The following is a 57,671-nucleotide window of genomic DNA, read 5'->3' as shown; positions in this document are numbered from 1 at the left end:
GCCACCTATGGCGGACTCATCGCGATCCTGCTGCCCACGCAGATCCTGCTGCTCGATGAGAAGCACAAGGTCGCCAACCTCGCGATCGTCACCACGACCTCCTTCGTCTTCACCCTGTTCGCGCAGCCGATCGCGGGTGCCCTCAGCGACCGCACCCGTTCGCGGTTCGGACGGCGAGTGCCGTGGATGGTGCTCGGCGCGCTGGTGGGCGGCGTCCTGCTGCTCGGCATGGGGTCGCTCGCCGACCTGATGTGGATCACCGGGTTCTGGGTGGTGATCCAGGTCGCGCTGAACTTCCTTCAGGCTCCGCTCACGACCATCACCGCCGACCGGTTCCCGCGGGCGAAGCGCGGCGGAGCGAGCGCCATGATCGGTCTCGGCACGCAGCTCGGCATGACGGTCGGAGTGATGCTCGCGGTCGGTCTCGGAGGGCAGCTGGGGCTCGGCTACTCGGTCTTCGGCATCGCGGTGATCGTGGTCACCGTCCTCTTCGCGGTGGTCAACAAGGACTGGTCCTCGAAGCACGCGGAGGTCGAGCCGTTCCGCTGGGGCGCGTTCTTCCGGGGCTTCTGGATCAACCCCCGCAAGCACCCCGACTTCTTCTGGGCGTTCACCGGCCGCTTCCTGCTGATCCTCGGCTACTTCGTCGTCTCGGCGTATCAGCTGTACATCCTGACCGACTACATCAGGCTGCCGCTGCAGCAGGCCCAGGGCGCCGTGATGACCCTGACGCTCGTGGCGTTCGTCCCCACGCTGATCGCCATCGCGCTCTCCGGCTGGTGGAGCGACAAGGTGGGACGCCGCAAGGTGTTCATCTACGTCGCCACGGTCGTGATGGCCGTGGGGCTCGCCTTCCCGCTGATCATGCCGAGCATGACCGGCATGATCATCATGAGCATCGTCAACGGCGTCGGCTTCGGTCTCTACATGTCGGTGGATGCCGCTCTCATGACGGAGGTGCTGCCGAACGAGGGCACCTCGGCGGGTAAGGACCTCGGCATCCTCAACGTCGCGACCAACATCCCGCAGGCGCTGAGCGCGCCGATCGCCGCGGTCATCATCGGATCCCTCGGCGGCTATCCGGTGCTGTTCGTCTTCGCGATCGTGTTCGCCGTCCTCGGCGCCGTCGCCATCGCGCCGATCAAGTCCGTGAGATAGAAGCCCGCCCTCCCCGCGGCCGGATCGGATCCGGTCCGCCGCGGGGAGCCACCGTCCTGCATGAAAGGAACTCCCATGGAGAACACCCAGACCTCGCCCGCGACGGCGGACGCCGCACTCGCACAGCCCGAGGTGCGGATCGCGGAAGGCGTCGTCCGCGGACGCTGGCGCGACACCACCCCGCCCGGATCCGGCGCCCGCGGAAACCTGCGCTCCGCGGCGTTCCTCGGGATCCCCTTCGCGGAGGCGCCCGTCGGCGAGCTCCGCTTCGCGGCCCCGGTGCCGAAGACGCCGTGGGAGGGCGTCTTCGACGCCGCGGCGTTCGGCGCGACGGCGCAGCGCGGCGACCCCGGGGTGACGCTCATCCCCGAGCCGAGCGTGGAGGGCGATTCCACGCTCACCGTGAACGTCTACACGCCGACGATCCCGGCCGGCGGCGACGCCGACGGCGCGGGCATGCCCGTGCTCGTCTACATCCATGGCGGCGGCTACTTCGCCGGATCCCCGGCCAGCCCCTGGTATGACGGGCGCAACTTCAACCGTGACGGCGTCGTGACCGTGACCCTCTCGTACCGCCTCGGCTTCGACGGCTTCGGCTGGATCGAGGACGCCCCGTCGAACCGCGGCGTGCGCGACTGGCTGCTGGCCCTCGAGTGGGTGCAGCGCAACATCGGCGCATTCGGCGGCGACCCCGCCCGGGTCACGATCGCCGGGCAGTCCGCCGGCGGCGGCGCGGTGATGACCCTGCTCGGCATGGAGACGGCGCAGCATCTCTTCCACGGCGTCTACGCGATCTCCGGCGCGCTCGCGGACGTGTCGGCCGCGCGATCGGAGGAGTTCGGCCGCCGTCTGGCCGCCGAGCTCGGCGTCGCCCCGACCCGGGAGGGCCTCGGCGCGCTGAGCGAGGAGCGGATCCTCGAGGTGCAGAAGAAGCTCACCGCGTTCGACGGCGGCGACATGAGCGACGTCGTCGAGAACGGGCTGCCGCTCGGCCCGTCCGTCGACGGCGACCTCATCCTGCGCCCGACGCCCGAGTCGTTCCGCGCCGGAGTCGGATCCGACAAGCCCCTCGTGCTCGGCGCGACGGACGACGAGTTCACCATGGCGATGGCCGGCGCGGAGAAGAAGCTGCGCTGGGTGCCGACGGGCCTGCTGCTCGGCAAGCTCGGCGTGCCGAAGGAGGCGCGCAAGCGCTACCTCGCCGCGAACGCCGATGTGGTGGCGAAGGGCAAGGCGCGCCTCGCCGGACGCGTGCTGACCGACAGGATGTTCCGGGTCGCGATCCTGCGCATCGTCGCCGACCGCGGTGCCGCGCCCACCTGGGTCTACCGGTTCTCGTGGCCGTCCGGCACCTTCGGGTTCGCCGAGCACTGCCTCGACCTGCCGTTCTTCTTCGACTGCCTGGACGGTCCTGCGATGGTGCCGCTGGCCGGCCCGAATCCGCCGCAGGCGCTCGCCGAAGAGCTGCACGGGGCCGCGGTCGCGTTCATCGCGAACGGGGATCCGGGGTGGACGCGCCACGACCGCGACGGGATCGCCCGCGTGTTCGACACGCCCTCCCGCGAGCAGCGCGACGCCTACGCCTCGGTGCGGCCGCTGTTCACCGCCGGTCGTTGAGCGAGCGCGGCCGAAGGCCGCGCGAGACGAAACGCGCTCACCGGCGAGATCGCCGGGCGGCCGCGCCGCCGCCGGGTGCCCCTTCGGGGTCGTTGAGCGAGCACGCGAAAGCGAGCGAGACGAAACGCGGTGCTCTCGCGAGGGCGCGACGTTTCGTCTCGCTCCTCGCTGGCGCTCGGCGCTCGCTCAACGCCCCCCGGGGGGGTCAACGCCCCCGGGGGGTCAACGGCCCCGGGGGGTCTCGGATCCGGTTGCCTGCATGAGGTCGAAGAGCGCGTCGATGAGGGTCGTCATGTCGAGCTCGGGCTCGACCAGCAGCTGCATCTGGGCCCCGTCGGACACCGCCTGCAGCAGCCGGGCCGCGAGCGCGGGGTCCAGCCCTGGGCGGATCCGCCCTGCGGCCTGGGCCTCGGCGATGGTCCCGGCCCAGCGGTCGCGCAACGCCGTGCTCCGCTCCTCGAAGAAGGCGCGGGACGGATGCTCGGGGTCCGCGGCATCGGCGGCGAGGCGGGTGAACAGCTCGACGAGCCCCGGCACGCGGGCGTTGTGCTGCACGATGTCGAGGTACCCCTCGCGGAGGTCGTTGAGGTCGGCGGCCTCCACCGCTTCCGCATGGCCGGCCAGGTCGACCTCATCGCGGGTGCGCAGGATCTCGACGAACAGCTCGTCCTTGCTGTCGAAGTAGTGCAGCAGGCCCGCCTGGCTCAGCCCGACGGCCTCGGCGAGCTCCTTCACCGAGGCGCCGTGGTAGCCCTCCCGGGCGATCACGGACAGGGCGGTGCGCAGGATCTCCTCCCGCTTCGCGATCCCTTTCGCGTACGAACCACGTCGTGCCATGGTCCCGAGACTATCGCCGGATCGGATCCGCACCCGCTTAAAACCGAGTAACGCTTGCTTTTTATCGCACAACCTGATCGACTGGCCCTGCCCGTCACCCGAGAGTCGTCCACGAAGGAGTCGACATGACCACGCCCCGAGACCACCTTTCCGAGCTGAGCAACGAGGAGAAGGCGTCGCTGACCAGCGGCAAGGACTTCTGGACGCTCAAGGCGATCGATCGGATCGGCGTGCCGTCGATCATGGTCACCGACGGCCCGCACGGCCTGCGCAAGCAGGCGGCCGAGAGCGACCACCTGGGCCTCGGCAACAGCGTTCCCGCCACCTGCTTCCCGCCCGCGTCCGGCCTCGGGTCCTCCTTCGATCCCGCTCTCGCCGAGCGCGTCGGCGTCGCCCTGGGCGTCGAGTCGGCCATCGAGGACGTCGCCGTCATCCTCGGCCCCGGCATCAACATCAAGCGCTCGCCGCTCTGCGGGCGCAACTTCGAGTACGTGTCGGAGGACCCGATCGTCTCGGGCGTGATCGGCGCCGGCCTCGTGAAGGGCATCCAGTCGCAGGGAGTCGGCAGCTCGCTCAAGCACTTCGCCGCCAACAACCAGGAGTTCGAGCGGATGACCGCGTCGAGCGACGTCGATCCCCGCCCGCTCCGCGAGATCTACCTGCGCGGCTTCGAGCGCGTCGTCAAGGACGCGCAGCCGTGGACCGTGATGTGCTCGTACAACAAGATCAACGGCGTCTACGCGTCCCAGGATCCCTGGCTGCTCACCCAGGTGCTGCGGGACGAGTGGGGCTTCGACGGGCTCGTCGTCTCCGACTGGGGTGCGGTGAACGACCGCGTCGCCGCGCTCGTCGCCGGGCTCGACCTGGAGATGCCCGGTGGCGACGGCGCGCCCGATCGTGCGGTCGCGCTCGCCGCGGACTCCGACCCGGCCGTGGCCTCGGCGCTCGATGCGTCCGCCGGACGCGTGCTCGACCTCGTCGGCCTCGCCCAGGCCAGCCCCGCCGTCGCCGGTCCGCTCGACGTGGAGGCGCACCACGCGCTCGCCCGTGAGGTCGCCGGGCGCTCGATCGTGCTGCTGCGCAACGAGCCCGTCGAAGGGGCGCCCCTGCTTCCGCTCGCGCCGTCGGCCACGGTGGCGCTCATCGGCGAGTTCGCCCGCACCCCGCGCTACCAGGGCGGCGGATCCTCCCACATCAACCCCACCCGGGTGGACTCCGCGCTCGACGCGCTGACCGCGGAGCTGGGCGACCACGTCGCCTTCGCGCCGGGCTTCGCCTTCGACCCGGCAGCGCCGGGGCAGGACGCCCTCCGCGACGAGGCGGTCGCGCTCGCCGCGTCCCGCGACGTGGCCGTGGTCTTCCTCGGTCTCACCGACGCTGAGGAGTCCGAAGGCTTCGACCGCGAGCACATCGACCTGGCCGCGCACCAGCTCGCGCTGCTCGACGCCGTCGTGGCCGCGAACCCGCGGACCGTCGTGGTGCTCTCGAACGGCGCGGTCGTCGCACTGCCGTTCGCCGACCGCGTGCCGGCGATCCTGGAGGCGTGGCTCCTCGGCCAGGCCGGCGGATCCGCCACCGTCGACGTGCTGCTCGGCGCGGTGAACCCCTCCGGCCGCCTCGCCGAGACGATCCCGCACCGCATCGAGGACACCCCGGCGTTCGGCAACTTCCCCGGCTCGAACGGGCATGTCCGCTACGGCGAGGGGATCCTCGTCGGCTACCGCTGGTACGACGCCCGCGACATCGCGGTGACCTTCCCGTTCGGCCACGGCCTGTCGTACTCCGCGTTCTCCTACGGCGCGGTCTCCGCGGTCGTCGCGGCGTCCGGCGACATCGAGGTGACCGTCCCCGTGACGAACACCGGATCCCGCGACGGCCGTGAGGTCGTGCAGGTCTACGTCGCCCCTGTGGCGTCGGCGGTCGAGCGCGCTCCCCGCGAGCTCAAGGCGTTCGCCTCGGTCGAGATCGCCGCGGGCGCCACGGCGGACGTCGTGCTGACCGTGCGCCGCGAGGACCTCGCGTACTGGGACATCCGCGTCGACCGCTTCGTCGTCGAGGGCGGCGCCTATCGCGTCGAGGTCGGGGCATCGAGCCGAGACCTGCGCGGATCCGCCCTCGTCGAGGTCGGCGGCGACACGGTCGTCGTGCCGCTCACGCCCGAGTCCACGCTCGCCGCCGTCTTCGCCCACCCGATCGCGGGGCCGATGATCGCGAGCACCTTCGCGGCGATCCAGGCGCAGCTCGGAGAGGGCGATGGCGTCCTGTCGGGTGAGGCCATGGAGAAGATGATGGGCTCGTTCCCGATCGGCCGGCTCCCCTCCTTCGGCTGGGGGCTGGACCGTGCGGGCGTCGACCAGCTGATCGCCGCGGCCAACGCACCCCAGGGCTGACTCCCGGCGCGTGAACCCCTTTCGGGGTCGTTGAGCCAAGACAATCGGGGTCGTTGAGCCGAGACATTCGGGGTCGTTGAGCGAGGACGCCGCAGGCGACCGAGACGAAACGCGGCGCTCTCGTGAACGGGCGGCATCTCGTCTCGCGCGGCCTTCGGCCGGGCTCGCTCGACGACCCCGGGATCGGCGAGTGCACCGGATCCTGTCGAGTGCACGGCATCCCGGCGCCGACCAGCCGTGCGCTCGGCAGCGAGCCGTGTGCTCGGCGGGAGGAGCCGAGGCTCAGCCCGCGGCGCGGCGGGCCTCCCAGCCGGAGCGGACCATCTCGTCGACCGTGTGCCGCATCCGCCAGTCCAGGTCTCGCGCGGCGCGCTGCCCGGTCGCGACGATCCGGTCGGGGTCGCCCGGGCGGCGCGGCCCGATCTCGGGCGTGAAGGCGATGCCGGTCACCCGCGCCATCGCATCCATGATCTGGCGCACCGAGAGGCCGTCGCCGGAGCCGAGGTTGTAGGCGGCCTCGATCGGCTCGCCCGCGATCATCCGCTGGGCGGCGGCGACGTGGGCCAGGGCGATGTCGCCGACGTGCACGTAGTCGCGCACGTTCGTGCCGTCCGCCGTGGCGTAGTCGTCGCCGTTGATGCGCGGGGTCCCGCCTGCGAGGAGCTTCTCGAAGACGATCGGGAAGAGGTTGTGCGGGCTCACGTCGTAGACCGACGGATCCGCGGATCCGACGACGTTGAAGTAGCGCAGCGAGGTGTGCGCGAGCGGCTTCTCGGATCCGGCCGTCGCGATCGCCTGGTCGCGCAGCAGCCACTCGCCGATGAGCTTCGACTCCCCGTACGGGCTCGCCGGGCGCTTCTCGGTCTCCTCGATGACGAGCGGCACGTCGGGCGTGCCGAACACCGCGGCGGACGAGGAGAACACGATCTTGTCGACCCCGGCCGCGGCCATGGCCTCGAGGACCACCCGGGTGCCCTCGACGTTCTGCGCATAGGTGTGCAGCGGCCGCTGCACCGAGACGCCGGCGTACTTGAAGCCGGCGACGTGGATCACGCCCTGCACCTCGTGCTCGCGCAGTGTTCGCTCGACCAGCTCGCGGTCGAGGATGCTGCCCTGCACCAAGGCGACGCCCTCGGGCACGAACGAGGCCATGCCGCTGGACAGGTCGTCCAGGACGACCGGCACGAGGCCGGCCTGCGCCAGCGCGCGCACGACGTGCGATCCGATGTAGCCGGCGCCGCCGGTGACAAGCCAGGACATGGGTCTCCTTCTGGGGCGTGGACGTGCGGCTCTCATTGTGCCGAGGGGCTTGCTGGGGGATCGCCGAGACGGAGCCCGTCGAGAGCGCCGTGCTCGTCTCGTGCCGCGGCGGAGCGCGATTCCACGACGCCCCGAGAACCGGCGTCGGGTCAGGCGTCGCGGCGGGGGCCGGCGGAGGGGACGACCGTGAACAGGTGCGGCTCGGCGAAGCCGCGCGCCGAGAAGGCGGCGCGCACGGCCTCGGACACCGCTGCGACGAGGGTGCGGTCGACGAGCGCGATCGCCGCGCCGCCGAAGCCGCCGCCGGTCATCCGCGCGCCGATCGCGCCGTGCGCGAGAGCCGTGTCGACCGCGGTGTCGAGCTCGGGGATGGAGACCTCGAAGTCGTCGCGCAGCGAGGCGTGCGAGGCGACGAGCAGGTCGCCGATCACGTCCTCCGGGAGCCCCCGGGAGCGCTCGTCGGCGGTGAGGGCCGCGACCATGTCGAGCACGCGCTGATCCTCGGTGACCACGTGGCGGACTCGCCGGAAGTCCACGGGATCCAGCAGCTCTGCGGCACGGGGCAGATCCGCGGGCGTCACGTCGCGCAGCGCGGCGACCCCCAGTGCCGCGGCCCCCCGCTCGCAGGACGCCCGGCGCTCCCCGTAGCCGCCGGTGGAGTGCGCGTGCTTCACGCCGGTGTCGATCACGAGCACCTCAAGCCCGGCCTCGGCGAACCCGAGGGGGATCGAGCGCGTCTCGAGCGAGCGGCAGTCGAGGAACACGGCCGCATCGGCCTGCCCGAGCATCGACGCCATCTGGTCCATGATCCCGGTCGGGGCGCCCACGGCCTCGTTCTCCGCGCGGCGTCCCGCCCGGGCGAGCGTCACGGCGTCGAGGTCGAGGCCCCACAGTGCGTTCAGCGCGGATCCGGCGGCCCCCTCGATCGCGGCAGAGGACGAGAGCCCCGCGCCCACCGGGACCTCCGAGGCGATCGCGAGGTCCATGCCGGGCAGCGTCCCGGCGACCCAGGCGGGGACGAGCGCGCGCAGCGCCCAGGCGACGCCCAGGGGATAGGCGGCCCACTCCGGCACCGCGTCGCGGCCGCGCGCCGCGCGGGAGCCTGCGGGGAACAGCGTCTCCAGATCGGCGAGGGCGACCTCGACGGGCTCCGGGGCGAAGGTCGACGCGACGCGGATCCGCCCGTCGGTGCGCAGCCGTGCGGCGGCCGCGGTGCGGTGCTGGATCGCGAAGGGCAGCACGAAGCCGTCGTTGTAGTCGGTGTGCTCGCCGATGAGGTTCGCGCGTCCGGGAGCCGACCACACGCCCGCCGGCGCGGATCCGGTGAGCGTGCGGAACAGGTCCTCGGCGCCCGCGACGGCGGAGGACGGGGAGTCGGTGCGGGTGGCGGTCATCGGGTCTCCTCGGCGGGGACGGGCACGGAGGCGATCGCGTCGCGCAGGCGCGCGGCCGCCTCCTCGGGCAGGATCTCGGCGGTCCACGCGGACATGGCGGATTCGGATCCGGCCAGGAACTTCAGCTTGTCGGCGGCGCGACGGGGGCTCGTCAGCTCGAGCCGCATCCGGATCGTGTCGCGGCCCACGTGGACCGGGGCCTGGTGCCAGGCCGCGATGTAGGGCGTCGGGGTCTCGTACAGGGCATCGACACCGCGCAGCAGGCGCAGGTAGAGCGGGGCGAGCTCGTCGCGCTCCGCGTCGCTCAGCGCCGCGAAGTCGGGCGCCTGCCGGTGCGGGAGCAGCTGCACCTCCAGCGGCCAGCGCGCGGCGAACGGCACGAACGCCGTCCAGTGCTCGCCCTGCAGCACGACCCGCTCCGAGGCCTGCTCCGTCTCGAGGATCCGCGCGAACAGGTCACCGCCGGTGCGGGCGATGCTCTCGCGCAGCCGCTGCGTGCGCGGGGTTACGTAGGGGTAGGCGTAGATCTGCCCGTGCGGATGCGGCAGGGTCACGCCGATGGCCTCGCCGCGGTTCTCGAACGGGAACACCTGCTCGATGCCGGGCAGGGCGGACAGCACGGCCGTGCGGTCGGCCCAGGCCTCGATCACCGTGCGGGCACGGGTGACCGACTGGGTGCCGAAGGATCCGGCGTGCTCGGGGCTGAAGCAGACGACCTCGCACCGGCCGACGCTGGTGCGGGTGCGCTCCAGCCCGACCTCCTCGAGGTCGGCGAGGCCGTGCGGCGGGTCGATCGCGGCGGGTGCGGTGCCGACGGCGGCGGCGAGGGCGGGCCCGAACGACGGGGAGCGGTTCTCGAACACGGCGACGTCGTAGCGCGACGGAACCTCGGACGGGTTCGTCGCCGACTGCGGGGCGAGCGGATCCGCGTCCGTGCTCGGCATCATCACGCGGTTCTGGCGGCGGGTGGCGAACGTGATCCAGTCGCCCGTGAGCACGTCCTGCCGCATCGCCGCGGTGTCCGGACGCGGGTCGAGGATGCGCGCGTCGACCCGGCGCTCCGTTCCGAGGGCGGTGCCGCGATCGTCGTAATACACGAGGTCGCGGCCGTCAGCGAGCACCGTGGTGCGCCGGACCACGCCCGCCCCGAGCGGCGTGACCGAGAGCACGGCGTCCGGGCTTTCGGGGGCCGGGTTCGGTGCGCCGTTCGAGGGAACGTTGGCGGCGGGCTCCGCGGGGGTGCCGTTGGCGGTGGGTCCCGCGGGGGTGCCGAACGCGGCGGGTTCCGCGGGGACGCCGAACTCAGGATCCGATTCCATGTTCACGTAAACACGATAGGGCACGCGGCGTGATAGCGTCAACAATCCTGAGTTCGGTGCGCGGAAGCGCTCCGGGGGAGAGGCGGAACGATGCCGAAGCACGACGACGAGCTCGATGAGCTGCGCCTGATCGCCGACGGAACCCCCGGCCGCCGTCGAGGGCCGAAGCCCAGCGGCCGCGTGTCGATGGCGATGGTCGCCGCGCGCGCCGGCGTCTCCGGCCAGACGGTCTCGCGCGTCGTCAATGACAGCCCCCGGGTGGATCCGGCCACGCGGGAACGGGTCGAGGCCGCGATGGCCGAGCTCGGCTACCGTCCGCATCGCGCGGCTCGGGCACTGCGCACCGGCCGGTCGATGACGATCGGCGTCGTGGCGCAGACCCTCGCCACGGTCGGCAACTCGCGCATGCTGCAGGCGGTGGCCGAGGCGGCGGAGGTCCGCGGCTACGCTCTCGCCCTCGTCACCCTGGGCGCGGACGGCCGGATCGTCGACGCGTTCGACCGCCTGCACGATCAGGACGTCGACGGCGCGATCGTGCTGAACGAGGCATCCGCGCTGGCCCGCGACGCGGATCCCGCCGGCCTGGCGCTCGTCGTCGTCGACGCCCCTGCCGACCCGCGGTTCACGGTGATCGGCACCGACCACGCGGCGGGAGCGCGCGCGGCGACGGCGCACCTCCTCGATCGCGGCGCGACGACCGTGCACCACGTGGCCGGGCCTGCGGACTCCTTCGCGGCGGCCGAGCGCGAGCGCGGCTGGCGCGAGGCCCTCGAGGCCCGCGGTCGCGCCGCGCCGGATCCCCTGCGCGGCGACTGGTCCGCGGCGGACGGGCACCGGATCGGCGAAGCGCTCGTCGCCGATCCCGCGGTCGCCGCCGTCTTCGCGGCCAACGACCAGATGGCGCTGGGCCTGCTGCGCGCGTTCGCCGACGCCGGCCGGCACGTGCCCGAGGACATCGCCGTGGTCGGGTTCGACGACATCGCCGACGCTGCCGAGTTCCGGCCGCCGCTGACCACCGTGCGGCAGGACTTCGCCGCTCTGGGGGAGCGGGCCGTCCGGATCCTCGTCGATCGGGTCGAGGGGCGTGACGTCGCGGATCCGCCGCTGCTGATGCCGTCGCTCATCGTCCGCGCGAGCGCCTAGAGCCGCCCCCGCCGTCGCGCCGTAGCGCCAGGGGGCCCCGTCGCGCGCGCCGCCCTGCCTTCGAGCGGGCGGCGCGCGTTTCGAGCGGGCGGCGCGGTTGCTCCCGTCGCAGAAAATGTCGTTCCGGCCCCCGAATTACGACATCTTCTGCGACCTGAGCGGATCTTCTGCGACCTGAGCGGATCTTTTGCGACCTGAGCGGATCTTTTGCGACCCGAGCGGACTGGCCGGAACGGAGTGGCCCCTGCGACGGGGAGCAGAGTGGCCGGAACGGAGTGGCCCCTGCGACGGGAGCGGAGCGGCCGGAGCGGACTGGCCCCTGCGGCGGGAGCGGACTGGCCGGAACGGACTGGCCCCTGCGACGGGAGCGGAGCGGCCGGAACGGACTGGCCCCTGCGGCGGGAGCGGACTGGCCGGAACGGACTGGCCCCTGCGACGGGAGCGGAGTGCCCCTGTGGCCGGAGTGCCCCTGTGGCGGTAGTGGACCCGGGGCCGCGCGACCCCGTCGGTTGCGGAAAGCGCGTTCCCATGTCAGGATGAGAGGACTGGAAAGCGCTTACCCGTATCGGATCCGACGACGGACCGACCGGCGGGCATCGGAACGGAAGGAAGCACCGTGGCGGAGAGCAGCACCCGCGAGATCGGCATCATCATGAACGGCGTCTCCGGGCGCATGGGCTATCGCCAGCACCTGGTGCGCTCGATCCTCGCGATCCGCGACCAGGGCGGCATCGAGCTGCCCGACGGCACCCGCGTCACGGTCAAGCCGATCCTCGTGGGCCGCAGCGCGCAGAAGCTCGCCGAGCTCGCCGCCCAGCACGGGATCGAGGACTGGACGACCGATCTCGACGCCGCGCTCGCGGATCCGCAGTGGGAGATCTACGCCGACTTCCTCGTGACCAAGGCCCGCGCGGCCGCGATTCGCAAGGCCATCGCCGCGGGCAAGGCGATCTACACCGAGAAGCCCACGGCCGAGTCGGTCGAGGAGGCCCTGGAGCTCGCGCGTCTGGCGCAGGCGGCGGGCGTGAAGACCGGCGTCGTGCACGACAAGCTCTACCTGCCGGGCCTGCAGAAGCTCAAGCGGCTCATCGACTCCGGCTTCTTCGGGCGGATCCTCTCGGTGCGCGGCGAGTTCGGCTACTGGGTGTTCGAGGGCGACTGGCAGCCGGCGCAGCGCCCGAGCTGGAACTACCGCAGCGAAGACGGCGGGGGCATCATCAGCGACATGTTCCCGCACTGGAACTACGTGCTGGAGAACCTGTTCGGCGAGGTCACGAGCGTCTATGCGCAGGCCGCCGTGCACATCGCCGACCGCTGGGACGAGAAGGGCGAGCACTACACCGCCACCGCCGAGGACGCCGCGTACGGCATCTTCGAGCTCGAGGGCGGCATCGTCGCCGAGATCAACTCCAGCTGGACCGTGCGCGTGAACCGCGACGAGCTCGTCGAGTTCCAGGTCGACGGCACGCACGGGTCTGCCGTCGTGGGTCTGTTCGGGGCCAAGATCCAGCACCGCAACGCCACCCCGAAGCCGGTGTGGAACCCCGACCTCGCCGACGAGCACGACTACGACGCGGACTGGGCCGAGGTGCCCGTGAACGACGTCTTCCTCAACGGCTTCCGCCAGCAGTGGGAGGAGTACCTCGCCTCCTACGTGCTCGGCACCGACTACGCCTTCGACCTGCTCGCCGGGGCCCGCGGAGTGCAGCTCGCCGAGGCGGGCCTGCAGTCCTCCGCCGAGGGACGCAAGATCGCGCTGCCCGCGCTGATCCTGGACTGAGGGCGGATCCGATGACGACGATCCGCCTCCTCTCGGCCGACGGGGCGACCTCCGAGGCCGAGCTCAACGACTCCGGCGCCTACGCGCGTCCGACGGCGCCGCTGCGCAGCCGCGTCGCCTACGCCGCCGCCCATGTGGTGCCGAAGACGCACGCCGACAACACCCCCGGGCAGCCGGCCGACATCGACTGGGATGCCACGCTCGCGTTCCGCCGCAACGTGTACTCCTGGGGGCTCGGCGTCGCCGACGCGATGGACACGGCGCAGCGCAACATGGGCCTGGACGCCGCGGCCACGCGTGAGCTGATCGCCCGCAGCGCCCAGGTGGCGCGCGAGGAAGGCGGATCCGTCGTCGTCGGGGTGAACACCGACCACGTCGACGAGGAGCGCATCCCGCTGCCGCAGGTGATCGACGCCTATGTCGAGCAGCTGCACTTCACCGAGGAGCAGGGCGCGGGGCCGGTGCTCATGGCCTCGCGTCATCTCGCCCGCGTCGCGGAGTCGCGCACCGACTACCTGCGCGTGTACGCGGCGGTGCTGCAGCGGGCGACCACCCCGGTCGTGCTGCACTGGCTCGGCACCGCGTTCGACCCGCAGCTGGAGGGGTACTTCGGATCCCCTGACTGGCGCGAGGCGTCCGAGACGCTGCTGCGGATCATCGCCGAGAACCCGGGAAAGGTCGCGGGCGTGAAGATGAGCCTGCTGAACGCGGAGTCCGAGATCGCGGTGCGCGAGCGGCTCCCCGAGGGCGTGCGCATGTTCACCGGCGACGACTTCAACTACGTCGGCCTGATCGGCGGCGACACCACGGGGTCGTTGAGCGAGGACGGCGAAGCCGACCGAGACGAAACGCGGTCGTCTGAAGGGCGCCGCGTTTCGTCTCGCTTCGCTCGCTCAACGACCGGAGGGGGACACTCCGACGCGCTGCTCGGCGCGTTCGCGGCGATCACGCCGGTCGCGTCGGCGGCGATCCAGGCGCTCGACGCGGGGGATCCGTCCCGGTACCGGGAGATCCTCGGGCCGACCGAGGAGCTCAGCCGTCAGGTCTTCGCCGCGCCGACGTTCTACTACAAGACCGGCGTCGCCTTCCTCGCCTGGCTGAACGGGCATCAGCCCGCGTTCCAGATGGTGGGCGGCCTGCACTCCGCGCGCAGCCTGCCGCACCTCAGTCGCATCGTCGAGCTCGCGAACGCCTCGCTGGCCCTGGAGGATCCGGAGCTCGCCCGCGAGCGCTGGCACGGCATGCTCGCGCTGAACGGGGTGGACGCGTGACCGCCGTCGACCCGCGCCTGTCGATCAACCAGGCCACGATCAAGTACGCCGACCTCGCGACCGCGCTCCGGGTGACCGCCGAGGCGGGCGTGCAGGGCATCGGCCTCTGGCGCGAGCCCGTGCACGAGGTCGGTCTCGACGAGGCGGCGCGGATGCTCGCCGGATCCGGGCTGCGCTTCACGACGCACTGCCGGGGCGGGTTCTTCACCCTGCCGGAGGGGCCCGAGCGCGTCGCCGCGCTCGATGACAACCGCCGCGCGATCGAGGAGACCGCGACCCTGGCCGCCGCCGGAGCCGAGGGATCCACCGCGGTGCTCGTGCTCGTCGCGGGTGGCCTGCCCGGGGGATCGCGCGACCTCGTCGGAGCAAGGGAGCGCGTGCGCGACGCGATCGGCGTGCTGTCCGCCGACGCGGCCGCCGCGGGCGTGACGCTCGCGATCGAGCCGCTGCACCCGATGTTCGGATCCGACCGGTGCGTCGTGTCCACCCTCGGCCAGGCGCTCGACATCGCGGCGGACTTCGCCCCGGCGGTCGTCGGCGCCGCGGTCGACACGTTCCACATCTGGTGGGATCCGCAGGTGCTCGACCAGATCGCGCGCGCCGGCCGCGAGGGCCGGATCGCGACGTATCAGGTGTGCGACTGGAAGACGCCGCTGCCCGCCGACGTGCTGCTCAGCCGCCACTACCCCGGAGACGGCGTCATCGATTTCGGATCCCTGACCCGGGCCGTCATGGCGACCGGCTACGACCGCGACATCGAGGTCGAGATCTTCAACGCCGACATCTGGGCGCAGGATCCGGCGGCGGTGGTGCAGCGCACCGCCGCGTCGTTCGGCGAGGCGGTCTCGCCGCACCTGCCCTGAGTTCTGATGTCCGCGAGACCGAACCTGCCCCGCGAGACCGCGCGATTCCGCCGCCGTCTCGCGACGGAGGTTCGGTCTCGCGGGTGATCGCGCACGACGTGAAAGGCTGACCACATGAGCATCCGACCGGGGCTGTGCTCCGTGACCTTCCGGCAATTGGATCCGGCGGCGATCGCCGCGCTCGCCGCCGACGCCGGGCTGCAGGCGATCGAGTGGGGCGGCGACGTGCACGTCCCTCCCGGTGACGTCGCGCGGGCGGCGGAGGTCGCCCGGCTCACGGCCGACGCCGGTCTCGCCGTCGCCTCGTACGGGTCGTACTTCCGGGCGGAGGCGGGTGAGGACGTCGCCCCGGTGCTCGACGCGGCGGAGGCGCTCGGCGCCGACCGGATCCGGGTCTGGGCCGGGCGGATCGGATCCGCGGACGCCACCGGCCGGGAGCGCGCGGCGACCATCGACGCCCTGGCAGTGGCGGCGGAGCAGGCCGGCGCGCGCGGCATCTCGCTCGCCCTGGAGTTCCACGGCCGCACGCTCGCCGACGACGCGGAGCAGACGCTGCGCGTGCTGGACGAGGTCGGCAGCCCGCACCTGTCGACGTACTGGCAGCCCACCGTCGCCGCGACCGACGACGTCGCGGTCGCGGAGTACCGGCGGATCGCCGACCGGGTCTCGGCCGTGCACGTGTTCTCGTGGTGGCCGTCGACCGAGCGCCTCGCCCTGGGCGCCCGCGACGGGCTGTGGCGGGCGTTCGCCGAGGCCGCCGAGAGCGCACCACTGCCGCCGCGCGATGCGCTGCTCGAGTTCGTGCCGGGAGACGATCCGTCGTCCCTCGCCGCCGAGGCGGCGACGCTCCGCGGCTACCTCGGCTGAGGATCCGGCGGGAGGGCGCGAGTATCCGTGTCTTCCGCCCTCGCGCCGGGGGATCTCGCGGGAAAGAGTGGCAAACGCTTGCCAAAAGTCTTCGAGATCGTCATGATCGGAGCGAAGGCAGTTTCCCCATGAGATCCGCCGCGCGCCGCACGAGGGCGCTCTGCGTCACGGGACTGGTGTGCGCCGCCGGCGTCGTCCGGGCAGCGCCGGCGGAGATCCATCGATGAAGATCGGAACCTCAGATGAAGACAACTCGATCACTGCTCGCGGCCACCGCGATCGCCGCACTCGCGCTCAGCGGTGCGGGCGTCGCGAACGCCGCCGAGCGTCCCGCCCCCTCGTCCCTCAGTGCGCCCCAGGCCGGTGCGGCCGGCGTCGGCCCCCTCGCGGCATCGCCGGCCAGCGGAGCCGTGGCGGCCGAGGGCGCCGCGACGACCGCGTCGACGGTCACGGTGAGCACCCTGGCCCAGCTGCAGGCGGCGATCGCCTCCGCGCACGCCGGAGACACGATCATCCTGAAGAACGGCACCTACGCGGTGGGATCCGCGATCGCGATCTCCGGCGGAGGCGCCACGGGCACCCCCGTGACCATCGCGGCGGAGACGGTCGGGGGCGTGACGCTCACCGGCGCGTCCAGCTTCACCTTCTCCGGCGCGCACGACGTGGTGCTGCGAGGATTCCGCTTCACCCAGTCCACGACCCTCGAGGTGCCGGCCGACAGTCGTGCCATCACCTTCAGCCGTGACGAGTTCGTGTTCGCGCAGAGCGCCGAGCACAACCTCATGGTGCGCGCCGACGACTCCGTCGTCGAGTACAGCTGGTTCCACGGCAAGAGCACGATCGGCGTCTACCTGGGCATCGAGGGCGCGGGCACGACCGAGATGGCCACCGGCGTCCGGGTGCACCACAACTACTTCTCCGACCAGAGCTTCTCCGGCGCCAACGGGGGCGAGTGCATCCGGCTCGGGGTCAGCCCGCGCGCGCTGAGCACGGCCGGCGCGATCGTCGAGAACAACCTCTTCGAGAACGCCAACGGCGACCCCGAGACGATCTCGGTGAAGTCGAGCGGCAACACGATCCGCTACAACACGATCCGCAACAGCTTCGGCGGCATCGTGCTGCGGCACGGCAACGGCAACACGGTGGCCGGCAACCGGATCATCGGCGGCGCGAACGGCATCCGCATCTACGGCAACGACCACGTGATCGTGAACAACTACGTGGCGGGGCTGAGCAAGGAGGCGATCGTGATCGGATCCGGCACCGAGCGCGATCACTACGCGGGGGAGCCGGCGGACTCCCGTCGCGGCAACGACGCCCCCGACCGGATCCGGATCGCGCTCAACACGCTCGTCGACAACGGCGGCGGGATCATCGGCGAGACCAACCGCACGGTGCCGCCGCTCAACGTCACGATCGTCGACAACATCGTGCGCGGGCAGACGGGCTACCTCGGCAACGTCCCCCTCATGCAGGACTTCTACTGGCGGGGCAACCTCCTCTGGGGTGCCGCGGCGAACGGGAACATCCCGAAGGTCGGGTTCACGCGGGTGGATCCGCAGCTCGCGCAGGACGCGGCCGGCACCTGGAAGATCACCGCCTCGAGCCCGGCGGTGAACGCGGCGACGCAGACGAACCACGCGAACTGGGTCTCCGACGACCTCGACGGGCGTGCGCGCACGGGCGTGTACGACATCGGCGCCCAGGAGGTCACGACCAGCCCGGCGACGCGGGCTCCGCTCACCACCGCGAACGTCGGCCCCAGCGCCCCCTGAGCCGTGCCGGGTGCCGGAGCCCGCGCTCCGGCACCCGGTCGGCGCGGCCCGCGCGTGCCGCGTCGGGGCCTCGGCCTGTTCGCGCTGCGTCGGGGCCGCGGCCCTCTCGTACCGACGTGCGGCGTATGGCAAGCGGTTGCCACTAGAATGACGGAAGACCCCGGAATCGGGTCGGGAGAGGACACGGATGGCGGAGCGGATCGTCGCGCACCTGGGGCTCGGAGCATTCCATCGCGCGCACCAGGCCTGGTACACGCAGCACGCCGCCGACGCCGGCGGCTGGAGCCTCGTCGGCTTCACCGGGCGGTCGCCCGAGCAGGCGCGCATCCTCGCCCGGCGCCGAGGGGCGTACACCCTTCTCGTGCGCGGTCCCGAGGTCGACGCGACCGAGCAGATCACCGCGATCCGGCGCGCGCACGACGGCGCCGACCGGGCGGCGTGGGAGGGTGCGCTCGCCGATGCGGCCGTCACCGTCCTCACCCTCACGATCACCGAGGCGGGGTATCGTCTCGACCCCCGCGCGCCGGGCGGGGACGCGGGGCGTCTCGACCTCGCCGACCCCGCGGTGCGACAGGACCTCCGCGCCCCGGGAACGCACGGCGCGGTGACCGCCCCGGTGCGGATCGCGCTCGGGCTCGATGCCCGCCGGCGGGCCGGCGCGGGACCGCTCGAGGTCATCAGTTGCGACAACCTGGTCGGCAACGGACGGCTCGCCGGCGCCGTGGTCCTCGACGCGGCGCGCGCCTGGGAGGAGGCGGATCCGGCCGCCGCCGGGCTCGCGAGCTGGACCGAGGAGAACGTCCGCTTCCGCTCGTCGATGGTCGACCGCATCACCCCGCGCACGGTCGCCGACGACCTCGCCACGGCGGAACGGCTGAGCGGCGTGCGCGACGAGGCCGTCGTCGTCTGCGAGCCGTTCTCGGAGTGGCTCCTGGAACCCGGCGCCCTGCCCGCGCCCGACTGGGCCTCGGCGGGCGCGCGCATCGTCGACGACCTCGTCCCGTACGAGGAGCGCAAGCTCCGGCTGCTCAACGGGGCGCACTCCCTGCTCGCCCACCACGGCCTGCTGCACGGGCTGACGGACGTCGCGGAGGCGTTCGCGGATCCGCGTCTGCGCGACCTCGTCGAGGAGTACTGGGAGACCGCCGCGGCGAGCTGCCGCCTGCCGGACGCGGAGCTGGCGGCCGCGATCGAGGCGACGCGCACGCGGTTCGCGAATCCGCGCATCCGCCACCGGCTCGCCCAGATCGCGGAGGGCGCACGGCACAAGCTCCCGCAGCGGATCCTGCCCGTGCTGCGCTCGGCGATCGCCTCCGGGCACGCGACCGATGCCACGGCCTCGGTCGTCGCCGCCTGGATCCTGGGGGAGGAGAGAGCCGGCCGCGGCGTCGACGCCGACGTGCTGCGCACCGGGGATGCGGCGCTGGATGAGCGCGTGCGCACGCTCGTCGATCGCGCACTCCGTAGGCTGGACGCGTCCGTGGTGGTCTGACGAGGGGAACCCGATGCCCGAGGAGCACTCCACCGCGCCCGCGGCCGCACCGGCGGCGGGGGCGGAGAAGGTCACGATCTACGACGTGGCGCGCCTCGCCGGCGTCAACCCGTCCACGGTCTCGCGCGCGCTGAACCAGCCCGGTCGGGTGAACGCCGCCACCGAGAAGCGGATCCGCGCCGCCGCCGAGTCCCTCGACTACCGGGTGAATCCGATGGCGCGGGCGCTGCCGACCGGTCGCACCTCGATCGTCGGCCTCGTGGTGTCGGACATCACCAACCCCGTGTTCTTCGACATCGTGCGAGGAGCGGAGACGGCCGCCTCGCGCCAGGGGTACACGCTCGTGCTGACCGAGTCGGAGGAGTCGGACCAGCGCGAGTACGAGCGCGCCGCGCAGCTGCTGCGCATGGTCGACGGGCTGCTGCTCGCGACACCCCGCATGTCGGACGAGCAGATCCGGTCGCTGGCGGCGCAGAAGCCGGTCGTCGTCGTGAACCGCCTCGTCGAGGGGGTGCGGTCGATCGTGCCCGACATCCAGGCCGGCATCGCCGAGGCCGTGCGCCATCTCAGCGGTCTCGGTCACCGGCGCATCGCCTACGTGCCGGGACCGCCCCTGTCGTGGACGGCGGGACGGCGCGGAGAGCTGCTGGCCCAGCGCTGCGATTGGGCGCAGCTCGAGCTGGTGCGACTGGATCCGGTCGCCCCCACGGTCGCCGGGGGGAGGGCCGCCGCCGCGGCGGTGCGGGACGCCGGGGTGACCGCCGTGTTCGCCTACAACGACCTCGTCGCGATCGGGCTCATGCAGGAGCTCGTGGAGGCGCGGGTGGGGGTGCCGCGCGACCTCAGCGTGATCGGCTTCGACGACATCTTCGGCGCGGACTTCACCACTCCCGCGCTCACCACGATCAAGTCGCCGCTGCGCGAGGAGGGCGACCTGGCCATGTCCGCGCTGCTCGGCGGCATCGGCTCCGGCGACGCGCCCGCGTCCTCGGCCTTCGACCCCGCCACCGCGCTCGTCGTGCGCGGGTCGACGGGGCCCGCACGGGACTGAGCAGCGTCGCCGGGCGTGCTCCGGCGAACCGGAACCGCGGGTGCGCCTGACGGCGCCGGAACGGTCGTCGGCCGAGGGAGCCGGAGACGGCGCGCGACGGACACGGCGCGGCATCTGCCGACGGACACGGCGCGGGACGGGACGCGGCGCTCTCGCGATGCCGCGTCCCGTCCCGGTGGCCTACGACGGGGGACCGACGGGTCAGGGGGCGAGCGGACCCGCGTCGGCGGCCGTCAGCGGGGCGCGGCACGCGTGCGCCGACGACACCTCGTGCGCGCCGACGTCGGCGACGCCGATGCGCCGGCGACCGTCGATGTCGTCCGTCACGGTGGCGGAGTGATCCTGGGTCGCGGCGTTCACGGCGGGGCTGCCCGCGCCGATCCGGGGGACGCCCGCCGCATCGGTCACGAGCTGCGGATCGACCCTGGTGAACCCGGTCGCGGGCAGGTCGCCGTCGGCGGCCGCGCCCCACAGGATGTTGCCCGCCCAGGTGAAGCCCAGCGACTTCGGCACGAGAGCGAGCGAGCCGCGATCCGACACCACCAGGTTGTCGACGATGACGCAGTCGTGCGGCTCGAGCGGGCGCGCCGTCTCGCCGACGATGCCGCCGCCCACGTCGACGAGGGAGTTCAGGACGATCCGGATCCGGTCGGCGGCGTCGTTCTTCGTGCGCGAGCTCGACGGCTCGCCCTCGTAGTGGTCGCGCACCGTGCCGCAGCCGATCACGACCCCGGAGCCGGCGATCCCGGCGAGCACGTTGTTCACGATCACGTGGTCGTTGCCGTAGATGCGGATGCCGTTCTGGCCGTTCAGGATGTGGTTCGACTCGATCCGGGTGCGGTTGCCGTGCCGCAGCACGATGCCGCCGAGGGAGTCCCGGATGGTGTTGTAGCGCACCGTGTTGTCGCTGGACTTCACGGAGATCGCCTCGGGGTCGCCGTTGCACCGCTCGAAGAGGTTGTACTCGACGATCGCGTGCGCGCTGCTCAGCGCCCGCGGGCTCACGCCCAGGCGGATCGGCTCGCCGCCGTTGTCGCCCGGGAAGGTGTGGTCCGAGAAGTGGTTGTGGTGGATGCGCACGTTCTGCGCCATGTCGGTCGGCTGGCCGCCCTCGATGCCGAGGTAGATGCCGAGCGTGGACTTGCCGTGGAAGTGGTTGTACTCGATCACCGTGTCATCGGCACGCACCATCACGTTGTGCAGGCCCTCGATGTCGGCGAGGACGAACTCATTGCGGCTGAGCGTGATGGCCTGGCAGGAGGCGGGGAGCTCGAAGGTCGTCGACTGCGTGAACACGAAGCCGCTGATCGTCACGTGGTGGGCGGCGTCGAACACGAAGCTCTGCGCGCCCGTGAACGTCACCCCGCCCACGGACTCGGCGGTGATCGTGAGGTGCTTGTTCCACCGTCCGCCCACGCCCGTGAGACGGATCGGGGATCCCTCGGGCACGGCGTAGGTGCCGTCCGTGACGACGATCGTCGCACCCTCCTTGGCGGTGTCGATCGCGGTCTGCAGCGCGGCGAGGTCGGACACGAACGTGTACGGCCCGCGGCCCGGCCGCGCGGGCAGCCCCGCGGCACGGGGGCCGACGGCCTGCGCGGCGACCGGGGATGCCGTGAGCGCCAGGGCGGCACCGGCGGCGGTCAGGATGAACGTGCGTCTCTTCATGATTCTCCTCGTTGAGACAGGGCCCGACGCCGGGCTCGGCGCAGGGTCGACGGCGGTCCCGGCGATGGTGCCGGGATCGTGGGACGGGCGGGCGAGGCGCGGCGGGGCGGGTCCTCAGCCGATCGCGTCGTCGGTCAGGAACAGCTCCACGACCGGCACGGCCGTGTCGGGGCGCTGCAGCGGGAGGTGGAGGGTGAGCGTGCCCGCGGGCAGCCCGCCCATGAGCGTGTTCTGCGCGACGCGATCCGGATCCACGTGCAGCGGCACGAGCTCGGAGGCGTCGGTCATCAGCTGGGCGTACCGCACCCGGCCGGCGAGCCCCGGCAGGTGCAGGTGCTTGAACGGCCAGGCGAAGAGGTGCGCGTAGAGCCGGTCGCCGCGCAGCGTGTACCGCACATCCGTCGGCGGGGCGAACGGCGCGGGGCCCGCGCCGTGGATCGCGCGGGCGTGGTCGTCCATCCAGTCGCCGATGCCGTGGAAGATCCGCTCGGCGTCCGCGCCGAGCCGGCCGCGGCCGTCGGGGCCGATGTTCAGCAGCAGGTTGCCGTTCTTCGAGACGCCGTCGACGAGCAGGCGGACGAGCGACTCGGCGGTCTTGAACTCGTGGTTGTCGCGGTCGTAGCCCCAGCTGCCGTTGAGCGTCTGGCAGGCCTCCCACGGTACCGGCGCCCCGTCGCGGGCCATCGGCTCGAGGGGCTGGTACTGCTCCGGGGTGACGATGTCGCCCGGGATCCCGAGGCGGTCGTTGACGATGATGCCCGGCTGCAGCTCGCGGACCAGGGCGAGGAGGTTCTCCGCATCCCAGTCCGCCGCGCCCTTCCCGCCCCAGTAGTCGGGGCGGTGCGTGTAGGAGAAGTCGAAGAACAGGTAGTCGATGCGTCCGTAGCGGGTGAGCAGCTCGCGCACCTGGCCGTGCAGGTAGGGCTGGTAGTCGCGCACGTCGCGGTCGGCGGTCGCCTTCTTGAAGTCCTCGTCGTCGCGCTGGGGATGCGTGCCGTCGACGGGGAAGGATCCGTGGTGCCAGTCGATGAGGGAGTAGTACAGGCCCACGCGGAGGCCCTCGGCGCGGCACGCCTCGACGAACTCGGCCACCGCATCCCGGCCGAAGGGCGTGTTCATCGTCGTGTAGTCGGTGAGGGCCGAGTCCCAGAGGCAGAAGCCGTCGTGGTGCTTCGCGGTGAGCACGACGTAGCCGGCTCCCGCCTCGCGCGCGGTGCGGGCCCAGGCGCGCGGATCGAACCGATCGGGGTCGAAGTGCTCCCGATAGCTCTCGTAGTCGGCGTCGCCCATCCGCTCCCGGCTCTTCACCCATTCGTGCCGGGCGGCGAGGGAGTAGAGGCCCCAGTGCACGAACATGCCCAGGCGGGCGTCGACGAACCAGGCGAGGTCTGCGGGGGCGGTCATGCGTTCTCCGGGGGAGGGGGCGACGGGAGGGTGCGGCGCGGCGGGCGCGGCTGCGGCTGCGGCGCCGCCTGGGGCGTGCTCCGCCTCGAGCGGAGCACGCTCGGGGGTCAGCAGGGCGTCGTCGAGGGCCGTCAGCTCGGCGGCGGTCAGCCCGTGCGCGGCGAGCAGGGCGCGCACGGATCCGTGGACGCGGTCGATCTCGGCGAGGACGTCGCGCATGACGGACGCGGGGGATTCCGTGGCGAGCACCGCGGCGTGCGGCGACCGGGGATAGGCGCGGCGCAGGCGCTCCGACGTGGCCCGGCGGTCGGAGACGGGGATGAGCTCCGCGGTGAGCGCGTAATCGGCCACGACCTCCTCGCGGTCGGCCCCCACGGCGGCGAGGGCGAGCGCGATCACGAGACCCGTGCGGTCCTTGCCCGCGGTGCAGTGCACGAGCGCGGGCTCGCCCGCGGCGATCGCGCGGATCGCCGCGACGAGTTCGGGCATCGACTCCGCCAGCAGGTGCCGGTAGATACCCGCGAGGTCGTAGCCCTCCAGGAAGAACGAGCGCGGAGACCCGTGGTACAGCGGGAGGCGGATGAGCTCCACCTCGCCCACGGCCGTCGGCGCCGCCGCGACCTCGTCGTCCGAGCGCAGATCGATGATCCGCCCGACCAGGGCGCGGATCGCGTCCGCGCCCCGGTCGTCGACCGACGAGAGCGCGCCGGAGCGGTAGAGCCTTCCCGTGCGCACCCGGGCGGATCCGGCGGGGATCCCGCCCACATCGCGCATCCCGACCACGCCGTCGATCTCGAGCACCGTCACGATCAGCCCTTCAGCGCGCCGGAGGTGAGGCCGCGCGCGAATGACCGCTGGAACAGCAGGAACACGATCACCGAGGGGGCGAGCGCGAGCAGCGAGGCCGCCATGATGACACCGGGCGTGACCTCGGGGTCGATGCGCAGGGTGCGCAGCGCGAGCGGCAGCGTGTAGGTCGCGTTGCTCGTGGAGACGAGCAGGGGCAGCAGGTACTGGTCCCAGATCATCGTGAACCCGAACACCCCGACCACGCCGAGGGCCGGCTTGCACAGCGGCACGATGATCTGCGCGAACACGCGGAGCTCTCCGGCGCCGTCGATGCGCGCGGCCTCCTCGAGCTCGATCGGCACGTCCTTCATGAACTCGGTCATCACGAGGATCGAGAACGCCCAGGCGCCCAGCGGCACGATCATGCCGGCGAGCGTGCCCATGAGGTTGATGTGCACGACCGGCAGATCCGAGAGCAGGATCGACAGGGGCAGGGCGAGGATCTCCTCGGGCAGCATCATGGTCGCGAGGATCGCGACCATGACCAGGGCCGAGAAGCGGAACCGCTTGCGGGCCAGGGCGTAACCAGCGAGCACCGAGACGACGACCTGCAGCAGCAGGCCGAAGCCGACGACGAAGAACGAGTTCGCGAGGTACTTCAGCACGCCGTAGTCGATCGCGATGCCGAAGTTCGAAAGCGTCGGCCGGCTGGGGATCACGCTGAGCTCGGTCGGGTCGGAGACCTCGCTGAACGCGCCCACGAGCAGGGCGATCAGCGGTCCCGCGAAGAGGACCGCGACCACGGCGTACAGCACGACCTTGACGGCGATCGCGAGGGGCGTGCGGCTCTCGGTGAGTCCGAGGGCGGTGTCGGTGCCGGCGCTCATGCGTCCTTCCTCCTGCGGGTGATGAGCTGCACGAAGACCGTCAGCACCAGCGTCGCGAGGAACAGCAGCACCGCGCCGGCCGAGCCCACGCCGAGCTTGCCCTGTTCCAGGCCGAGTTTGTAGAGCAGGGTCATGACGACCTCGGTGGCGCCGTTCGGGCCGCCGTTGGTCATCAGGAACACCTCGGTGAACACCCGGAAGCCGCGCACCGCGGCCAGGATGAAGAGGATCGTGAACACCGGGCGCAGGCCGGGCAGCGTCACGTGCAGGATCCGCTGCCAGCGGTTCGCGCCGTCGACCGTCGCCGCCTCGTACAGGCCGCGGTCGATGCCGGCGAGCCCGGCGAGGATGATCATCATGTCGTACGGGGCGCCGCGCCAGATCCCCATCACCATGATGGATCCCATCGCGGTGCTCGGATCGTTGATGTACTCGCTCGGGCCGAGGCCGACGAACCCGATGATCGAGTTCAGGAAGCCGTCGGCGGCGGGGTAGTACATGATCCGCCAGAGCTCCGCGATGACCGCCATCGGCACGACCACGGGAAGGAAGGCGGCCGAGCGCAGGAACGAGAGCTTCCGGGTCTGGCCCTCGAGCAGCAGAGCGAGCAGGAAGCCGACGCCGAGGCTGCCGGCGGTCTGGCCGAGGGCGAGGACGAGGGTGTTGATCGTCGCATCGCGGAAGTCCGTCGACGACAGGATCGTCTGGTAGTTCGCGAGCCCGACGAACTCGTTGCCCAGGTAGGGGCGGACGTTCTCCACCGACATCGAGACGGCCTGCACCATCGGGATGTAGCGGAACACGAGGAAGAGCAGCAGGGCGGGGGCGAGGAACACCCACGGGATCCACCACTTCCCCTGCGTGCGCCGCCGGCGGCGCCGAGCCGGCGACGGGACCAGCAGGGCCTCCGTCGCCGTGCTCGCCGCCGAAGCCGGACGTGCGGTGTCCACGATGTCCATGGTCACTTCTTGAGGATCCCCTGCGTGAGCAGTTCGGCGGTGAGCTTGCCGTCGAGGTCGGACAGCTCCGAGGTCAGATCGAGCGAGCAGTCGGCCAGGAGCGCGTTCACCGTGTCGGCGGTCATCTGGCGCACCGGCGTCCAGCTCGGGATGTTCGGCGCGTAGCGGCCGCTCTCCTGATAGGCGGTGGCGAACGTCTCCCAGCGGGCGTCGTCGCGCACGTCGGAGACCTTGACGGTCTCGTTCACGGGCAGCTGCACGCTGAAGGTGCCGTTCGTGCCCTCCATGCCGGCCTTCTGCGCGTCGGCGCCGATGTACCAGTTCGCGAAGGCGTCCTGACCCTTCTGGTTCTCGGATCCGGCCATGAGGTAGATCGCACCGCCCTCGGCGAGCACCGTGGCGTCCTTCGGACCCTTCGGGGCCGGGACGACCTCGTACTTGTCCGCGCCGAGGGACTTGTCGAACCGGGGCATCATGTACGGCCCGGTCAGGTACATGCCCGCGACCCCGGTCTCGAAGGCCTCGTTCGTCGGCGGGGTGTCCATGCTGACGGCGCCGGGCTGCACGACCTTGGCCTCGCACTGCAGTCCGCGGAACCACTCCATGGCCTTGACCGAGGCGGGGTCGCTCATCGCGGGGACGTAGCCGTTGCCGGACTTCTTGATGAAGTCGCCGCCCGCGGCCCAGAGGAAGTTCGAGAAGTACCACGAGGCGTAGCCGCGCTTGGTCGAGGCCGGCACGGCGAGGCCGTAGGTGTCGGCCTGGCCGTCGCCGTCGGGATCCTGGGTGGTGAACGCCTTCGCGACCGTCTCGAGCTCGTCCCAGGTCTTCGGCGCCTGCAGGCCGAGCTTCTGCAGCCAGTCGCTGCGGATGAGCAGGGCGTTCGCCTGTGCCGAGTAGGGGATGGCGTAGGTCTTGCCGTCGGTCGCCTTGCCGGCGGCGGCGGCCTGGGGCGTGAGATCCTTCGCGTTGGCGACGCTCTTCGTGTCGACCTCGCGCACGATGCCCTGTGTGTGCATCGTGCCCAGCTGGCTGATGTCGTTCATGACGATGTCGGGCAGATCCTTCTGCCCCGCCCGCTGGGCGAGCTTGGTCTCGAAGTCGTCGAAGATCGCCGTGAGCTCGGCCTTGTAGCCGGTCTTCTTCTCGAAGGCCTCGACCATGGCCTTCTGCGCCGCCTCGCTCGGGCTGCCCGGGGTGGTGCGGATCCAGATCTCCAGCGTGGACTTCTCGTTCTGGGGCGCCTCGCCCTTGCCGCCCGAGGCGGTGCTCGAGCAGCCCGCGAGGGCGAGCGTGGCGACACCGATCAGGGCGGCGGTGCGCAGGATTCTGCTGTGCATGGGGTTCTCCGTCAGGTTTGGCAAACGCTTGCCACTTTGCAAGACGTCGATGGCGAATCTAATGTAGGTCCGCAGACGCTGTCAATCATTCATCGGATGTTTCGCCCGGAGGGGCGGGCGGAGGGAGGCGGTATGGGCGAGCGGATGCGCGCGCGGCTGGTCATGGAGGAGGGGCGTCGCGACGACGTCTATCCGGACGACGTGCTGGCCATGATCGACGCTACCGTGATGCTGCAGCGGCCGTTCCTCACCGCGGCCGAGCTCGCGGCCCGGCCGGAGGCGCTGCACGACACCGAGCTGCTGCTGACGGGCTGGGGTGCTCCCGTGGTCGACGGCGCGCTGCTCGACCGTGCGCCGCATCTGCGCGGAGTGCTGCACGCGGCGGGCTCGGTGAAGCACATGATCGCGCCCGAGGCATGGGCGCGCGGGATCACGGTGGTCTCCGCCGCCGCGGCGAACGCCGACCCGGTGGCCGAGATCGCCGCGGCGCAGATCGTGCTGGCCGCCCGGGGCGTTCCTGCGGCCCGGCGCCGGTACGCGCAGGAGCGCAGCCGGTCCGCTGCCGCCGCCGCTGCGGGCGCCCGCGGGCGCACCGTCGGCCTCGTGGCGCTGGGCGAGATCGGGCGCAGGGTCGCGGAGCGCCTGCGCGACAGCGGCCTGCGGCTGATCGCGGCGGATCCGTTCGCGGACGCCGAGTCCGCGGCCCGGGCGGGGATCGAGCTGGTCGAGCTGGAGGAGCTGTTCGCCCGGGCCGACGTGGTGAGCCTGCATGCCCCGCTGCTGCCGGCCACGACCGGGATGATCGACGCCGGGCTGCTGCGCCGGATGCCGCACGGCGCGACGCTCGTGAACACCGCCAGGGGCGGCCTCGTCGACGAGGGCGACCTCGTGGCGGTGTGGCACGAGCGCCCGGACCTCACGGCGCTGCTCGACGTGACGGTGGACGAGCCGCCGGTGGCCTCCTCGCCGCTGTGGACGCTCGAGAACGTCGAGCTCACGCCGCACGTGGCCGGATCCATGGGCGAGGACCGCGCGGCGATGGGGCGCCTCGTCGCGGCCGAGCTGCGCCGCTGGACCGACGGCGAGCCGCTGCGGCACCGGGTCGACCCGGCGTCGCTCGACCGGATCGCCTGAGCGGATCCGGAGCCTCGGGCGCGGGTCGCTCGACCGGACCGCTTGAGCGGGTCCGGAGCCTCGGGCCCCGGGTGCGGTTGGCAACCGATTGCCTCGCTCTCCTGGCGCCTCGGGACCCGCTCGGCGGCCTGCCTTCTCGGCTCCGGTCGCAGAAAATGTCGTTCCGAGGGCGGGAAAGCGACAGATTCTGCGACCTGAACGGGGACGGGGGCGACGGGAGGCGTAGCGGGACGGGCTGCGACGCGAACGGGGCGGGGGGACAGGCCGGATCCGGTCGCGCGTCATGGGCACTGCGCAGCCGGTCGACGGGAACTATGCTCGGGGCATGACCCCGGAAAGCCCTTCCCTGCACGCCGGCTCCGGCGGGGCCCACGCGGCCACGCTCCAGGACGTGGCGCGCGAGGCCGGTGTCTCGCTGGCCACGGCCTCGCGGGTGCTGAACGGCTCGGCGCGCAAGGTCGCCGAGGACTTCCGGGAACGCGTGGAACGCGCCGCCGACTCCCTCGGCTACACCCCGAACGTGTCGGCCCAGGCGACCGCCCGCGGACGCTCCCCGGTCATCGCACTGTTGGTCGCCGACATCGCCGACCCCTATTTCGGCCAGATCGCGGCCGGCGTCGCGCGCGGCGCCGACGAGCGCGGCCTCGTCGTCACGATCTCGATCACCGAGCGCGATCCGGAGCGCGAGAACCGGATCCTGCGCGCCCTCCGCGGACAGCGGCCGCAGGGACTCATCCTCGCGGCCTCCCGCGCCGACCGCACCGGCGAGGCGGGGGCGGCGGATCCTGCAGACGCCGAGCTCGAGGCCTTCTCCCGCTACGGCGGCCGGGTGGTCGCGTTCGGCGAGCGCCCCGGCGACGGTTCGGGAACGCGGGCGATCACGATCGACAACGCGGGCGGGGCCGAGGAGCTCGGCCGGCGCATGGCGGCGCTCGGCTACCGGTCCGCGATCGGGATCGGCGCGGCCGAGGGCGTGCGCACGTCCGACGATCGCCTGAACGGGTTCGCCCGCGGGTTCGCGGCGGGCGGGGGCGAGATGTCGCGGATCCACCGGGGCGACTTCCGGCGGGAGTCGGGCACGGCCGCGATGGCAGCGGCGCTCGCCGAAGGCGTGGAGCCCGGCACGCTCGTGTTCGGCATGAGCGACGTCGTCGCGCTCGGGGCGATGTCCGCGATCCGCGCGGCGGGCCGCGCAGTCGGCGCCGACATCGCGGTCTGCGGCTTCGACGACGTCTCGGCGAGCGGGGACGTGACGCCCGCGCTCACCACCGTGCGGGTGCCGCTCAACGACGCCGGGTACCAGGCGTTCCGCGCCATCGTCGACGACGACTGGACCCAGGCCCCGCTGCCGGTCGAGGTGATCGTGCGCGGCAGCACCCCCGGGCTGTGACCGCTCGTGAGATGACCGCGCTTCGTCTTGCTCGGACTGCGGTCGTGCTCGCTCGACGACCCCGAGGGCGCCAGCGAGGCCGTTGAGCGAAGACCCCGAAGGCGACGGAGACGAGACGCGCTGCAGTGAGGCGACTCCCGCCCCGGGGCGTCAGCCGCCGAGCGCGGCGCTCACGACCGCCCGGGCCTCCTCCTGCACGCGGGCGAGGTGCTCGGGACCGAGCAGAGACTCGGCGTAGAGCTTGTACACGTCCTCCGTGCCGGAGGGGCGCGCGGCGAACCAGGCGTGCTCGGTCTGCACCTTGAGGCCGCCGATCGCCGCGCCGTTGCCGGGCGCGTGCGAGAGCTTCGCCGTGATCGGCTCGCCCGCGAGCTCGGTCGCGGTGACCGACTCCGGCGACAGCCTGCCGAGCGTCGCCTTCTGCTCGGGCGTCGCGGGCGCGTCCACGCGCTGGTAGGCGGAGGCGCCGAACGCCTCCTCGAGCTCGCGGTAGCGCTCCGACGGGGTCTTGCCGGTGACGGCGATGATCTCCGCGGCGAGGAGGCAGAGCAGGATCCCGTCCTTGTCGGTCGACCAGACGGATCCGTCCTTGCGCAGGAACGACGCGCCGGCCGACTCCTCGCCGCCGAACGCCACCGATCCGTCGAGCAGCCCCGGCACGAACCACTTGAACCCGACCGGGACCTCGAGCAGACGCCGGCCCAGCGACTCGGCGACCCGGTCGATGATCATCGACGACACCAGCGTCTTGCCGATCGCGGCGTTGCGGTCCCAGCCCTCGCGGTGCGAGAACAGGTAGTCGATCGCGACGGCGAGGTAGTGGTTCGGGTTCATCAGCCCGGCGTCGGGGGTGACGATGCCGTGGCGGTCGGCGTCGGCGTCGTTGCCGGTCAGCACGTCGTAGTCGCCCTTCTTCGCGACGAGCGACGCCATCGCGGAGGGGGAGGACGGATCCATCCGGATCTTCTCGTCCCAGTCCAGCGTCATGAACCGCCAGGTGGGGTCGACCTCGGGGTTGACCACGGTGAGGTCGAGGCCGTGCATCTCGGCGATGAGCGCCCAGTACTCGACCGATGCGCCGCCCAGCGGGTCCGCCCCGATCCGGACGCCGGCCCGCTTGATCGCGTCGACGTCGATGATCGACGGCAGGTCGCGCACGTAGCTGTCGCGGAAGTCGTAGGTGCCGAGGGATCCGGCGTCGATGTCGGCGAAGCGGGTGCGCTTGACGCCCGCCAGCCCCTGCTCGATGAGCTCGTTGGCGCGGTTCGCGATCCAGCCGGTCGCGTCGGTGTCAGCGGGACCGCCGTGCGGCGGGTTGTACTTGAAGCCGCCGTCGCGCGGCGGGTTGTGCGACGGGGTGACGACGATGCCGTCGGCGCGACTCGGCTCGTCGGCGGCGCGGTCGCGGTTGTAGGTGAGGATGGCGTGGCTGAGCGCGGGCGTGGGCACCCAGGCGTCTCGGGAGTCGACGAGCACGTCGACGCCGTTCGCGACGAGCACCTCGATCGCGCTGCGCTCCGCCGGACGGCTGAGCGCGTGCGTGTCGCGGCCCAGGAAGAGGGGGCCGGTGATGCCCTGCGCGTCCCGGTAGTCGACGATCGCCTGGGTCGTGGCGAGGATGTGCTGCTCGTTGAAGCTGCCGCTCAGGGACGATCCGCGATGCCCGCTCGTGCCGAACACGACCCGTTCCGTCGGGACGGACGGATCCGGGATCCGGTCGTAGTAGGCGGCGATCAGCTCGTCGACGTCGATCAGGTCGCTTTCCTCCGCGGGGAGGCCGGCACGGCTCGTCATGGGGATAGTCTGCCCCGCCGGGCCCCCGAGCGCATCATCGTTTCAGGGCGGGGCGCACGGCGCCCGGATCCGGTCGGATCACCGGATCGGATCCGGCTCTGCGTCGTCCATCCGGGACGGGACGGGCGGCGTCCGCGTCATCGACCCGAACCGGGAGCGCACCCCGGACTAGGCTGAACGCCGTGACCGATGCCGCCTCCGCCCGCCGCACCTACAGCTACCTCGGGCCCGCGGGCACCTTCACCGAGGCGGCGCTGGACCAGGTGCCCGAAGCCCGCGGGCAGGAGTGGCGCGCCGTGCACAACGTCGGCGAGGCGCTCGCGGACGTGCTCGAGGGGCGCAGCGACGCGGCGATGATCGCGATCGAGAACTCGGTCGAGGGCGGTGTCACCACCACGCTCGACGCCCTGGCCACCCTCCCCGGTCTGCGGATCGTCGGCGAGTACCTCGTCAAGGTCGACTTCGTTCTCGTGGCGGCCCCCGGGAAGCGACTGGAGGACGTGACGGTCGTCGCGGCGCATCCCGTCGCCTACGCGCAGTGCTACGGGTGGCTCGGCGAGCACCTCCCGCGTCATCAGCATGTGCCCGCGGCGAGCAACGTCGCCTCGGCGCTCGGGATCCTCGACGGATCCCTGCCGGCGGATGCCGCCATCGCCGCCCCCGGCGTCGTGCAGCACCACGAGCTCGAGCTTCTGGCCGACGGCATCGGCGACAACGACAACGCCGTCACCCGGTTCGTGCTGGTCGCCCGCACCGTAGCTCCGGCGCCGCCGACCGGCGCCGACAAGACGTCGCTCATCGTCGAGCTCCCGGAGGACCACGCCGGTGCGCTGCTCGAGCTGCTGGAGCAGTTCTCCACCCGCGGCATCAACCTGTCGCTGCTGCAGTCGCGCCCGATCGGCGACGAGCTGGGGCGCTACCGATTCGTGCTCGACGCCGACGGGCACATCCAGGACGAGCGCATGGCCGACGCGCTGCTCGGCATCCGCCGGTTCAGCCCGCGCGTCGTCTACCTCGGCTCCTACCCCCGCGCCGACCGTCGCATCGTGCAGTACCCGGAGCGGTACGCCGACGACGTGTTCGTCGAGGCCAGGGACTGGCTGCGGGCGCTCGTGAGCGGCGAGCCCGAGGCATAGGCCGGGCGCTCGCGGGCTGCTCGGGCCGTCGGTCTGTCGGGCTGCTCGGGTTGCGGGGCCGTCGGTCTGCCGGGGGCGCGGACGTTCTGCAGGGAGGGCCCGACGATATGCAGGGCCACGGACCGGATCCGACCGCGAAACCGACATAATCCGCCGCGTCCGGCCGGGTGGCTCCTGCAGAACGGCAGGGGCGTCCTGCACAACGGCGCGGGTCGACGGTCGCCCGGCGCCGGGCGCCGTCGCCCATGCGGGGCTCAGCCCGCGAGCAGCTCCAGTGTCTGCGTACGACCCGGCGTGCGGTCGGGATCCTCGGCGGCGAAGGAGCCGGCGACGGGGGAGACCATGATCTCGTCGACGCCGTGCTGCGCCGCGAAGGCCTCGAGGTCGGCGCGAACGGTCGCGCCGTCGCCGACGAACCAGTTCGCGAGCGCGGCGGCGTGGATCTGCTCCTCCTGCGGATCCGGCGCGGCGGCGAGCGCGGCCGTGGCCTGCTCCACGGTCTCCAGAGCGGTGAGCGGACGGTTCAGGCGCAGGCGCGCCATCATCCGCAGCTGGGGGATCGCGCGCTCCGCGGCCTCCTCGGCGGTGGGCGCCGCGACGACGTTCGCGGTGAGGAAGGTGCGCGGCTCGGGGTGCGCCTCGGTGGGGCGGAAGCCCTCGCGGTACAGGGCGAGGGCGCGGTCGAGGCCCTGGCCGGAGAAGTGGTTCGCGAACACGTACGGCAGGCCGAGCGACGCCGCAAGCTGCGCGGAGTAATCGCTGGATCCGAGCAGCCACACCTCGGGAGCGCCGGTCGCGGCGGGCGTCGACCGCACCGCGTACTCGCCGCCGGACGTGAACTGCACGGTCGCGCCGTCGGGCTGCAGCATGAGGGCGATGTCCTGCACGTGGTCGGGGAACCGCTCCACGTCGCCGGCGGTGCCGGACGCCCGCAGGAGCTGGGTGATCACGGGGTCGCTCCCGGGGGCGCGGCCGATGCCCAGGTCGACCCGGCCCGGGGCGATCGCCTCGAGGGCGGCGAACTGCTCGGCGACGATGAGCGGCGCGTGGTTCGGCAGCATCACCCCGCCGGATCCGACCCGGATCCGCGACGTGCGGGCCGCGGCCGCTGCGATGAGCACCGGCGGCGCGGTCGAGGCGACCGCGGGCATGTTGTGGTGCTCGGCGAACCAGTACCGGCGGTAGCCGAGGTCGTCGGCGCGGGCGGCGAGGGCGAGCGACGCCGACACCGCCTGGGCACTGGACTGCCCGGTGCGGACGGGGACGAGGTCGAGGACGGAGAGCGCGAGAGAAGACATCCCTGAGGGCAACGCGACGGAGGTCCGGTGCATTCCGGGCCTGCGACCGGAGGCGAGCGTCGAGGGACAGGGTCGCGGGTCGGTTCGGGCCTTCCGGGGTGGGGGCGTCGGGAGGGGGCGCCCCGTGCCCGGCGCATAACTCAGGCTGCAGCTGGCGGAGTGAGCCCGGACGGGCGGAAACGCCGGCTATCGAGCGGCGCCGGCCTGAATTGTGCGAGCGCGCAGGAGACGACGGCCCCCGGAAGGGTCGTGAGCGGTGCCCGACGGCACGCGACAGCGCCGCGACAGAGGCGCGAAAGCGGCGCCCCGGTAGCCTGACCGCATGGACGCCGAGATCTTCTACGTGCTGGTCGGATCCGTCATCGTCGCGGCGGTCGCCCGCTGGCGGGGCTGGCCCGCGCCCCTGCTGGTCACGGTGGTGGCGCTCGCCGTGTCGTTCATCCCGGCCGTGCCGAACCTCCGCATCGACGGGCATGTGCTGCTGACCCTGGTGCTGCCGCCGCTGCTGTACTCGGCGTCGTTGGACGTGTCGTTCGTGAGCTTCCGCCGCAGCCTGCCCCAGATCCGTCGGCTCGGCATCGGCCTGGTCGTCGTGACGACGGCCGCGGTCGGGCTCGTCGCGTGGCTGATCATGCCCTCGCTCACCCTGCCCGGGGCCCTGCTCCTCGGTGCGATCGTCGCCCCGCCCGACGCCGTCTCCGCCGCCGCGATCGGTCGCCGGCTCGGGCTGCCGCGCCGCGTGATGACGGTGCTCAGCGGCGAGAGCCTCATCAACGACGCGACCTCGCTCACGCTGTACCGCGTGTTCGCCGCGATCGTGGCGGGCGCGACGGTGGCCCTGGGCGGGGGCATCGGCCAGTTCGCCGTCGCGGTCGTCGTCGGGGTCGTGATCGGGGTGGTCGCCGGACTCGCCATGCATCAGTTGCGCATGCGGATCTCGGATCCGGTCGTGATCGGCACGTTCGGACTGCTCGCGCCGTTCGGCGTCTACGCGATCACCGAGCACCTCCAGGGATCCGGTGTGCTCGCGGTCGTCGCGATGGGGCTCGTCGTCGGCTACAACGCACCCCGCACGAGCTACGCGACCCGGATGCAGGAGGCGCCGATCTGGCTGTCGGCGGACTTCCTGCTGGAGTCGTTCGTGTTCGGCTACATCGGGTTGCAACTGCCGCCCGTCCTCGCCGAGCTCGGCGCGACGCAGGTCGGGGGCGTGCTGTGGCTCTCCGCCGGGGTCTTCGTCGTGGTGCTGCTGGTGCGGCCGCTGTTCGTGTACCCGGCCTCGGCCTGGGGCGAGTTCTGGTCGCGACTGAAGTTGCGGCAGTTCGAGAGGGCCCTCGCATCCGGCGAGTTCCAGAAGCGGTCCGATGCCGTGGCGGAGAAGCAGCGGCGCCGGGGCCGGAGCGCCCGACGCCCGAGCGAGGAGGAGCTGCGCGAGCGCTTCCGGGAGTCGCAGCTGAGCTGGCGCGACAACGCGGTGATCTCCTGGGCCGGAATGCGCGGAGTGGTGACGCTCGCCACGGCGCTCGCCGCAGCCGACCTCGCCGGGCTCGAGACGGAGGCGGCGCATGCGATCGTCGTCGTCGCGTTCCTGGTGACCGTGGGCACGCTGCTGCTGCAGGGGCTGACGCTGCCGCTGCTGATCAAGGGCCTGGGCGTCGCCGATGTGTCGGACGAGGAGGAGGAGGACCGGCGCCAGCTGGCCCAGGTGCGGGCGCGCACCCGCGACGCGGGCAAGGTCTTCCTCGACGAGAAGCGCACGGCGTGGGAGCGGACCCACGGGGCGGCATCGCTGGGCTGGTTCGACCGGTTCGCGCAGCGGTTCACCCGCGTCGAGCGCGACACCGCGCAGGGGCAGCGCGATGAGGACAGCATGCCGCGGCCGAGCCGGGACGAGCTCGTCGGCCTGTCGAAGGGGTGGTTGCAGGTGCGCCGTGACGTGCTCATCTCCGAGCGCGACGCGGGCACGCTGAACGAGGAGGTCATGCGCGAGCTGATCCACGCGATGGACGCGGAGGAGCTTGCGCTGGACACCCGGATGGCGACGGGTCCCGCGGAGCGCTGACCCGTGCGGGGCGCGTGAGAGCTGGCAGGGGATCCGCTCCCGTCGCGAAGAACGTCGTTCCGGGCGGGAGATGACGACATCTTCTGCGACGGGAAGGCCCAGGAGCGCCCGCCGGACCCGCTTCGGGTCGCCGGACGGGCGGAGGGATCTCGTCGCCCGCGCTGAAGCGACGAGGCCCTCGGATCCCGAGACGGGATCCGAGGGCCTCGAGCGGTGAACCGGGATCAGCGGGCCGCGACGGCCTCCGCATCGGCGGATCCGGTCGACGTCGCGGCGTCGTCCGTCGCGCCGGCGGCGTCGTCCGCGGCGTGTGCGTCCTCGTCCTCGATGTCCTCGGCGAACGGCAGCCCGTTGCGCGGCGCGTTGTAGAGGTCGAGGTCGAGGATCCCCTCGCGCTTCGCGACGATCGTCGGCACGAGGGCCTGCCCTGCGACGTTGACCGCGGTGCGGCCCATGTCGAGGATCGGGTCGATCGCGAGCAGGAGGCCGACGCCCTCGAGCGGCAGACCCAGGGTCGACAGGGTGAGGGTCAGCATCACGATCGCGCCGGTGGTGCCGGCGGTCGCGGCGGATCCGACCACCGAGACGATCACGATCAGGATGTACTGCATCAGGTTGAGCTGGATGCCGAAGAACTGGGCGACGAAGATCGCGGCGATGGCCGGGTAGATCGCGGCGCAGCCGTCCATCTTGGTGGTGGCGCCGAGCGGCACGGCGAACGAGGCGTAGCCGCGGGGCACGCCGAGGTTGCGCTCGGTGACGCGCTCGGTGAGGGGCAGGGTGCCGATCGAGGAGCGGCTCACGAAGCCGAGCTGCACCGCCGGCCACACGCCCGTGAAGTACTGCTTGATGGACAGGCCGTGCGTCTTCACCAGGATCGGGTAGACGACGAACAGCACGAGCGCGAGGCCCAGGTAGATCGCGCCGGCGAACCAGGCGAGCGAGGTGAGCTTGTCCCAGCCGTAGTTGATGACGGCGGATCCGATGAGGCCGAAGGTGCCGATCGGGGCGATGCGGATGATCCACCAGAGCACGCGCTGGATGACCTTGAGCAGCGACTCGGTGAACACGAGGAACGGCTCGGCCTTGCGGCCGGCCTTGAGCGCGGCGATGCCGACGACGGCGGCGACCACGATCACCTGGAGGATGTTGAAGTTCACCGAGGAGACGAACGTGCCCTCGGCCTCACCCGGGTTCGTGCTGACCGCGAGGCCGAGGAAGTTCTGCGGGATCAGGCCCAGCAGGAAGTTCCACCAGGTGCCCTGCGTGGGCACGGTGCCCTTCACGAGGTCGGTGCCGGCGTGCGCGCCCGGCTGGATGGTGATGCCGAGCACGATGCCGATGGAGACGGCGATGAAGGCGGTGATCGCGAACCAGAGGATGGTCTGCCCGGCCAGGCGGGCGGCGTTCTGCACCCGGCGCAGGTTCGAGATGCTCGCGACGATCGCCGTGAAGATGAGGGGCACCACGGCCGCGCGCAGCAGCGTCACGTAGGAGCCGCCGATCTTGTCGAGCGTGTCGGACAGCACCGTGTGGTTGTCGTGCGTGGCGCCGAGCTGACGGCCGAGCAGGCCCACCGCCACGCCGAGCACGAGCGCGGCGATGATCTGGAAGCCGAACGACGTCAGCAGCTTGCGGACGGGACCGCGGGTGTCGGGCGCCTTGGGGCGCCGGGCGGTCCCTTCGGACCGGGGGCTGGATGCGGTGGTGCTCATGGAGACTCCTGGGGAAGGCGTGCCGGGCGCGCCGGAAGGGCGTCGACGCTGGGGGCGTCGGGGCGGCGCGATGATGCGCCTGATGTGTCAACGCTATGCATCCGCTGGTATTCCGGGCGCGGGTGTGACGAAGGATGACGGGCGGGGCGAAGTCGCCCGCGACGGGCGCGTGGACCCGTGTCCCTGCCGCGGGCGGCATCCGTGACGCTCGTGCCGCGGGGTCAGCTCGCCCGGCGGCGCCGGTCCGTCGTCGAGGTCGGGAACATCTCGACCGTGACGTCCTCGAGGAAGTAGCCCGCCGGGGTCTTCAGCGTCTCGGCGATGCGCACCAGGGTCTGCACGTTCGGCAGCGCGCGTCCGGCCTCGTAGGCGCGCACGTTCGACGAGTCGATGTCGCTGAAGGCCGCGAGCTGGTCCTGCGTCATCGTCGAGGATTCCCGTGCCAGGCGGATCCGGGCCCCGATGTGGGCGGCAGCGGCGGACGGGATTCGGGGCACCCTTCCAGCGTCGGGACTGTCCGCGACTTGTGCCAGGGTTAATACGCCCGGGCATAAGTACCCATTTCGGATCCGGCCCGGATCCGACGGGGATCCGAGTCGAGAATGGGCTGCGGGCGCGGGGGCATACCGAGATATCGCTAGGATGCTGGGTGCGCCGGAACCCGACGGCCGCAGCCGCCGTCGACGCGAAGGACTCCGATGACCGACAGCCCGGCACGCCCCTCTTCCCGTGCGCTCCCGTCTGCCCGTGCGCTCCCGCGTCGCTCCGTTCTGCGGGCGGCGGCCTGGGGCGCCCCCGTCATCGCCGCGGCCGTCGCGGCCCCGCTCAGCGCGGCGAGCGGCGGCGCCCTCGACGCCTCGGGCGTCGTCCTCACCTTCACGGGGCCCCAGTGGAGCTCGGAGTTCCGCCTGAGCGGCGCGCTGCGGCTGCCGGCTCCCGCCTCGGCGTCGACGACCGTGTCGGCGACGATCACCTGGCAGGGGACCGGATCCAACTCCGCGGCCCAGGGGCTCTATCTCTACAAGGGCAACATCGTCGGCGGCGATGCCGGGATCGTCGGATGGACGACGACGACCGGTGCCGCCGACGACCAGCTCCACAGCACCTTCGTCTTCGAGACCGTGATCGGCGCCGGGAGCACGCAGACGCCGGTCGTCTCGAGCTACGACGGATCCACCGCGAACGGCTTCATGTACGGCGCGGAGACCCCGCACGACGGGACCGCGTACTGGGACGGTGTGATCACCATCCGGTTCTCGGCCCCGGGATTCACCGACGCCGTGCTGACGGTGCCCTACGTCCAGTAGCCGTCGGTCGCGGACTCAGTTCACGCAGGGCACGTTGCCCGACTGCAGCGGCGACGACGAGTCGGTGTAGACCGGGTGCGGCGCGCCCGTCGATCCCGGAGTGCCGGAGGAGCCCGCGTCGGATCCGGACGACGATGACGACGACGGCGAGGGGGACGGCGCCGCCGTCGGCGTCGGCGGGTTCAGCAGGTCGTGCACCTGGGCGCGGATCGCATCGAGGTCGACGATGTTCACGTCCTGGCCGTCGACCGTGTCGAAGTGGTCGATCGGGAGCGTGACGAAGGAGATGTTGCCGCCGGCGAGGCTCTGCGCCTGCTGGGCGAACGACAGCAGATCCAGCTGGTCGTCCATCGCCACGTCCTTCTTGGCGACGTCGATGAGCTTCTGCAGCTTGCCGAAGTCGGTGAAGGTCGACGCCTGCTTGAGCTTGACCGCCAGCGACACCATGAACGCCTGCTGGCGGCGGGTGCGATCCAGATCCGTCATGTCGAAGTCGCTCGAGGTGGTGTCGCGGCGCTGGCGCACGAAGGCCATCGACTGCGCGGCGTTGAGCTCCTGCACGCCGGCCGGGAAGTCGGCTCCCGAGAACGTGTCGGCGGTGGCGTGGTTCAGACACACCGTGATCGGCTGCACGGCCTCGGCCACCTCGTAGAACGCCGCCATCGTCACCTCGACGAAGTGGTCGATCCGCACTCCGCCGAGGAACGCCGAGACCGTCTTGATCGTGCTCTGCCGTGCCGCCGTGCGCGACTGCTGGTAGGCGTCGGCCTCGGAGACCCCCTTGTCCGCGAGGTTCTGCAGCGAGGCGTTCATGGCGTCGCCGTAGGCCTCCTTGATCTTGCCCTTGTCCACGCCGCCGGGGGAGTCGGGGAAGTCCACGTAGTCGTCGCGGGGGATGGAGATCCCCACGGCCTTGCCGCCGTTAGCCGGGATGTGGATCAGCATGAGCACGTTCGTGTTGTACCCGCCGACCGAGGCGTCCTCCGCATGGATCTGGTCGTAGATCGCCTGGGGGAACGGATTGCCGTTCTCGTCCACGCGGCTGTCCAGTCCCATGATCAGGATGTTCGACTCGCCGGTGTTCTGCTTGGGGCCGGTCAGGCCGGCGATCGACGAGCGGCGGATCCCGTTGTTCGCATCGGCGTAGGTGATGACGACGAACGCCGCGGCCGCGATGAGCGCCAGGACGATCACCGCGATGATCCCCACGATCCAGCGTCGGCGTCGGTACATGCGGCGCCGGGCGGCGTGCTGGGGGCTTGTCATCATCGTCCGGATCCGTTCCTGTCGGGGGCGAAGCCCCTCGCAGGGCCTCGACGATCCTCCGTCGGCCACCTGTGCGGATTCCGGGAGAGGGGGATGCGCGGGGTCCGTGCGGCGTGTCACGATGAGCGCATGTTCATGGTGACGACGAACGACGTGCCCGGCTACCGCGTGACCCAGGTGCTCGGCGAGGTGATGGGCCTCACCGTGCGATCCACGAACTTCGGGCAGGGGTTCACGGCCGGCTTCCGCGCCCTCGGCGGCGGCGAGATCCCCGAGTTCACGAAGCTCATGTACGAGAGCCGCTACGAGGTGATGAACCGGATGTGGGCCGAGGCGGTGCAGCGCGGGGCCAACGCCGTGATCGCGATGCGCTTCGACTCCGGCTCGCTCGGCAGCTTCAGCGAGATGTGCGCCTACGGCACCGCGGTGCTGATCGAGCCGATCGCCGGTGCCGCGCCGGCCCCGGCGCAGCCCGCCGCGCCGCCGGCCCCGCCCGTGGCCTGACGAGGGCCAATTCAGAGGAGCGTTGCAACTTTGAAGGATGGATCCGGCGGGATTCTCCTTCATAGTTGCAACCGTCCTGCGTTCTTGGCACGAACCCGGGACTTCGCCGCGCTCGCTCAACGACCCCGCGTGGACGTCAGCCGACGGCGAACATCGGCATACGGCCCTCGCCCGGTCGTTACTCTCGATGTATCCGGCACGGAGTGTGCCATCGCCCTCTCCGGGCAACGAACAAGGAGTGACATGTTCGAGAGATTCACAGACCGAGCCCGTCGTGTCGTCGTCCTCGCCCAGGAAGAGGCGAAGATGCTCAACCACAACTACATCGGCACCGAGCACATCCTCCTCGGCCTCATCCACGAGGGCGAGGGAGCCGCGGCCAAGGCGCTGGAGTCGCTCGGCATCTCCCTCGAGTCCGTGCGCGAGCAGGTGCAGGACATCATCGGCCAGGGGCAGCAGCAGCCGACCGGCCACATCCCCTTCACGCCGCGCGCGAAGAAGGTGCTCGAGCTGAGCCTGCGCGAGGCGCTGCAGCTGGGCCACAACTACATCGGCACCGAGCACATCCTCCTGGGCCTCATCCGCGAGGGCGAGGGCGTCGCCGCGCAGGTGCTCGTCAAGCTCGGTGCCGACCTGAACAAGGTGCGCCAGCAGGTCATCCAGATGCTCTCCGGATCCCCGGGGCGCGAGCCCGCCGCCGTCTCCGGCGCCGCGCACGACAGCAGCCAGCAGCAGGCGCAGGGCGGGTCGCAGGTGCTCGACCAGTTCGGGCGCAACCTCACCCAGGCCGCGCGCGACAACAAGCTCGACCCGGTGATCGGGCGCGAGAAGGAGATCGAGCGGGTCATGCAGATCCTCTCCCGCCGCTCCAAGAACAACCCCGTGCTGATCGGCGAGCCCGGCGTCGGCAAGACCGCCGTCGTCGAGGGCCTCGCCCAGGCGATCGTGAAGGGCGACGTCCCGGAGACGCTGAAGGACAAGCAGCTCTACTCGCTCGACCTCGGATCCCTCATCGCCGGATCCCGTTACCGCGGCGACTTCGAGGAGCGCCTGAAGAAGGTGACCAAGGAGATCCGCACCCGCGGCGACATCATCGTCTTCATCGACGAGATCCACACCCTCGTGGGTGCGGGTGCCGCCGAGGGCGCGATCGACGCCGCGAGCATCCTGAAGCCGCTGCTCGCCCGCGGCGAGTTGCAGACGATCGGCGCGACGACGCTCGACGAATACCGCAAGCACTTCGAGAAGGACGCGGCCCTCGAGCGCCGCTTCCAGCCGATCCAGGTGCAGGAGCCCAACCTCCCGCACACGATCAACATCCTGAAGGGCCTGCGCGACCGCTACGAGGCGCACCACAAGGTGCAGATCACCGACGGCGCCCTCGTGGCCGCGGCGAACCTCGCCGACCGCTACGTCGCCGACCGGTTCCTGCCCGACAAGGCCATCGACCTGATCGACGAGGCCGGCGCCCGCCTGCGCCTGTCGATCCTGTCGTCGCCGCCGGAGCTGCGCGAGTTCGACGAGAAGATCGCGAAGGTGCGCGAGGAGAAGGAGCTCGCCTCCGAGGAGCAGGACTTCGAGAAGGCCGCCTCCCTGCGCGACCAGGAGAAGGAGCTGCTCGCCGAGCGGCTGCGCCTGGAGAAGCAGTGGCGCGCCGGCGACGTCGCGACCAACGCGGTCGTCGACGAGGGCCTGATCGCCGAGGTGCTGGCCCAGGCCACGGGCATCCCGGTGTTCAAGCTCACCGAGGAGGAGTCCAGCCGCCTCGTCTTCATGGAGAAGGCGCTGCACCAGCGCGTCATCGGCCAGGAGGAGGCGATCGCCGCCCTGTCCAAGACGATCCGTCGCCAGCGTGCGGGCCTCAAGGACCCGAAGCGCCCCTCGGGCTCGTTCATCTTCGCCGGCCCCACGGGCGTCGGAAAGACCGAGCTCGCCAAGGCGCTCGCCGAGTTCCTCTTCGACGACGAGGGCGCGCTGATCTCGCTCGACATGTCGGAGTTCGGCGAGAAGCACACCGTCTCGCGGCTGTTCGGAGCCCCTCCCGGGTTCGTCGGCTTCGAGGAGGGCGGCCAGCTCACCGAGAAGGTGCGCCGCAAGCCGTTCTCCGTGGTGCTCTTCGACGAGATCGAGAAGGCCCACCCGGACATCTTCAACTCGCTGCTGCAGATCCTCGAAGAGGGCCGCCTCACCGACGGCCAGGGTCGCGTCATCGACTTCAAGAACACCGTGATCATCATGACGACGAACCTCGGTTCGTCGGCGATCGCCGGTGGTCCCGTCGGCTTCCAGATCGAGGGCAACTCGCAGACGACCTACGAGCGCATGAAGGGCAAGGTGGACGAGGAGCTCAAGCGCAACTTCAAGCCCGAGTTCCTGAACCGCCTCGACGACGTCATCGTGTTCCCGCAGCTGAACAAGGATGAGCTGCGTCAGATCGTCGGCCTGTTCACGAAGCGTCTGTCCGACCGTCTGCTGGACCGCGACATGACGGTCGAGCTGACGGACGCCGCGAAGGACCGCCTCATCGAGATCGGCTTCGACCCGACGCTCGGCGCCCGTCCGCTGCGTCGTGCGATGCAGCGCGAGGTCGAGGACCAGCTGTCCGAGAAGATCCTGCACGGCGAGCTCAACCCGGGCGACCACGTGCACGTGGACGCCGTGGACGGGACCTTCGTCTTCACCACGGGGCCGCGCGGCGAGAAGGTCTCAGTCGGCGTCAACACCGCCGGCACGATCCCGACCACGCCGGATCTCGCGGCGGGCGCGGCCTGATCGGATCCGGATCCCACGAAGAAGGGGGACGAGCACCTCGGTGCTCGTCCCCCTTCTCGTGTGTGGCCGCAGTGTTGCGCGCGCCCGCCGTTCTCAATTCAGGCCGGATCACGGCTCGTGCGGCTCTATCGGTGTTTTCTGCCCGTGCGGGGCCCGGCCGGCCTGAATTGCGCGCGCGGACGGCGCAACCCGACGGCGCGCGCGGGCGGCGCGACCCGGCGGCGCAACCCGACGGGGAGGCGAACCGGATGCTCTGTCCGGTTCCGGATCCGCTCAGCGGATCCGTGCAGTGGAGGGCCGGCGGCGGCTCCGTGCGGAACGACGCGGGCGGTGCTTCGTCTCGGACGCGGGTGCGCCGAGGGACTCCAGCGCGCTGCGCGCGGCGGAGAGGGACGGGTAGCTGCCGAGACGGCGGCTGTGCCGATCGTGCAGGACGTGGGTCGTGCCGTCGACGGCCACGAAGCCGGCGTACTCGCCGTCCGTGGTCGCGACGTAGACGTCGTGATCGGCCTGTTTCCAGGTGATGTTCATGGTGTTGCTTCTTCGTGCTGTCCGGCGGCGCGCGGCAGCCGGGAAAGTCGGACCCCGTCTGGACGCGCGAGAACGCATCGGTGCGATTCGCGGATGTCACTCCGGACGGGTGGATCCTGAGATCGCTCTCGGGATCGGGCGGCGCGGCACCGAAGAGACGTCGGCAGGCCAGGCGCGCAATCCATCACCATAGCAGATCCGCCGCCCGCCCCGCAGCTCGCCGGCTCTCGCACCGCCGTCGCGCCGCACGACACGGTGTCGGAGAGGGGCGTCGCGCCTTGCTCCTCCGCGACGGGGAGGGCGGGGCCGGGCGTCGAATACCATCGCCGTGGCAGCATTCGACGAGGAGGACGGAGACGGCGATGGCACGGTGGGACATCGAGGGCATCGACGGGCTGATCTTCTCGGATGGATGGCGTCCGGGCGCCGGTGGCGCGCAGCCGATCGTGTCCCCCGGGGACGGCGGCGTCGTGGCGCACGCGGGTATCGCCGACGAGTCCGACGTCGAACGGGCGGGAGCGAGCGCCGCGGCGGCCCAGGCCGAGTGGGGGCGCACGTCGTACCGCACCCGCGCCGACGTGCTCCTGGGCGCGGCGGCCGCGCTGCGGGAGATCCGCGCGGAGGTCGAGCATGTCCTCATCCGGGAGAGCGGATCCCTGCCCGGCAAGGCCTCCCACGAGGTGGACAAGGCCGTCGACGAGCTCGTCGCGGCGGCGGGGCTCGTCACGATGTCGCAGGGCGACCTGCTGCCGGTCGAGGATCCCGCCACGATCGGGATGGCCCGCCGGATCCCCGTCGGGGTCGTCGGCGTCATCTCGCCCTGGAACGCTCCGCTCATGCTCGCGATCCGCTCGGTCGCCCCCGCGATCGCGCTCGGCAACGCCGTGCTCCTCAAGCCCGACGTGAAGACGGCGTTCTCCGGCGGCGCCGCGATCGCCGAGGTCTTCCGCCGTGCGGGGCTCCCCGACGGCGTGCTGCACGTGCTGCCCGGAGGCCCCGAGACCGGCGAGGCCGTGGTGCGCTCGCCGCACACCACCGTGATCTCCTTCACCGGCTCGTCCGCCGCCGGTCGTCGCGTCGGCGAGGTCGCCGGCGGCCTGCTCAAGCGCGTGGTGCTCGAGCTCGGCGGCAACAACGCCTTCGTCGTGATGGCCGATGCGGATCTGGACCGGGCGGTCGCCGCCGGCGTCGCCGGATCCTTCCGGCATCAGGGGCAGATCTGCATGGCCACGGGGCGTCATCTCGTGCACGAGAGCATCGCCGACGAGTACGTCGAGCGCCTGCGCGCCGCTGCGGCGGCCCTGGTGCCGGGCGACCCGCTCGCTCCGGGCACGACGCTCGGGCCGCTCATCACCGCGGCGCAGACCGAGCGCGTGCACGGCATCGTCCAGGCGGCGGTCGCCGACGGGGCCCGGGTCGTGCACGGCGGCGCGCATGACGGCCTGTTCTACGCGCCGACCGTGCTGGACGGCGTGGACCGGGACAACGCCGCGTTCCGCTCGGAGATCTTCGGCCCCGTCGCCCCCGTCACCCGGTTCCGCACCGAGGAGGAGGCCCTGGCGCTGGCCAACGCGAGCGACTACGGCCTCACGGCGGCGATCCACACGCGCGACGTCGCCCGCGCGCTCGGCTTCGCCGCGCGGCTGCGCGCCGGCATGGTGGCCGTCAACGGGCAGACGATCTACGACGCCGCGCACATCCCGATGGGCGGGATCGGCGCCTCCGGCAACGGCGGCCGGCACGGCGGCCACTGGAACCTGGACGAGTTCACCTACTGGCAGTGGGTGACCGTCCCCACGATCTCGGGCTGAGAGCCGGCCCGCGGGCGGAAGAGGGCGTGCTGCTCCGAGGGGGACGGCACGTCCTCCTTCGTCGTGTTCCGGAGGCGTGACGGGATCCGACATCGTGTCGGAATCGGCCGCCGACTTTCGCGCTCTCGGCACGTATCGTCGCGTTCCGGCCCGTCCCTAGCCTGGGATTCCGCATTCGAGGAGGAATCCGTGACCGCATCCGTGAAGAGCCCCCGCGCCCCCCTGCCGCCGCTCGGCGAGGACGAATGGCCCGAGGCCGTCGAGGTCCTCGTCATGGGCGGCGGACCGGTCGGCATGAGCTGCGCGATCCTGCTCGCCCAGCGCGGGATCGACGTGCTGCTCGTCGAGCGGCGCGACTTCGTGTTCCGCTTCCCCCGCGCGCACCTGCTCAACCCGCGGACGATGGAGGCGTTCCACGACATGGGCGTCGCGGACGACATCTATGCGGCGACCCCCACGCACGACCGCTGGCGCAAGGCCGTCTGGTACACGACCGCGACCGGGCCGGGGCGCTTCGACGGGCTCAAGATCGGCGAGGTGCCGGCGTGGGGCGGCGGACCCGACGCCGAGCGCTACCGGGCCTCGAGCCCGCGGGCGTTCGCGAACATGCCCCAGCTGCGGCTCGATCCCCTCATCCACCGGCACGCGGTCGCGGCGGCGCCGGGCCGGATCCGCGCGAAGCAGGAGGTGATCGGGATCCGTCAGGACGCGGATTCCGCGACGGTCGAGATCCGCGACGTGGTCTCGGGCGAGGTCCGCGAGGTGCGGGCCCGCTACGTGATCGCGGCCGACGGCGGACGCGACAGCGCGGCCCTGCTCGGGGTCGAGCTGGAGGGGCCGAGGGACATGCGCGAGGTGGTCAACTACCACGTGAGCCTCGACCTCTCGGCCTGGCCGGAGCCGGACGCGCTGCTCGGCCACTTCCTGCACCCGGCGGGCGGGGCGCGGCGGCGCGGCACGATCCAGGCGCTCGGCCCCACGCACTACGACCGCGACTCCGAGGAATGGCTGGTGTCGGTCGCGGGCTGGATGGTCGAGGGCGACCCGGACGACGAGCAGGCGCTCTTCGACTCGATCCGCCGCATGCTCGGTCTCGCCGAGGACCACGGGATCACGATGCACTCGATGACGCGCTGGACCTACAACGGGCTGGTCGCGAAGCGGTTCCGCAGCGGCCGCGTGTTCCTCGCGGGCGACGCGGCGCACAAGCACCCGCCGACGGGCGGGCTGGGCCTGAACAGCGGGATCCAGGACGCGCAGAACCTGTGCTGGAAGCTGGCCGCGGTGCTGGACGGTCAGGCCCCCGATGCGCTGCTGGACAGCTATCAGGCCGAGCGCCGGCCGATCGTGGCCTGGTACACCGCGCACTCCCTCGAGAACGCGAACCGGCATCCCCCGATCGCCGCGGCGCTCGGCTTCAGCGAGGACGAGGCGGAGGGCTTCCGCAACCTCGAGGTGTTCGTGAGCGACACCCCCGAGGGGGAGGCGATGCGGGCCCGCGTCGAGGCCGAGGTCGCGCACAACGCGCACGACTACAGCCAGCTCGGCGTCGAGGCGGGGTTCCACTACGCGGCGGGCGCACTGGTGCCGGACGGCACGCCCGTGCCGGGCGACCCGGCCGACCCCACGGACTTCCAGGCGACGTCGCGACCGGGGCATCATCTGCCCCACGTCTGGCTGGCGAGCCGCACCGCGGACGGCGACGCCGTGTCCTCGCACGATCTCGTCGAGCGGGTGGGGCTGACCCTGCTCACCTCGGCGTCCGCCGCCGGCCGGTGGCAGGAGGCGGTCGACCTCCTCGGCGGAGCGCTGCCCGTCACCGTCGTCGCGATCGACGACGCCGACGACACCTGGAACGGCGCGCGGGAGATCGGCGACGACGGGGCGCTGCTCGTGCGTCCCGACCGCAAGGTCGCGTGGCGGTCGCCGGGCATGCCGGAGGATCCGTCGATGGTGCTCGACGACGCGCTCGCGATCGTCCTGCGCGGGGGCGACGTCCCCGCCGAGGACCCGGCCGAGCCCTTCCTGAAGCGCATCCGCGCCGCCGCGAGCGTGCTCGTGCAGTGACCTTCCGGGCCGCGGCTCCCGAACCGCGGCGCCTCGGGCGGATCCGATTCGGACACCGTGTCGGATCCGCCCGGGGGAGTTTCCCGCAGCCCGCCGATCCGCCCGGATGCGGCCTCTCATAGCGTCGAGACAGCGACGAAGCCCCGGCCCTCCGGACCGCAGAAGACTCAGAAGGAGCCCCCGTGATCATCGATGTCCACGGCCACATGTCCGCCCCGGACGCGTACTACGCGTGGAAGGCCTCGCTGCTCGCCGCGCGCGGCTCGCACGGCGGCAAGCCTCCGGTCATCAGCGACGACGCCCTCATCGCCTCGTACAACGCGCCGCATCCGAGCTTCGGGAACATCTCGCACCTCGACCACATCGACGGCGCGGGGATCGACCTGCAGCTGCTCTCGCCGCGACCGTTCCACGCGATGCACTCCGAGCGCCCGACGAAGATCGTCGAGTGGTTCACGGCCGAGACCAACAACCTCATCCACCGCGCGACGGAGCTCTTCCCCGGCCGCTTCCGGGGCGTCGCGGGGATCCCGCAGAGCCCGTATCTGAGCGTCGAGCAGTGGCTGCCCGAGCTGCGCCGCGCGGTCACCGAGCTCGGCTTCGTCGGCGCGATGGTCAACTCCGACCCCTACGAGGGCACCGAGGTGCCGCCCGCGATGGGCGAGCGCTACTGGTACCCGCTCTACGAGGCGCTCTGCGAGCTCGACGTGCCGATGCTGCTGCACTCGGCGGGATGCAAGTTCCCCTCTCGCGAGCCGTACAGCCTGCACTTCATCCAGGAGGAGACGGTCTCGGTCTGGAGCATGATCCAGGCGAACGTCTTCGCCGACTTCCCCGACCTCAAGGTCGTCGTCGCGCACGGCGGCGGGGCGATCCCGTACCAGATGGGCCGATTCCTGCCCTCGGTCGTGCGCACCGGCGTCTCCTACCTCGACAAGCTGCGCAACTTCCACTTCGACTCCTGCCTCTACACGCAGGAGAGCCTCGAGCTGCTCCTCAAGGCGGTCGGCACCGACCGCGTGCTCTTCGGATCCGAGAAGCCCGGCACCGGATCGCAGATCGATCCCGCGACCGGTCGCTGGTTCGACGACATCCACCTGCTCATCGATGACATCGAGTGGCTCGACGACGACCGTCGCGCCGACGTGCTCGAGAACAACGCGCGCGCCCTCTTCCGTCTCTGACGGCCGCGCCCCGCACTCCGAGAAAGGATCCACCATGACCGAGATCGTCGCCGGATTCGGCACCTCGCACGGCCCGCAGCTCAAGGCCGCACCGCCCGAGGCCTGGGAGACGCGCGGCGTCGCCGACCGCCGCAGCAAGGGGCTGAAGTTCCGCGGCGGCACGTACTCCTTCGAGGAGCTCAAGGCCCTCCGCGAGGACTTCTCCGCCGAGATCACCCACGACGTGATGCAGCGCCGCTGGGACAGCTGCCAGGCGTCGATGGACTCGCTCTCGCGCTTCATCGCGGACCAGGACGTGGACGTGCTCGTCATCATCTCGAGCGACCACAAGGAGACCTACGGCGACGAGTGGCTCGCGCCGTTCTCGGTGTTCTGGGGCGACGAGGTCGCGCACGTCCCGTACACGCAGGCGCAGCTGGACGAGATGGCGCCCGGCCTCGCCGAGGCCGCGATGGGCGACGTGCCCGACCGCACGGTCATGCGCCCGACGCACCGCGCGCTCGGCAAGCACATCATCCAGTCGACCCAGGCGGACGACTTCGACACCGGCGCGACGGAGATCATCCCCGCCGGGCGCTACGAGAACCACACGATCCCGCACGGCTTCGGCTTCATCTACCAGCGCTTCCTCGGCCAGGAGTCGACGATCCCGATGGTGCCGATCTTCATCAACACGTTCTGGGAGCCGAATCCGCCGAGCGCCAAGCGCTGCTACGACTTCGGGCGCGCGGTCGGCCGGGCGATCCAGTCCTTCCCCGGCGACCTGCGCGTCGGCGTCGTCGCCTCCGGCGGCCTCAGCCACTTCGTCATCGACGAGAAGCTCGACTCCGAGTTCATCCAGGCCATGAAGGACCACGACGCCGAGTACCTCTCGTCGGTCCCCGCCGGCGAGATGATGTCGGGCGCCTCCGAGCTGCGCAACTGGATCGCGGTCGCCGGCATCGCCGACGAGGTCGGCCTCAGCGTCACGAACGTCGACTACGAGCCGTGCTACCGCACCGAGGCCGGCACCGGCAACGCGATGGGCTTCCTCACCTGGGAGCGGACCGCCCGATGACCGATCCCATCGTCGCGGCGCTGCGGGAGCTGGACAGCTGCGCGGTGTCGGACGCGCTGGACACGCTCGGCCTGCCGGGCGCCGTCACGGCCCTCGCGCCGCGCTGGCCGTCGGCCGGCGTGACCGCGGGCCGCGTGCGCACGGTCACGGCGGCGCCCAAGGCGGCGGCAGGCCCCGCGACGCACATCGCGACGCCGCTCGTCGCCGTCGCCGAGCCCGACGACGTCGTCGTGATCGACAACCACGGCCGCACCGACGTGTCGTGCTGGGGCGGCCTGCTCGCCGAGGCCGCCGTGCGCCGCGGCGTGGCCGGCGTGATCGTCGACGGCGCCTGCCGCGACGTGCAGGAGAGCGCCGCGCTCGGACTGCCGCTGTACGCCCGCGCGGCCGTGCCCGTGAGCGCGCGCGGCCGCATCGTGCAGCAGGCCGCAGACGAGCGGATCCAGGTCGCGGGCGTGTCCGTCGCCTCGTACGACTACGTGATCGCCGACGTCAACGGGGTCGTGTTCGTCGCCGCCGATCAGGCCGAGCGCGTGGTCGGCCTCGCCCGCCGCATCGCCGACCGGGAGGAGCGCATGGCGGAGGCCGTGCGCGCGGGCCGGGACGTGAGCGAGGTCATGCACGACTCCCAGTTCCCCACCGTCACCGCAGAGGAGCAGAAGCCATGACGGATCCCCTCATCGAGCGCTTCCGGGAGCTCGGCACCGCCACCGTCTCGGACGCCCTCGACAAGCTGCGCCGCCCCGGAAGCCTGCTCGGCCTCGCGCCGCTCGCCGACGGCCAGCGCATGGTCGGGCGCGCCTTCACCGTCCGCTACGTGAGCGCCCAGGTGCCGGCCGGCACGGTCGGGGACTTCATCGACCAGGTCGAGCCGGGCCAGGTGGTCGTGCTCGACAACGACGCCCGTGTGGACTGCACGGTGTGGGGGGACATCCTCACCGCCGTCGCGCACCATCGGGGCATCGCCGGCACCGTGATCGAGGGCGTGTGCCGCGACACGCACCGCGCGCTGTCGATCGGCTATCCGATCTACAGCCGCGGACGCTTCATGCGCACCGGCAAGGACCGGGTGGAGGTCGCCGAGGAGCAGGGGCCCGTCACGATCGGCGGCGTCACGGTGCGCCCGGGCGACATCCTGCTCGGCGACTCGGACGGGGTCGTCGCGATCCCGCAGGACTGCGAGGCCGAGGTGCTCGAGGTCGCGGAGACGATCCACGCCCGCGAGGAGTCGATCCTCGCCGCCGCGCTCGGCGGCGCGTCGATCGCCGAGGCCCGCGCGCGCTACGGCTACCACGACCTGCAGCGGGCCGAGGCGTGAGCGGCGCGGATCCGGTCGACGCCGCCGAGCTGCTGCGACTCGGCAGCGCGACCCTGTACGAGGCCTCCGGGCAGGACTGCTTCCTCGACGCGGCGTTCCGCCCGGCCTGGGACGGCGCGGAGATCGTCGGCCGCGCGGTGCCGGTGTCGGCGCAGGCGGGGGACAACCTCGCCCTGCACCACGGCCTGGAGGCGGCGGGCCCCGGCGACGTGCTCGTCGTCGACGGCGGGGCAGCGCCCTTCGGCTACTGGGGCGAGGTCATGGCGGTCGCGGCGCAGGCGCGCGGCATCGCGGGCCTCGTGATCGACGGCGGCGTGCGCGACACCGCGCAGCTGCGCGAGCTCGGCTTCGCGGCGTTCAGCACCTCGATCTCCATCCGCGGCACGATCAAGCACTGGCCCGGCACGATCGGGATCCCGATCACGCTGCGCGGCCGGGTCGTGAACGCGGGCGACCTGGTGGTCGCGGATCGCGACGGCGTCGCGATCCTGCCCTCCGGCGACGTCGACCGCGTCCTCGACGCGGCCCGTGCGCGCGCCGCGAAGGAGGACGCGTACATGGCCCGCCTGCGCGCGGGGGAGCTCACCCTCGACCTCTACGACTTCCGCCGCCTCGGGGATCCGATCCGTCCGGCGGCCGACCCGAACGGAGCACGATGACCGGCACGCCGGACGCCGACGTCCTCATCATCGGAGCGGGCCCGGTCGGCCTGCTCGCCGCGCTGGACCTGTCCTCCCGCGGGGTCTCGGCGATCGTCGTCGAGACGCGCGACTTCCTCGAACCGCCGAACGTGAAGTGCAACCACGTCGCGTCCCGCACGATGGAGAGCCTGCGCCGGCTCGGGATCGCGGCCGAGGTGCGCGCGGCGGGCCTGCCCGCCGACCACCCGCAGGACGTGGCGTTCCGCACCTCCCTCACGGGGCGCGAGCTGTCCCGGATCCCGATCCCGGCGAGCGGCGAACGGTACACCGCGACGGACGGACCGGACACCTCCTGGGCGACGCCCGAGCCGCCGCACCGCATCAACCAGACCTTCCTGGAGCCGATCCTCGCCCGGCACGCGGCGGAGGCGCCCGGCGTGACGCTGCTCAACCGCACCCGTTTCCACTCCTTCGCGCAGGACGCCGACGGCGTCACGGCGACGATCAGCGACCTCGACGGCGAGAACGCGCGCACCGTGCGCGCCCGCTACCTCATCGGCGCGGACGGCGGCCGCTCGGCGGTGCGCAAGCAGATCGGGGCGAAGCTCAGCGGCGATCCGGTTCTGCAGCACGTGCAGTCGACGTGCATCCGCGCCCCGCATCTCTACGGCCTCATGTCGGCCGACGAGCCCCGCGCCTGGGGCTACTACACGTTCAATCCGCGCCGCGTGGGGCACGTCTACTCGATCGACGGCACCGGGACGTTCCTCGTGCACACCTACCTCTCGCCCGAGGAGGCGGAGGATCCCGGATCCGTCGACCGCGATGCCGCGATCCGTGCGATCCTCGGCGTCGACGAGGACTTCTCCTATGAGGTCGTCTCGAAGGAGGACTGGGTCGCGCGACGCCTCCTCGCCGACCGCTTCCGCGACGGCCGGGTGTTCATCGCGGGCGACGCCTGCCATCTCTGGGTGCCGTTCGCCGGGTTCGGCATGAACGCGGGCATCGCCGACGTGCTGAACCTCACCTGGCTGCTGGGCGCGACGATCGCCGGCTGGGCGGACGAGCGGATCCTGGACGCGTACCAGTCCGAGCGGCGCCCGATCACCGAGCAGGTCTCGCACTTCGCGATGAGCCACCAGCAGAAGCTCGCCAAGCCCGGGCTGCCCGCGGCGCTCGAGGACGAGGGCCCCGCCGGCGACGAGGCGCGCCGCGTGTTCGGCGCCGCGGTGCACGACCTCAACGAGCCGCAGTTCGCCGCGGCGGGTCTCAACTACGGCTACAGCTACGACGCCTCGCCGATCATCCGCTACGACGGCGCAGAGGCGCCCGGGTACACGATGGGCTCCTACACGCCCTCCACGGTGCCCGGCTGCCGGGCACCGCACTTCCGGCTCGCCGACGGGACCTCGCTCTACGACCTGCTCTCGGCGGGCTACACCGCGGTGTGCGCGCCCGGTGCGCCGGCCGCGGTTCTCGCCGCGGCCGCCGAGCTGCGCGGGATCCCGTTCTCCGTCGTCGAGGTCGCGGAAGGACTGCCGGCCGAGTACGACCAGCCGATCACCCTCGTCCGGCAGGACCAGACCGTGGTCTGGCGGGGCGCGGCCCCGACCGCTCCGGAGGCCGCCGCGCTCTGGGAGCTGCTGCGCGGGGCGAGCTGAAGCAGACCGGCGGTCGCCGCGTTTCGTCTCGGTCGCCTGCGGCGTCCTCGCTCAACGACCCCGGGAGGGAGACTCGGGGTCGTTGAGCGAGCCCCGGGAAGGGGGACTCGCGGTCGGTGAGTGAGCCCCGGGGAGGGAGACTCGGGGTCGTTGAGCGAGCCCCGGGGAGGGGGACTCGGGGTCGGTGAGTGAGCCCCGGGGAGGGAGACTCGGGGTCGTTGAGCGAGCCCCGGGGAGGGGGACTCGGGGTCGGTGAGTGAGCCCCCGGGAGGGAGACTCGGGGTCGTTGAGCGAGCCCCGGCGCAGCCGGAGCGAGACGAAACGCGGTCGCCCCGGCCGGCGCCGCCGCTCAGCGGCGGATGACCTTCGTCGCCGCCATCGCCTTGAGCCCCTCGACGCCGAACTCCAGGCCGTAGCCGGAGGCCTTCGTGCCGCCGAAGGGGATGGACGGATCCACGCCGCCGTGCTGGTTGATCCACACCGTGCCGGCGTCGAGGCGCTGGGCGACCTCGGCGGCCGCGTCGGCGTCCGGGCCCCACACCGAGGCGCCGAGGCCCTGCTCCGTGCCGTTCGCGCGGCGCACGGCGTCGTCGACGTCGGTGTAGCGCACGACGGGCAGCACCGGGCCGAACTGCTCCTCGTCGACGATCGCCGCACCGTCCTCGACGTCGGCGACGATCGTGGCGCGGTAGAAGAGCGGCCCGAGGTCGGCGGCCGGCTCCCCGCCCGTGACGATCCTGCCCCCGCGCTCGCGGGCGTCGTCGACGAGGCGCGAGACGATGTCGAACTGGGCGGGGTTCTGCACCGGCCCGAGCCGGTTGCCCTTGTCGTGCCCGGAGCCCATCGGCGCGGCCTCGGCGCGCTCGGCGAGCGCGGCGACCACCTCGTCGTAGACGGAGTCGTGCACGTAGAGGCGCTTGAGGGCGGCGCACACCTGCCCGGTGTTCATGAAGGCGCCCCAGAACAGGCGGTCGGCGACCGCCTGCACGTCCGTGCCGGGCAGCACGATCCCGGCGTCGTTGCCGCCGAGCTCGAGCGTGAGCCGGGCGAGGTTGTGCGCCGAGCTCTCGACGATCCTCCGGCCGGTCGGAGTGGATCCGGTGAAGACGATCTTCGCGACGTCGGGGTGCGCGGCCAGCGCCGCCCCCACCTCGCGGTCGCCGGAGACGGCCGTCACGACGTCGGAGGGCAGGTGGCGGCGGAAGATCTCGGCGAGGGCGAGCACGCTCAGCGGGGTGTTCTCCGAGGGCTTCATGACCACCGTGTTGCCCATGCGCAGCGCCGGCGCGATGTGCCAGACCGAGATCATCACGGGGAAGTTCCAGGGGCCGATCGACGCCACGACGCCGAGGGGGACGTAGTGCAGCTCGGTGCGGGAGGCCCCCTCCTCGCGCAGCACCTGCGGCTCCAGGACCGTGTCGGCGGCGGCGCGGAGCCAGTGCGCGGCGCCGTGCACCTCTCCGGCGCCGTCGATCTTGCCCTGCTCTGCGGTGACGATATCGCCGAGCTCGTCGGCGTGCGCGTCGAGGTCGTCGGCGACGAGGTGCAGCAGGCGGGAGCGCTCGGCGTGGCCGAGCGCGGCCCAGCCGGGCTGGGCGGACCGTGCGGCGTCGATGGCTCGATCCAGGTCCGCGACGGTGCGGATGGGTGCCCGCCCGACCTCCGCGCGGGTGGCGGCGTCGAGGATCGGGCGGCCGTCGGGGTCGGAGACCGAGGTCAGCAGTGCGTTCATGGCAGCTCCCTTGCGTGCGGCGGGGTCGCGGCGATCGGAGGACGGCCGCAATAATCACTAATCAATATAGTCAATGGTCCGATCGCTGTCTGCGGATCAGCGCAGGCCGGCGAGCGTCGCGACGCGCAGCGCCGTGTGCAGCTCGCGGCGCACGCCGCCGTCGGCGAGGTCGACGTCGGCGATCGCGCGGATCCGGTCGAGCCGGTAGTAGAGCGTGCTCCGGTGCACGTGGAGCTCCTGCGCCGTGCGCTGCGCATCGCAGCCGCAGTCCAGATACGCCTCGAGCGTGTGCGCGAGGTCGGGGCCGGACTGCGCGTCGAGCAGGCGCTGCACGGCCTCCGGGAGATCGGTCAGCGCGAGCTCGGCGAGCGGCAGCTGCAGCAGCACCCGGTCCAGGCCCAGCTCGGCCCAGTGTGCGACGCTGCCGCGCTCGCCGTCGACCACCGCCGCGCGCTGCGCGATCCGCGCCTCCCGGAGGGAGCGGACGGCCGAGGCGAGCGGGGCGTGCGCGCCGCCGATCCCGGCGCGCAGCGCGGAGAACGCCGGCTGCGCGAGGAGGGCGGTGAGGCGGTCGGCGTCGATCTCGTAGGGGACGGCGATCACGGCCTCCCCGTCGATCACGGCGCCGACCGCCTTGAGCGTCGGGAACACCGGGATGCTCGCGACGGCCCTGTCGAGCAGGAGGCGCAGGGTCGCCGCGCTCGCCGCCGCGCCGGGGGCGACGGCGAGCGAGATCGCGGTGTAGTGCGGCGCGGGGGAGAGCAGGCCGCTCGTGAGCAGCTCGTCCGCGGCCCGCGCGCGCTGCTCCGCGCCGCCGCCGAACAGCGCGGAGAGCAGCCGCAGCGCCCGGTCCTCGTCCTGTCTGCTGCCGAGCGCCATCGCGGCGAGCACGACGCCGAGCTGCTCGCGCCCGGTGCGCAGCACGTCGTCGTCGGCCACGGGCTCGTGCCCCTCCGGGATCGTCGACGAGACGTAGCCGACGAGGTGGCCGTCGTGCCGGAGGGGTGCGACGAGCCGCGTCTGTCCGCCCTCGATCGCCGGGATCAGCACCGGGCCGTCGGCCTGGCCGACGCGGAACTCCCTGATCGACTCCCGCGCGCGGGAGGATCCGCGGTGGGCGAGGATGATCGCCAGCCGTGCATGGTCGACGTCGCCGTCGTGCACGCTGAACGCGATGACCGTGAACTCGGCGTCGAACACGATGATGGGTCGTCCGAGCCGGTCCGCATAGGCCTGCACCTGCGCTTCGAGCGTCATCGCCCGCCTCCCTTCCTGCTGCTCCCCGGGGTCCGCCGGGAGCTGTCGCGAGCCTCTGCGGAGGCGGCTGACGGGCGGCCGCGTTGCAGAGATCCGGGAAATAGATCTATATTCATTATATTCATTTCTTGAGAGGCGATGCGATGGCAAAGATGACAGGCGGCGACGCGCTCACCCTGGCCCTGCTCAGCGAGGGCGTCGAGACGGTCTTCGGGATCCCCGGCGTGCAGCTGGACGGGCTCACCGACGGGATGTACCGCAAGCAGGACGAGATCGACCTGCTGGTCCCCCGGCACGAGCAGAGCACGACGTACATGGCGGACGGCTACCACCGGGCCTCCGGGAAGCCCGGGGTTGCGATGGTGGTTCCCGGCCCCGGCGTGCTCAACGCGGGAGCGGGCATGGCGACCGCCTACGCCTGCTCCTCGCAGGTGATGCTCCTGGCCGGCACGATCCCCTCGCGCCTCGTGGGCGGCGGCCTCGGCGCCCTGCACGAGATCCCGCGGCAGAGCGAGACCGTCCAGGGGCTGACGAAGTGGTCGGTGCGTCCCACCCGGGCGGAGGAGATCCCCGAATTGGTGCACGAGGGCTTCCGCCAGATGCGCACCGGCCGCCCGCGCCCCGTCGCGCTGGAGCTGGGGCCGGACCTGCTGCACGCCGAGATCGACGTCGAGGTCGGCGACCCGTTCGCGGTGCCGGCCCCGGTCGCGCCGGCCGAGGACGTGGCGGAGCTCCTGCGCCTGCTCGGGGAGAGCGAGCGTCCCGTCCTG

44 protein-coding genes (2 of these 44 cut by a window edge) are annotated in these 57,671 nt (G+C 72.0%); 27 read left to right on the top strand and 17 right to left on the bottom strand.

All coding sequences use genetic code 11. The annotated features are described in order from the left end of the window. Positions 1 to 1,158: the 3' portion of an MFS transporter gene (locus J8G10_RS17500; RefSeq protein WP_251447994.1), read on the top strand. The gene continues 150 nt to the left of window position 1, outside the view; only the last 1,158 of its 1,308 coding nucleotides appear in the window; its start codon lies beyond the left edge, outside the window; the stop codon is at positions 1,156 to 1,158. 75 nt (positions 1,159 to 1,233) lie between these two features. Next, positions 1,234 to 2,775: a carboxylesterase/lipase family protein gene (locus J8G10_RS17495; RefSeq protein WP_251447991.1), complete on the top strand. Its 1,542-nt coding sequence runs from the start codon at positions 1,234 to 1,236 to the stop codon at positions 2,773 to 2,775. 222 nt (positions 2,776 to 2,997) lie between these two features. Here J8G10_RS17495 and J8G10_RS17490 read toward each other — a convergent pair whose 3' ends face one another. Continuing rightward, positions 2,998 to 3,612, bottom strand: coding sequence for a TetR/AcrR family transcriptional regulator (locus J8G10_RS17490; protein WP_251447988.1), 615 nt, complete (start codon positions 3,610 to 3,612; stop codon positions 2,998 to 3,000). A gap of 125 nt (positions 3,613 to 3,737) precedes the next feature. Between J8G10_RS17490 and J8G10_RS17485 the strand changes: the two genes are divergently transcribed. Continuing rightward, a complete protein-coding gene (locus J8G10_RS17485; protein ID WP_251447986.1) occupies positions 3,738 to 6,002 on the top strand; it encodes a glycoside hydrolase family 3 C-terminal domain-containing protein in 2,265 nt (754 codons plus the stop codon). 282 nt (positions 6,003 to 6,284) lie between these two features. Here J8G10_RS17485 and galE read toward each other — a convergent pair whose 3' ends face one another. The 3 genes from galE to galT all read right to left on the bottom strand — a co-directional run bounded on the left by galE (position 6,285) and on the right by galT (position 9,981). Continuing rightward, positions 6,285 to 7,262: a UDP-glucose 4-epimerase GalE gene (gene galE, locus J8G10_RS17480; RefSeq protein WP_251447983.1), complete on the bottom strand. Its 978-nt coding sequence runs from the start codon at positions 7,260 to 7,262 to the stop codon at positions 6,285 to 6,287. A gap of 149 nt (positions 7,263 to 7,411) precedes the next feature. Next, positions 7,412 to 8,656 (bottom strand): galactokinase, encoded by a 1,245-nt coding sequence (gene galK, locus J8G10_RS17475; RefSeq protein WP_251447980.1) that lies wholly within the window; start codon positions 8,654 to 8,656, stop codon positions 7,412 to 7,414. Further along, the gene (gene galT / locus J8G10_RS17470) at positions 8,653 to 9,981 is read right to left on the bottom strand and encodes a galactose-1-phosphate uridylyltransferase (RefSeq protein WP_251447977.1); all 1,329 of its coding nucleotides are present in this window, start codon (positions 9,979 to 9,981) and stop codon (positions 8,653 to 8,655) included. The genes galK and galT overlap by 4 nt, the downstream gene beginning before the upstream one ends. Positions 9,982 to 10,161: 180 nt before the next feature. On the opposite strand from galT, the gene J8G10_RS17465 reads away from it, so the two are divergent. The 8 genes from J8G10_RS17465 to J8G10_RS17430 all read left to right on the top strand — a co-directional run bounded on the left by J8G10_RS17465 (position 10,162) and on the right by J8G10_RS17430 (position 20,217). Beyond that, entirely contained in the window at positions 10,162 to 11,118 is a 957-nt protein-coding gene (locus J8G10_RS17465; protein ID WP_251448011.1) for a LacI family DNA-binding transcriptional regulator, read from the top strand. Between the two features lie 652 nt (positions 11,119 to 11,770). Further along, positions 11,771 to 12,898: a Gfo/Idh/MocA family protein gene (locus J8G10_RS17460; RefSeq protein WP_251448008.1), complete on the top strand. Its 1,128-nt coding sequence runs from the start codon at positions 11,771 to 11,773 to the stop codon at positions 12,896 to 12,898. A gap of 11 nt (positions 12,899 to 12,909) precedes the next feature. Then, on the top strand, positions 12,910 to 14,169 hold the full coding sequence (locus J8G10_RS17455; RefSeq protein WP_251447973.1) for a dihydrodipicolinate synthase family protein: 1,260 nt from the start codon (positions 12,910 to 12,912) through the stop codon (positions 14,167 to 14,169). Continuing rightward, positions 14,166 to 15,032 (top strand): sugar phosphate isomerase/epimerase family protein, encoded by an 867-nt coding sequence (locus J8G10_RS17450; RefSeq protein ID WP_251447970.1) that lies wholly within the window; start codon positions 14,166 to 14,168, stop codon positions 15,030 to 15,032. Before J8G10_RS17455 ends, J8G10_RS17450 begins: the two co-directional genes overlap by 4 nt. 114 nt (positions 15,033 to 15,146) lie before the next feature. Then, a complete protein-coding gene (locus J8G10_RS17445) occupies positions 15,147 to 15,899 on the top strand; it encodes a sugar phosphate isomerase/epimerase (protein ID WP_251447966.1) in 753 nt (250 codons plus the stop codon). A 242-nt stretch (positions 15,900 to 16,141) separates the two neighbouring features. Next, positions 16,142 to 17,674, top strand: coding sequence for a polysaccharide lyase 6 family protein (locus J8G10_RS17440; RefSeq protein ID WP_251447963.1), 1,533 nt, complete (start codon positions 16,142 to 16,144; stop codon positions 17,672 to 17,674). Between the two features lie 187 nt (positions 17,675 to 17,861). Beyond that, complete coding sequence (locus J8G10_RS17435) at positions 17,862 to 19,166, top strand: mannitol dehydrogenase family protein (RefSeq protein ID WP_251447961.1); 1,305 nt, start codon at positions 17,862 to 17,864, stop codon at positions 19,164 to 19,166. 13 nt (positions 19,167 to 19,179) lie between these two features. Further along, positions 19,180 to 20,217, top strand: a complete 1,038-nt coding sequence (locus tag J8G10_RS17430) for a LacI family DNA-binding transcriptional regulator (RefSeq protein WP_251447958.1) — start codon at positions 19,180 to 19,182, stop codon at positions 20,215 to 20,217. A gap of 201 nt (positions 20,218 to 20,418) precedes the next feature. Here J8G10_RS17430 and J8G10_RS17425 read toward each other — a convergent pair whose 3' ends face one another. From J8G10_RS17425 to J8G10_RS17400, 5 genes are all read right to left on the bottom strand, one after another. After that, on the bottom strand, positions 20,419 to 21,885 hold the full coding sequence (locus J8G10_RS17425) for a polysaccharide lyase 6 family protein (protein ID WP_251447956.1): 1,467 nt from the start codon (positions 21,883 to 21,885) through the stop codon (positions 20,419 to 20,421). A gap of 114 nt (positions 21,886 to 21,999) precedes the next feature. Further along, positions 22,000 to 24,096, bottom strand: a complete 2,097-nt coding sequence (locus J8G10_RS19600) for an alpha-L-fucosidase (RefSeq protein ID WP_308220726.1) — start codon at positions 24,094 to 24,096, stop codon at positions 22,000 to 22,002. 2 nt (positions 24,097 to 24,098) lie between these two features. Continuing rightward, positions 24,099 to 24,965, bottom strand: a complete 867-nt coding sequence (locus J8G10_RS17410; RefSeq protein WP_251447954.1) for a carbohydrate ABC transporter permease — start codon at positions 24,963 to 24,965, stop codon at positions 24,099 to 24,101. Then, entirely contained in the window at positions 24,962 to 25,924 is a 963-nt protein-coding gene (locus tag J8G10_RS17405; RefSeq protein ID WP_251447952.1) for a carbohydrate ABC transporter permease, read from the bottom strand. The genes J8G10_RS17410 and J8G10_RS17405 overlap by 4 nt, the downstream gene beginning before the upstream one ends. A gap of 2 nt (positions 25,925 to 25,926) precedes the next feature. Further along, entirely contained in the window at positions 25,927 to 27,264 is a 1,338-nt protein-coding gene (locus tag J8G10_RS17400; protein ID WP_251447949.1) for a sugar ABC transporter substrate-binding protein, read from the bottom strand. Between the two features lie 132 nt (positions 27,265 to 27,396). Between J8G10_RS17400 and J8G10_RS17395 the strand changes: the two genes are divergently transcribed. Continuing rightward, complete coding sequence (locus J8G10_RS17395) at positions 27,397 to 28,398, top strand: hydroxyacid dehydrogenase (protein ID WP_251447947.1); 1,002 nt, start codon at positions 27,397 to 27,399, stop codon at positions 28,396 to 28,398. Positions 28,399 to 28,723: 325 nt separating this feature from the next. After that, positions 28,724 to 29,788: a LacI family DNA-binding transcriptional regulator gene (locus J8G10_RS17390; RefSeq protein ID WP_251447946.1), complete on the top strand. Its 1,065-nt coding sequence runs from the start codon at positions 28,724 to 28,726 to the stop codon at positions 29,786 to 29,788. 150 nt (positions 29,789 to 29,938) lie between these two features. Here the strand turns inward: J8G10_RS17390 and pgm are convergent, their stop codons facing one another. After that, complete coding sequence (gene pgm / locus J8G10_RS17385; RefSeq protein WP_251447944.1) at positions 29,939 to 31,582, bottom strand: phosphoglucomutase (alpha-D-glucose-1,6-bisphosphate-dependent); 1,644 nt, start codon at positions 31,580 to 31,582, stop codon at positions 29,939 to 29,941. Positions 31,583 to 31,764: 182 nt separating this feature from the next. Between pgm and pheA the strand changes: the two genes are divergently transcribed. Next, a complete protein-coding gene (pheA, locus tag J8G10_RS17380; protein ID WP_251447942.1) occupies positions 31,765 to 32,718 on the top strand; it encodes a prephenate dehydratase in 954 nt (317 codons plus the stop codon). Positions 32,719 to 32,972: 254 nt separating this feature from the next. Here the strand turns inward: pheA and J8G10_RS17375 are convergent, their stop codons facing one another. Beyond that, positions 32,973 to 34,016: an LLM class flavin-dependent oxidoreductase gene (locus J8G10_RS17375; protein WP_251447940.1), complete on the bottom strand. Its 1,044-nt coding sequence runs from the start codon at positions 34,014 to 34,016 to the stop codon at positions 32,973 to 32,975. A 322-nt stretch (positions 34,017 to 34,338) separates the two neighbouring features. Between J8G10_RS17375 and J8G10_RS17370 the strand changes: the two genes are divergently transcribed. Next, on the top strand, positions 34,339 to 36,078 hold the full coding sequence (locus tag J8G10_RS17370; RefSeq protein WP_251447938.1) for a sodium:proton antiporter: 1,740 nt from the start codon (positions 34,339 to 34,341) through the stop codon (positions 36,076 to 36,078). Positions 36,079 to 36,302: 224 nt separating this feature from the next. Here the strand turns inward: J8G10_RS17370 and J8G10_RS17365 are convergent, their stop codons facing one another. Continuing rightward, positions 36,303 to 37,793, bottom strand: a complete 1,491-nt coding sequence (locus J8G10_RS17365; RefSeq protein WP_251447936.1) for a dicarboxylate/amino acid:cation symporter — start codon at positions 37,791 to 37,793, stop codon at positions 36,303 to 36,305. Between the two features lie 221 nt (positions 37,794 to 38,014). Further along, positions 38,015 to 38,290: a helix-turn-helix domain-containing protein gene (locus J8G10_RS17360; protein ID WP_292887479.1), complete on the bottom strand. Its 276-nt coding sequence runs from the start codon at positions 38,288 to 38,290 to the stop codon at positions 38,015 to 38,017. A gap of 201 nt (positions 38,291 to 38,491) precedes the next feature. On the opposite strand from J8G10_RS17360, the gene J8G10_RS17355 reads away from it, so the two are divergent. Then, on the top strand, positions 38,492 to 39,100 hold the full coding sequence (locus J8G10_RS17355) for a hypothetical protein (protein ID WP_251447932.1): 609 nt from the start codon (positions 38,492 to 38,494) through the stop codon (positions 39,098 to 39,100). A 15-nt stretch (positions 39,101 to 39,115) separates the two neighbouring features. Here the strand turns inward: J8G10_RS17355 and J8G10_RS17350 are convergent, their stop codons facing one another. After that, on the bottom strand, positions 39,116 to 40,369 hold the full coding sequence (locus tag J8G10_RS17350) for an LCP family protein (protein WP_251447929.1): 1,254 nt from the start codon (positions 40,367 to 40,369) through the stop codon (positions 39,116 to 39,118). A gap of 126 nt (positions 40,370 to 40,495) precedes the next feature. Between J8G10_RS17350 and J8G10_RS17345 the strand changes: the two genes are divergently transcribed. Then, on the top strand, positions 40,496 to 40,870 hold the full coding sequence (locus J8G10_RS17345; RefSeq protein WP_045249434.1) for a YbjQ family protein: 375 nt from the start codon (positions 40,496 to 40,498) through the stop codon (positions 40,868 to 40,870). 243 nt (positions 40,871 to 41,113) lie between these two features. Then, the gene (locus tag J8G10_RS17340) at positions 41,114 to 43,642 is read left to right on the top strand and encodes an ATP-dependent Clp protease ATP-binding subunit (RefSeq protein WP_251447927.1); all 2,529 of its coding nucleotides are present in this window, start codon (positions 41,114 to 41,116) and stop codon (positions 43,640 to 43,642) included. 273 nt (positions 43,643 to 43,915) lie between these two features. Here J8G10_RS17340 and J8G10_RS17335 read toward each other — a convergent pair whose 3' ends face one another. Continuing rightward, positions 43,916 to 44,173, bottom strand: coding sequence for a hypothetical protein (locus J8G10_RS17335; protein ID WP_251447922.1), 258 nt, complete (start codon positions 44,171 to 44,173; stop codon positions 43,916 to 43,918). A 362-nt stretch (positions 44,174 to 44,535) separates the two neighbouring features. Here J8G10_RS17335 and J8G10_RS17330 point away from each other — a divergent pair, with 362 nt between their 5' ends. The 8 genes from J8G10_RS17330 (at position 44,536) to J8G10_RS17295 (ending at position 53,912) form a co-directional block, all read left to right on the top strand. Beyond that, positions 44,536 to 45,984, top strand: a complete 1,449-nt coding sequence (locus J8G10_RS17330) for an aldehyde dehydrogenase family protein (protein ID WP_251447919.1) — start codon at positions 44,536 to 44,538, stop codon at positions 45,982 to 45,984. Between the two features lie 189 nt (positions 45,985 to 46,173). After that, positions 46,174 to 48,051 (top strand): FAD-dependent monooxygenase, encoded by a 1,878-nt coding sequence (locus J8G10_RS17325; RefSeq protein ID WP_251447916.1) that lies wholly within the window; start codon positions 46,174 to 46,176, stop codon positions 48,049 to 48,051. Between the two features lie 182 nt (positions 48,052 to 48,233). Beyond that, on the top strand, positions 48,234 to 49,235 hold the full coding sequence (locus J8G10_RS17320; RefSeq protein ID WP_233311180.1) for an amidohydrolase family protein: 1,002 nt from the start codon (positions 48,234 to 48,236) through the stop codon (positions 49,233 to 49,235). Positions 49,236 to 49,269: 34 nt separating this feature from the next. Beyond that, complete coding sequence (locus J8G10_RS17315) at positions 49,270 to 50,292, top strand: hypothetical protein (RefSeq protein WP_251447913.1); 1,023 nt, start codon at positions 49,270 to 49,272, stop codon at positions 50,290 to 50,292. After that, positions 50,289 to 50,960 carry an RraA family protein gene (locus tag J8G10_RS17310; RefSeq protein WP_251447910.1) on the top strand — a complete coding sequence of 224 codons (672 nt, stop codon included), beginning with the start codon at positions 50,289 to 50,291 and terminating at the stop codon, positions 50,958 to 50,960. Before J8G10_RS17315 ends, J8G10_RS17310 begins: the two co-directional genes overlap by 4 nt. After that, a complete protein-coding gene (locus J8G10_RS17305; RefSeq protein WP_251447907.1) occupies positions 50,957 to 51,610 on the top strand; it encodes an RraA family protein in 654 nt (217 codons plus the stop codon). Before J8G10_RS17310 ends, J8G10_RS17305 begins: the two co-directional genes overlap by 4 nt. After that, positions 51,607 to 52,269: a 4-carboxy-4-hydroxy-2-oxoadipate aldolase/oxaloacetate decarboxylase gene (locus J8G10_RS17300; protein WP_251447904.1), complete on the top strand. Its 663-nt coding sequence runs from the start codon at positions 51,607 to 51,609 to the stop codon at positions 52,267 to 52,269. The genes J8G10_RS17305 and J8G10_RS17300 overlap by 4 nt, the downstream gene beginning before the upstream one ends. Continuing rightward, positions 52,266 to 53,912 (top strand): FAD-dependent monooxygenase, encoded by a 1,647-nt coding sequence (locus tag J8G10_RS17295; RefSeq protein ID WP_251447902.1) that lies wholly within the window; start codon positions 52,266 to 52,268, stop codon positions 53,910 to 53,912. Before J8G10_RS17300 ends, J8G10_RS17295 begins: the two co-directional genes overlap by 4 nt. A 349-nt stretch (positions 53,913 to 54,261) precedes the next feature. On the opposite strand, the gene J8G10_RS17290 is transcribed toward J8G10_RS17295, so the two are convergent. Both J8G10_RS17290 and J8G10_RS17285 read right to left on the bottom strand, forming a co-directional pair. Next, entirely contained in the window at positions 54,262 to 55,644 is a 1,383-nt protein-coding gene (locus tag J8G10_RS17290; RefSeq protein ID WP_251447899.1) for an aldehyde dehydrogenase family protein, read from the bottom strand. 96 nt (positions 55,645 to 55,740) lie between these two features. Continuing rightward, positions 55,741 to 56,901 (bottom strand): CdaR family transcriptional regulator, encoded by a 1,161-nt coding sequence (locus tag J8G10_RS17285; RefSeq protein WP_251447897.1) that lies wholly within the window; start codon positions 56,899 to 56,901, stop codon positions 55,741 to 55,743. Between the two features lie 143 nt (positions 56,902 to 57,044). Here J8G10_RS17285 and J8G10_RS17280 point away from each other — a divergent pair, with 143 nt between their 5' ends. Next, positions 57,045 to 57,671 carry the 5' end (the start) of a thiamine pyrophosphate-binding protein gene (locus J8G10_RS17280; protein ID WP_251447894.1) on the top strand. 984 nt of this gene lie beyond the right edge of the window, so only the first 627 of its 1,611 coding nucleotides appear in the window; its start codon is at positions 57,045 to 57,047; its stop codon lies beyond the right edge, outside the window.

Origin of the sequence: Microbacterium sp. USTB-Y (genome assembly GCF_023703415.1) — a bacterium.
Classification (GTDB): Bacteria; Actinomycetota; Actinomycetes; order Actinomycetales; family Microbacteriaceae; genus Microbacterium.
Note: the sequence above shows the minus strand (reverse complement) of the source record. Positions and strands in the feature narration are given on the sequence as shown.

Excerpts from the sequence above, each read along its gene's own strand:
- J8G10_RS17495 (WP_251447991.1), top strand. The coding sequence starts at position 1,234 with ATGGAGAACACCCAGACCTCGCCCGCGACGGCGGACGCCGCACTCGCA.
- J8G10_RS17490 (WP_251447988.1), bottom strand. The coding sequence starts at position 3,612 with ATGGCACGACGTGGTTCGTACGCGAAAGGGATCGCGAAGCGGGAGGAG.
- J8G10_RS17485 (WP_251447986.1), top strand. The coding sequence starts at position 3,738 with ATGACCACGCCCCGAGACCACCTTTCCGAGCTGAGCAACGAGGAGAAG.
- galE (WP_251447983.1), bottom strand. The coding sequence starts at position 7,262 with ATGTCCTGGCTTGTCACCGGCGGCGCCGGCTACATCGGATCGCACGTC.
- galK (WP_251447980.1), bottom strand. The coding sequence starts at position 8,656 with ATGACCGCCACCCGCACCGACTCCCCGTCCTCCGCCGTCGCGGGCGCC.
- J8G10_RS17465 (WP_251448011.1), top strand. The coding sequence starts at position 10,162 with ATGGCGATGGTCGCCGCGCGCGCCGGCGTCTCCGGCCAGACGGTCTCG.
- J8G10_RS17460 (WP_251448008.1), top strand. The coding sequence starts at position 11,771 with ATGAACGGCGTCTCCGGGCGCATGGGCTATCGCCAGCACCTGGTGCGC.
- J8G10_RS17455 (WP_251447973.1), top strand. The coding sequence starts at position 12,910 with ATGACGACGATCCGCCTCCTCTCGGCCGACGGGGCGACCTCCGAGGCC.
- J8G10_RS17445 (WP_251447966.1), top strand. The coding sequence starts at position 15,147 with ATGAGCATCCGACCGGGGCTGTGCTCCGTGACCTTCCGGCAATTGGAT.
- J8G10_RS17440 (WP_251447963.1), top strand. The coding sequence starts at position 16,142 with ATGAAGACAACTCGATCACTGCTCGCGGCCACCGCGATCGCCGCACTC.
- J8G10_RS17435 (WP_251447961.1), top strand. The coding sequence starts at position 17,862 with ATGGCGGAGCGGATCGTCGCGCACCTGGGGCTCGGAGCATTCCATCGC.
- J8G10_RS17430 (WP_251447958.1), top strand. The coding sequence starts at position 19,180 with ATGCCCGAGGAGCACTCCACCGCGCCCGCGGCCGCACCGGCGGCGGGG.
- J8G10_RS17425 (WP_251447956.1), bottom strand. The coding sequence starts at position 21,885 with ATGAAGAGACGCACGTTCATCCTGACCGCCGCCGGTGCCGCCCTGGCG.
- J8G10_RS17410 (WP_251447954.1), bottom strand. The coding sequence starts at position 24,965 with ATGAGCGCCGGCACCGACACCGCCCTCGGACTCACCGAGAGCCGCACG.
- J8G10_RS17405 (WP_251447952.1), bottom strand. The coding sequence starts at position 25,924 with ATGGACATCGTGGACACCGCACGTCCGGCTTCGGCGGCGAGCACGGCG.
- J8G10_RS17400 (WP_251447949.1), bottom strand. The coding sequence starts at position 27,264 with ATGCACAGCAGAATCCTGCGCACCGCCGCCCTGATCGGTGTCGCCACG.
- J8G10_RS17395 (WP_251447947.1), top strand. The coding sequence starts at position 27,397 with ATGGGCGAGCGGATGCGCGCGCGGCTGGTCATGGAGGAGGGGCGTCGC.
- J8G10_RS17390 (WP_251447946.1), top strand. The coding sequence starts at position 28,724 with ATGACCCCGGAAAGCCCTTCCCTGCACGCCGGCTCCGGCGGGGCCCAC.
- pgm (WP_251447944.1), bottom strand. The coding sequence starts at position 31,582 with ATGACGAGCCGTGCCGGCCTCCCCGCGGAGGAAAGCGACCTGATCGAC.
- J8G10_RS17375 (WP_251447940.1), bottom strand. The coding sequence starts at position 34,016 with ATGTCTTCTCTCGCGCTCTCCGTCCTCGACCTCGTCCCCGTCCGCACC.
- J8G10_RS17370 (WP_251447938.1), top strand. The coding sequence starts at position 34,339 with ATGGACGCCGAGATCTTCTACGTGCTGGTCGGATCCGTCATCGTCGCG.
- J8G10_RS17365 (WP_251447936.1), bottom strand. The coding sequence starts at position 37,793 with ATGAGCACCACCGCATCCAGCCCCCGGTCCGAAGGGACCGCCCGGCGC.
- J8G10_RS17355 (WP_251447932.1), top strand. The coding sequence starts at position 38,492 with ATGACCGACAGCCCGGCACGCCCCTCTTCCCGTGCGCTCCCGTCTGCC.
- J8G10_RS17350 (WP_251447929.1), bottom strand. The coding sequence starts at position 40,369 with ATGATGACAAGCCCCCAGCACGCCGCCCGGCGCCGCATGTACCGACGC.
- J8G10_RS17345 (WP_045249434.1), top strand. The coding sequence starts at position 40,496 with ATGTTCATGGTGACGACGAACGACGTGCCCGGCTACCGCGTGACCCAG.
- J8G10_RS17340 (WP_251447927.1), top strand. The coding sequence starts at position 41,114 with ATGTTCGAGAGATTCACAGACCGAGCCCGTCGTGTCGTCGTCCTCGCC.
- J8G10_RS17335 (WP_251447922.1), bottom strand. The coding sequence starts at position 44,173 with ATGAACATCACCTGGAAACAGGCCGATCACGACGTCTACGTCGCGACC.
- J8G10_RS17330 (WP_251447919.1), top strand. The coding sequence starts at position 44,536 with ATGGCACGGTGGGACATCGAGGGCATCGACGGGCTGATCTTCTCGGAT.
- J8G10_RS17315 (WP_251447913.1), top strand. The coding sequence starts at position 49,270 with ATGACCGAGATCGTCGCCGGATTCGGCACCTCGCACGGCCCGCAGCTC.
- J8G10_RS17310 (WP_251447910.1), top strand. The coding sequence starts at position 50,289 with ATGACCGATCCCATCGTCGCGGCGCTGCGGGAGCTGGACAGCTGCGCG.
- J8G10_RS17305 (WP_251447907.1), top strand. The coding sequence starts at position 50,957 with ATGACGGATCCCCTCATCGAGCGCTTCCGGGAGCTCGGCACCGCCACC.
- J8G10_RS17295 (WP_251447902.1), top strand. The coding sequence starts at position 52,266 with ATGACCGGCACGCCGGACGCCGACGTCCTCATCATCGGAGCGGGCCCG.
- J8G10_RS17290 (WP_251447899.1), bottom strand. The coding sequence starts at position 55,644 with ATGAACGCACTGCTGACCTCGGTCTCCGACCCCGACGGCCGCCCGATC.
- J8G10_RS17285 (WP_251447897.1), bottom strand. The coding sequence starts at position 56,901 with ATGACGCTCGAAGCGCAGGTGCAGGCCTATGCGGACCGGCTCGGACGA.